This window comes from Leifsonia sp. NPDC058292 (genome assembly GCF_042880955.1).
Taxonomy (GTDB): domain Bacteria; phylum Actinomycetota; class Actinomycetes; order Actinomycetales; family Microbacteriaceae; genus Leifsonia.
Window position 1 is genome coordinate 1 of the sequence record NZ_JBHVYL010000018.1, and the last position, 57,498, is coordinate 57,498.

50 protein-coding genes (1 of these 50 only partly in view) are annotated in these 57,498 nt (G+C 68.0%); 26 read left to right on the forward strand and 24 right to left on the reverse strand.

Features of this window, described 5'->3' with window-relative positions:
• The first annotated feature begins 414 nt into the window (after positions 1–414).
• Positions 415–2,445, forward strand: coding sequence for a beta-galactosidase (locus ACFVWR_RS11340; protein WP_387211514.1), 2,031 nt, complete (start codon positions 415–417; stop codon positions 2,443–2,445).
• Here the strand turns inward: ACFVWR_RS11340 and ACFVWR_RS11345 are convergent.
• The 3 genes from ACFVWR_RS11345 to ACFVWR_RS11355 are packed head-to-tail and all read right to left on the reverse strand — an operon-like array spanning position 2,429 to position 5,321.
• Complete coding sequence (locus tag ACFVWR_RS11345; protein ID WP_387211517.1) at positions 2,429–3,244, reverse strand: ABC transporter ATP-binding protein; 816 nt, start codon at positions 3,242–3,244, stop codon at positions 2,429–2,431. The genes ACFVWR_RS11340 and ACFVWR_RS11345 overlap by 17 nt on opposite strands.
• The gene (locus tag ACFVWR_RS11350) at positions 3,241–4,278 is read right to left on the reverse strand and encodes a FecCD family ABC transporter permease (RefSeq protein ID WP_387211521.1); all 1,038 of its coding nucleotides are present in this window, start codon (positions 4,276–4,278) and stop codon (positions 3,241–3,243) included. Before ACFVWR_RS11350 ends, ACFVWR_RS11345 begins: the two co-directional genes overlap by 4 nt.
• A complete protein-coding gene (locus ACFVWR_RS11355; protein ID WP_387211524.1) occupies positions 4,275–5,321 on the reverse strand; it encodes an iron chelate uptake ABC transporter family permease subunit in 1,047 nt (348 codons plus the stop codon). The genes ACFVWR_RS11350 and ACFVWR_RS11355 overlap by 4 nt, the downstream gene beginning before the upstream one ends.
• Before the next feature lie 105 nt (positions 5,322–5,426).
• On the opposite strand from ACFVWR_RS11355, the gene ACFVWR_RS11360 reads away from it, so the two are divergent.
• A complete protein-coding gene (locus ACFVWR_RS11360; protein ID WP_387211527.1) occupies positions 5,427–6,422 on the forward strand; it encodes an iron-siderophore ABC transporter substrate-binding protein in 996 nt (331 codons plus the stop codon).
• 53 nt (positions 6,423–6,475) lie between these two features.
• Here the strand turns inward: ACFVWR_RS11360 and ACFVWR_RS11365 are convergent, their stop codons facing one another.
• Positions 6,476–6,841 carry a YciI family protein gene (locus tag ACFVWR_RS11365; protein WP_387211530.1) on the reverse strand — a complete coding sequence of 122 codons (366 nt, stop codon included), beginning with the start codon at positions 6,839–6,841 and terminating at the stop codon, positions 6,476–6,478.
• 120 nt (positions 6,842–6,961) lie between these two features.
• On the opposite strand from ACFVWR_RS11365, the gene ACFVWR_RS11370 reads away from it, so the two are divergent.
• The 3 genes from ACFVWR_RS11370 (at position 6,962) to ACFVWR_RS11380 (ending at position 10,441) form a co-directional block, all read left to right on the forward strand.
• Positions 6,962–8,107: a class I SAM-dependent methyltransferase gene (locus ACFVWR_RS11370; RefSeq protein WP_387211532.1), complete on the forward strand. Its 1,146-nt coding sequence runs from the start codon at positions 6,962–6,964 to the stop codon at positions 8,105–8,107.
• Positions 8,108–8,235: 128 nt separating this feature from the next.
• The gene (locus ACFVWR_RS11375; RefSeq protein WP_387211535.1) at positions 8,236–9,327 is read left to right on the forward strand and encodes a fatty acid desaturase family protein; all 1,092 of its coding nucleotides are present in this window, start codon (positions 8,236–8,238) and stop codon (positions 9,325–9,327) included.
• A gap of 274 nt (positions 9,328–9,601) precedes the next feature.
• The gene (locus tag ACFVWR_RS11380) at positions 9,602–10,441 is read left to right on the forward strand and encodes a class II glutamine amidotransferase (RefSeq protein ID WP_387211538.1); all 840 of its coding nucleotides are present in this window, start codon (positions 9,602–9,604) and stop codon (positions 10,439–10,441) included.
• A gap of 25 nt (positions 10,442–10,466) precedes the next feature.
• Here the strand turns inward: ACFVWR_RS11380 and ACFVWR_RS11385 are convergent, their stop codons facing one another.
• From ACFVWR_RS11385 to ACFVWR_RS11415, 7 genes are all read right to left on the reverse strand, one after another.
• On the reverse strand, positions 10,467–11,189 hold the full coding sequence (locus tag ACFVWR_RS11385; protein ID WP_387211541.1) for an ANTAR domain-containing protein: 723 nt from the start codon (positions 11,187–11,189) through the stop codon (positions 10,467–10,469).
• A complete protein-coding gene (locus ACFVWR_RS11390) occupies positions 11,186–11,818 on the reverse strand; it encodes a GAF and ANTAR domain-containing protein (protein ID WP_387211544.1) in 633 nt (210 codons plus the stop codon). The genes ACFVWR_RS11385 and ACFVWR_RS11390 overlap by 4 nt, the downstream gene beginning before the upstream one ends.
• 229 nt (positions 11,819–12,047) lie before the next feature.
• Positions 12,048–12,374 (reverse strand): ATP-dependent DNA ligase, encoded by a 327-nt coding sequence (locus ACFVWR_RS11395; protein ID WP_387211547.1) that lies wholly within the window; start codon positions 12,372–12,374, stop codon positions 12,048–12,050.
• A 223-nt stretch (positions 12,375–12,597) separates the two neighbouring features.
• The gene (locus ACFVWR_RS11400) at positions 12,598–14,631 is read right to left on the reverse strand and encodes a glycoside hydrolase family 2 protein (RefSeq protein ID WP_387211550.1); all 2,034 of its coding nucleotides are present in this window, start codon (positions 14,629–14,631) and stop codon (positions 12,598–12,600) included.
• 37 nt (positions 14,632–14,668) lie between these two features.
• Positions 14,669–15,559 (reverse strand): carbohydrate ABC transporter permease, encoded by an 891-nt coding sequence (locus tag ACFVWR_RS11405; protein ID WP_387211553.1) that lies wholly within the window; start codon positions 15,557–15,559, stop codon positions 14,669–14,671.
• Between the two features lie 3 nt (positions 15,560–15,562).
• Positions 15,563–16,474 (reverse strand): carbohydrate ABC transporter permease, encoded by a 912-nt coding sequence (locus ACFVWR_RS11410; protein WP_387211708.1) that lies wholly within the window; start codon positions 16,472–16,474, stop codon positions 15,563–15,565.
• Positions 16,475–16,523: 49 nt separating this feature from the next.
• The gene (locus tag ACFVWR_RS11415; RefSeq protein ID WP_387211556.1) at positions 16,524–17,900 is read right to left on the reverse strand and encodes an ABC transporter substrate-binding protein; all 1,377 of its coding nucleotides are present in this window, start codon (positions 17,898–17,900) and stop codon (positions 16,524–16,526) included.
• A gap of 105 nt (positions 17,901–18,005) precedes the next feature.
• On the opposite strand from ACFVWR_RS11415, the gene ACFVWR_RS11420 reads away from it, so the two are divergent.
• The 4 genes from ACFVWR_RS11420 (at position 18,006) to ACFVWR_RS11435 (ending at position 24,625) form a co-directional block, all read left to right on the forward strand.
• Positions 18,006–19,058, forward strand: a complete 1,053-nt coding sequence (locus ACFVWR_RS11420; RefSeq protein WP_387211559.1) for a LacI family DNA-binding transcriptional regulator — start codon at positions 18,006–18,008, stop codon at positions 19,056–19,058.
• 56 nt (positions 19,059–19,114) lie between these two features.
• The gene (locus ACFVWR_RS11425) at positions 19,115–21,178 is read left to right on the forward strand and encodes a ricin-type beta-trefoil lectin domain protein (RefSeq protein ID WP_387211562.1); all 2,064 of its coding nucleotides are present in this window, start codon (positions 19,115–19,117) and stop codon (positions 21,176–21,178) included.
• A gap of 89 nt (positions 21,179–21,267) precedes the next feature.
• Positions 21,268–23,427 carry an ATP-dependent Clp protease ATP-binding subunit gene (locus tag ACFVWR_RS11430; RefSeq protein WP_387211565.1) on the forward strand — a complete coding sequence of 720 codons (2,160 nt, stop codon included), beginning with the start codon at positions 21,268–21,270 and terminating at the stop codon, positions 23,425–23,427.
• Between the two features lie 148 nt (positions 23,428–23,575).
• Complete coding sequence (locus ACFVWR_RS11435) at positions 23,576–24,625, forward strand: zinc-dependent alcohol dehydrogenase family protein (RefSeq protein WP_387211568.1); 1,050 nt, start codon at positions 23,576–23,578, stop codon at positions 24,623–24,625.
• Between the two features lie 15 nt (positions 24,626–24,640).
• Here ACFVWR_RS11435 and ACFVWR_RS11440 read toward each other — a convergent pair whose 3' ends face one another.
• On the reverse strand, positions 24,641–25,231 hold the full coding sequence (locus ACFVWR_RS11440; RefSeq protein WP_387211571.1) for a nitroreductase family protein: 591 nt from the start codon (positions 25,229–25,231) through the stop codon (positions 24,641–24,643).
• A gap of 591 nt (positions 25,232–25,822) precedes the next feature.
• Here ACFVWR_RS11440 and ACFVWR_RS11445 point away from each other — a divergent pair.
• Genes ACFVWR_RS11445 through galU form a run of 4 tightly spaced genes read left to right on the forward strand, consistent with a single transcriptional unit; the run spans position 25,823 to position 31,274 of the window.
• Positions 25,823–27,340, forward strand: a complete 1,518-nt coding sequence (locus tag ACFVWR_RS11445) for a glycosyltransferase (RefSeq protein WP_387211574.1) — start codon at positions 25,823–25,825, stop codon at positions 27,338–27,340.
• Positions 27,333–28,781, forward strand: coding sequence for a glycosyl hydrolase (locus ACFVWR_RS11450; protein ID WP_387211577.1), 1,449 nt, complete (start codon positions 27,333–27,335; stop codon positions 28,779–28,781). The genes ACFVWR_RS11445 and ACFVWR_RS11450 overlap by 8 nt, the downstream gene beginning before the upstream one ends.
• Positions 28,782–28,795: 14 nt before the next feature.
• A complete protein-coding gene (locus ACFVWR_RS11455; protein ID WP_387211580.1) occupies positions 28,796–30,187 on the forward strand; it encodes a UDP-glucose dehydrogenase family protein in 1,392 nt (463 codons plus the stop codon).
• Between the two features lie 31 nt (positions 30,188–30,218).
• Entirely contained in the window at positions 30,219–31,274 is a 1,056-nt protein-coding gene (gene galU / locus ACFVWR_RS11460; RefSeq protein WP_387211711.1) for a UTP--glucose-1-phosphate uridylyltransferase GalU, read from the forward strand.
• Between the two features lie 30 nt (positions 31,275–31,304).
• Here the strand turns inward: galU and ACFVWR_RS11465 are convergent, their stop codons facing one another.
• Positions 31,305–31,601 (reverse strand): hypothetical protein, encoded by a 297-nt coding sequence (locus ACFVWR_RS11465; RefSeq protein ID WP_387211583.1) that lies wholly within the window; start codon positions 31,599–31,601, stop codon positions 31,305–31,307.
• Positions 31,602–31,716: 115 nt separating this feature from the next.
• On the opposite strand from ACFVWR_RS11465, the gene ACFVWR_RS11470 reads away from it, so the two are divergent.
• Complete coding sequence (locus tag ACFVWR_RS11470) at positions 31,717–32,505, forward strand: GNAT family N-acetyltransferase (RefSeq protein ID WP_387211586.1); 789 nt, start codon at positions 31,717–31,719, stop codon at positions 32,503–32,505.
• Positions 32,506–32,694: 189 nt separating this feature from the next.
• Here ACFVWR_RS11470 and ACFVWR_RS11475 read toward each other — a convergent pair whose 3' ends face one another.
• The 4 genes from ACFVWR_RS11475 to ACFVWR_RS11490 all read right to left on the reverse strand — a co-directional run bounded on the left by ACFVWR_RS11475 (position 32,695) and on the right by ACFVWR_RS11490 (position 36,484).
• Positions 32,695–33,765, reverse strand: coding sequence for a threonine aldolase family protein (locus tag ACFVWR_RS11475; RefSeq protein WP_387211589.1), 1,071 nt, complete (start codon positions 33,763–33,765; stop codon positions 32,695–32,697).
• Positions 33,762–34,439, reverse strand: coding sequence for an SDR family oxidoreductase (locus ACFVWR_RS11480; protein WP_387211714.1), 678 nt, complete (start codon positions 34,437–34,439; stop codon positions 33,762–33,764). The genes ACFVWR_RS11475 and ACFVWR_RS11480 overlap by 4 nt, the downstream gene beginning before the upstream one ends.
• Positions 34,440–34,474: 35 nt before the next feature.
• Positions 34,475–35,920: a DUF6421 family protein gene (locus ACFVWR_RS11485; protein ID WP_387211593.1), complete on the reverse strand. Its 1,446-nt coding sequence runs from the start codon at positions 35,918–35,920 to the stop codon at positions 34,475–34,477.
• Positions 35,921–36,118: 198 nt separating this feature from the next.
• Positions 36,119–36,484 (reverse strand): hypothetical protein, encoded by a 366-nt coding sequence (locus tag ACFVWR_RS11490; RefSeq protein WP_387211597.1) that lies wholly within the window; start codon positions 36,482–36,484, stop codon positions 36,119–36,121.
• 49 nt (positions 36,485–36,533) lie between these two features.
• Here ACFVWR_RS11490 and ACFVWR_RS11495 point away from each other — a divergent pair, with 49 nt between their 5' ends.
• Both ACFVWR_RS11495 and ACFVWR_RS11500 read left to right on the forward strand, forming a co-directional pair.
• Positions 36,534–37,271 (forward strand): DNA alkylation repair protein, encoded by a 738-nt coding sequence (locus ACFVWR_RS11495; RefSeq protein ID WP_387211600.1) that lies wholly within the window; start codon positions 36,534–36,536, stop codon positions 37,269–37,271.
• Positions 37,272–37,304: 33 nt separating this feature from the next.
• Positions 37,305–38,204 carry an SDR family NAD(P)-dependent oxidoreductase gene (locus ACFVWR_RS11500; RefSeq protein WP_387211603.1) on the forward strand — a complete coding sequence of 300 codons (900 nt, stop codon included), beginning with the start codon at positions 37,305–37,307 and terminating at the stop codon, positions 38,202–38,204.
• A gap of 94 nt (positions 38,205–38,298) precedes the next feature.
• Here the strand turns inward: ACFVWR_RS11500 and ACFVWR_RS11505 are convergent, their stop codons facing one another.
• Positions 38,299–38,487 carry a hypothetical protein gene (locus ACFVWR_RS11505; RefSeq protein WP_387211606.1) on the reverse strand — a complete coding sequence of 63 codons (189 nt, stop codon included), beginning with the start codon at positions 38,485–38,487 and terminating at the stop codon, positions 38,299–38,301.
• Between the two features lie 133 nt (positions 38,488–38,620).
• On the opposite strand from ACFVWR_RS11505, the gene ACFVWR_RS11510 reads away from it, so the two are divergent.
• Positions 38,621–40,045 (forward strand): APC family permease, encoded by a 1,425-nt coding sequence (locus ACFVWR_RS11510; RefSeq protein ID WP_387211609.1) that lies wholly within the window; start codon positions 38,621–38,623, stop codon positions 40,043–40,045.
• A 24-nt stretch (positions 40,046–40,069) separates the two neighbouring features.
• Here the strand turns inward: ACFVWR_RS11510 and ACFVWR_RS11515 are convergent, their stop codons facing one another.
• The 5 genes from ACFVWR_RS11515 to ACFVWR_RS11535 all read right to left on the reverse strand — a co-directional run bounded on the left by ACFVWR_RS11515 (position 40,070) and on the right by ACFVWR_RS11535 (position 45,152).
• A complete protein-coding gene (locus ACFVWR_RS11515) occupies positions 40,070–40,969 on the reverse strand; it encodes an ABC transporter permease (protein WP_387211612.1) in 900 nt (299 codons plus the stop codon).
• A gap of 8 nt (positions 40,970–40,977) precedes the next feature.
• Positions 40,978–42,018, reverse strand: coding sequence for an aliphatic sulfonate ABC transporter substrate-binding protein (locus ACFVWR_RS11520; protein WP_387211615.1), 1,041 nt, complete (start codon positions 42,016–42,018; stop codon positions 40,978–40,980).
• Between the two features lie 86 nt (positions 42,019–42,104).
• On the reverse strand, positions 42,105–42,950 hold the full coding sequence (locus ACFVWR_RS11525) for an ABC transporter ATP-binding protein (RefSeq protein WP_387211618.1): 846 nt from the start codon (positions 42,948–42,950) through the stop codon (positions 42,105–42,107).
• 120 nt (positions 42,951–43,070) lie between these two features.
• Positions 43,071–43,919, reverse strand: coding sequence for an exodeoxyribonuclease III (locus ACFVWR_RS11530; protein ID WP_387211621.1), 849 nt, complete (start codon positions 43,917–43,919; stop codon positions 43,071–43,073).
• 81 nt (positions 43,920–44,000) lie between these two features.
• Positions 44,001–45,152 carry an ATP-binding protein gene (locus tag ACFVWR_RS11535; RefSeq protein WP_387211624.1) on the reverse strand — a complete coding sequence of 384 codons (1,152 nt, stop codon included), beginning with the start codon at positions 45,150–45,152 and terminating at the stop codon, positions 44,001–44,003.
• Positions 45,153–45,372: 220 nt separating this feature from the next.
• On the opposite strand from ACFVWR_RS11535, the gene pyrE reads away from it, so the two are divergent.
• Together pyrE and ACFVWR_RS11545 are read left to right on the forward strand one after the other, a co-directional pair.
• Entirely contained in the window at positions 45,373–45,921 is a 549-nt protein-coding gene (gene pyrE / locus ACFVWR_RS11540) for an orotate phosphoribosyltransferase (protein ID WP_387211628.1), read from the forward strand.
• Positions 45,921–48,527, forward strand: a complete 2,607-nt coding sequence (locus ACFVWR_RS11545) for a hypothetical protein (protein ID WP_387211631.1) — start codon at positions 45,921–45,923, stop codon at positions 48,525–48,527. Before pyrE ends, ACFVWR_RS11545 begins: the two co-directional genes overlap by 1 nt.
• Positions 48,528–48,583: 56 nt before the next feature.
• On the opposite strand, the gene ACFVWR_RS11550 is transcribed toward ACFVWR_RS11545, so the two are convergent.
• Entirely contained in the window at positions 48,584–49,018 is a 435-nt protein-coding gene (locus ACFVWR_RS11550) for a DUF6069 family protein (RefSeq protein WP_387211634.1), read from the reverse strand.
• Positions 49,019–49,201: 183 nt separating this feature from the next.
• Between ACFVWR_RS11550 and ACFVWR_RS11555 the strand changes: the two genes are divergently transcribed.
• The 7 genes from ACFVWR_RS11555 to ACFVWR_RS11585 form a co-directional block, all read left to right on the forward strand.
• On the forward strand, positions 49,202–50,218 hold the full coding sequence (locus ACFVWR_RS11555) for a LacI family DNA-binding transcriptional regulator (protein WP_387211637.1): 1,017 nt from the start codon (positions 49,202–49,204) through the stop codon (positions 50,216–50,218).
• Between the two features lie 124 nt (positions 50,219–50,342).
• Complete coding sequence (locus ACFVWR_RS11560) at positions 50,343–51,350, forward strand: LacI family DNA-binding transcriptional regulator (RefSeq protein WP_387211640.1); 1,008 nt, start codon at positions 50,343–50,345, stop codon at positions 51,348–51,350.
• Positions 51,351–51,438: 88 nt separating this feature from the next.
• The gene (locus ACFVWR_RS11565; RefSeq protein WP_387211643.1) at positions 51,439–52,689 is read left to right on the forward strand and encodes an extracellular solute-binding protein; all 1,251 of its coding nucleotides are present in this window, start codon (positions 51,439–51,441) and stop codon (positions 52,687–52,689) included.
• Between the two features lie 20 nt (positions 52,690–52,709).
• Positions 52,710–53,678 (forward strand): carbohydrate ABC transporter permease, encoded by a 969-nt coding sequence (locus ACFVWR_RS11570; protein WP_387211646.1) that lies wholly within the window; start codon positions 52,710–52,712, stop codon positions 53,676–53,678.
• Positions 53,675–54,493 carry a carbohydrate ABC transporter permease gene (locus ACFVWR_RS11575; RefSeq protein ID WP_387211649.1) on the forward strand — a complete coding sequence of 273 codons (819 nt, stop codon included), beginning with the start codon at positions 53,675–53,677 and terminating at the stop codon, positions 54,491–54,493. Before ACFVWR_RS11570 ends, ACFVWR_RS11575 begins: the two co-directional genes overlap by 4 nt.
• Positions 54,494–54,495: 2 nt before the next feature.
• A complete protein-coding gene (locus ACFVWR_RS11580) occupies positions 54,496–56,223 on the forward strand; it encodes an amylo-alpha-1,6-glucosidase (protein WP_387211652.1) in 1,728 nt (575 codons plus the stop codon).
• On the forward strand, positions 56,220–57,498 hold the 5' portion of the coding sequence (locus ACFVWR_RS11585; protein ID WP_387211655.1) for a glycoside hydrolase family 127 protein. Its footprint extends 635 nt past the window's final position; the window shows 1,279 of its 1,914 coding nt (coding positions 1–1,279); its start codon is at positions 56,220–56,222; its stop codon lies off the right edge, out of view. The genes ACFVWR_RS11580 and ACFVWR_RS11585 overlap by 4 nt, the downstream gene beginning before the upstream one ends.

Below are 57,498 nucleotides of genomic sequence, written 5' to 3' on the forward strand. Positions count from 1 at the left end.
GGAACGGCCACATTGGGCGCGGAGGGCGACGTTCGCGGGCGGGATGCGTACCTCTGTGAGGAGGAGCGGGGCGGGTTCGCCGAGCCCGTCCGTTTCGAGCCCGTCCGTTTCGAGCCCGTCCGTTTCCGGCGAGTGTGGCCGTTCCGGTCGAGTGTGGCTGGCATACCGGCCACGCTCGACCGCAACGGCCACATTGGGCGCGAAGGGTCACGTTCGCGGGCGGGATGCGTACCTCTGTGGGGGGAGCGGGGTGGGCTCGCGAGCCCGTCCGTTTCCGGCGGGTGTGGCCGTTCCGGTCGAGTGTGGCTGGCATACCGGCCACACTCGACCGCACCGGCCACGTTCGGCCCGAAGAGTGACACGCAAGAGCCACCTCTTGCCCCAGCGTCTCGAGTAACTTAAGCTGCTGAAGATATGGAATCGACGACCGCTCCCATCCGTCCCCGCCCGCAGTGGCCCACCGACGCCCTCTCGTTCGGCGGCGACTACAGCCCCGAGCAGTGGCCGCGCGAGACCGTGCTCGAAGACATGGCGCTCATGCGCGAGGCGGGCGTCAACCTCGTCACATTGGGCGTGTTCTCGTGGGTCGTGCATGAGCCGCGCGACGGGCAGTTCGACTTCACTTGGATCGACGGGATGCTCGACCTCCTGCACGAGAACGGCATCCGCGTCGACCTGGCCACCCCCACTGCCGCGGTTCCGATGTGGCTGCACCGCCTGCATCCCGAGATCCTGCCGCAGGACGAGACCGGTGTGCCGCTGGCTCCGGGCGGGCGTCTGGGTTGGTGCCCGTCGTCGCCGGTGTTCCGCGAATTCGCCGTGCGCATCGTGGATGAGCTCGCCGCGCACGTCGCTTGCCATCCGGCGATCGCGATGTGGCATGTGAGCAACGAGCTCGGCGGCGGAAACGGTCGCTGCCACTGCCCCGTCTCGCAAGAGCATTTCCGCCGCTGGGTGCAAGCGAAGTACGGCACGGTCGCGGCAGTCAACGAAGCCTGGGGGATGGCCTTCTGGGGCAACTCGTTTTCGTCGTTCGAGGAGATCACGACCCCGCACGGCAAGACCGCGCACAACCCTGGGCAGCTGCTCGACTACGAGCGGTTCTCGTCCGACGCGCTGCTCGAGCACTACCGCGCCGAGCGCGAGGTGCTCAAGCGGCACACGCCCGACATCCCGGTGACCACCAACTTCATGGTCGGCCTCGGCCCCGACGTCGTCGACTACACGCGCTGGGCTGCGGAGATGGACATCGCCGCGAACGACCACTACACGTACGGTCCCGATCCGCTGCGGCACCAAGAGCTGGCGTTCAGTGGCGACCGGATGCGCGGCCTCTCGAACGGCGGACCGTGGATGCTGATGGAGCACGCCGCCGGCGCCGCGAGCTGGCATCCGATCAACCAGCCGAAGAAGCCGGGCGAGCTCGCGCGGCATGCCTTCAGCCATCTCGCGCGCGGATCGAACAGCGTCATGTATTTCCAGTGGAGGGCCTCGAAGTCAGGGACCGAACAGTTCCACTCGGCGATGCTGCCGCACGCCGGGCGCGATTCCCGCATCTTCACCGACATCGTGCGTCTCGGTGGCCAGGTCTCCCGGCTCACCGAACTCATGGACACCACCGTCGCCGACGTGCAGGTCGCCTTCCTGCACGACAACGAGGCCGGCTGGGCGCTGAAGAGCGGACTCAAACCGATCAACCGGCCGCAGTACGCCGACACGGCGCGCGCTCTCCACAACGCGCTGTTCGACCGTGCGGTCACGGTGGATGTGGTGCCGCCCTGGGCGCCCATCGACGGCTACCGGCTCGTGGTCGTGCCTGGACTCTTCCTTGCCTCCCCCGAGACGGCGCGACGGGTCGCCGCGTTCGCCGCCGGCGGCGGGACGGTGCTCGTCACCTGGTTCTCGGGAATCGTCGACGAGCACAACACGGTTCTCACCGGCGGCTACCCCGGCGCCTTCCGCGAGCTGCTCGGCGCGCACAGCGAGGAGTTCTTCCCCCTCACCACGGAGGAGTCGGTGCAGCTCGACAACGGGTGGCGCGGCGTGCGGTGGAGCGAACTGATGCGCACCGACGGCGCTGAGGTCGTCGCGTCGCACGATGGCGGAGACCTCGCCGGGCATCCGGCGATCACCCGGCGGAGCGTCGGCGACGGCGAGGGTGAAGGCGCTGCCTGGTACCTCTCCGTCGACCTCGACCGGCCGAGCCTCGACGAGTTCGTGCATGGCCTCCTCGCGGAGGCGGGGGTGAAGCCGGTCGCGGAGGTGTCGCCCGGCGTCGAGGCGGTGCGGCGCGCATCCGGAGACCGCTCCTATCTCTTCTTGATCAATCATCGGACGGAGGAGGCGCGTGCCCAGGCGTCAGGAGAAGACCTGCTGACCGGAACGGTGCATCACGGCTCGGTGAGCATCGCCCCCGGTGGGGTCGCGGTCATCCGCGAGGCGTGAGGTGCGGGCCGGGGCGCCGCTTCGGTATGACGAGCGGAGTTCCGGTCACCGGGTCGTCGATCACGACGCAGGCCAGGCCGAAGACCTCTTCGACCAGGTCGGCGGTCACGATCCGCCGCGGTTCTCCTTGGGCGACGATGCGTCCCTCTTTCATGGCCACCAGGTGGCTGGCGTAGCGGGCCGCGTGGTTCAGGTCGTGCAGCACCGCGACGATGGTGTTGCCGGCGGCGTTCAGCTCGGCGAAGAGGTCGAGCAGATCGACCTGGTGGGCGATGTCGAGAAAGGTCGTCGGCTCGTCGAGCAGCAGGATGGGCGTCTGCTGCGCGAGCGCCATCGCCGCCCACACGCGCTGCCGCTGCCCGCCCGAGAGCTCGGACATCTGGCGCGCGCGGAGGTCGGCCGTTCCGGTCTCCACCATCGCGGCTTCGACCGCGGCCGCGTCGTCCGAGCTCCACTGGCGGATGAGGCCCTGGTGCGGGTACCGGCCGCGCGCCACAAGATCGGCCACCGTGATCCCCTCGGGCGCGATCGAGCTCTGCGGCAGCAGCCCGATCACGCGCGCCGCCTCCTTCGGGCGATAGTCCGCGATGTCGCGGCCGTCGAGAACGATCCTGCCGTCGGTCGGCGCGAGCAGCCGGGAGAGGGCGCGCAGCAGAGTGGATTTGCCGCACGCGTTGGGTCCGACGATCACGGTGAACGATCCGTCGGGGATGTCGAGGGAGAGCCGTTCGGAGATGACGCGTTTGTCGTAGGCGAGCGTCGCCCTGTCGGCGCGCAGCCGGTGCACGGTGTCGGTCACAGTCGTCGGGCCTCCCGGATGAGCAGGGCGATCAGGTACACCCCGCCGACGACCACGGTCACGATGCCCACCGGCACGGAGCCGGGGATGACGTGCTGGGCGACCAGGTCGGAGGCGAGGAGCAGGAGCGAGCCGGTGGCGGCGGAGGCGCCCACGGGGATGCCGGCACCACGACTGAGGCGCGCGGCGATCTGCGGAGCGGACAGGGCGATGAACGCGATCGGCCCGCAGACCGCCGTCACCACCGCGATCAGAGCGACCCCGACGACCACGACGACGAGCCGGGTGCGCTCCACGGCCACTCCGTGGGCGGTCGCCGAGTCGTCGCCGAGCTCGAGCTGGCGCAGGGGCCGGACCACGAGCACCGTCGCGACACCGAGCACGGCGAGGGGGATGAGCGCGGAGAGCACCTGCTGCCAGTCGACGAGGGCGAGCGATCCGGCACCCCACAGATAGGCGGCCATCGCCACCTCGGTCTTGGCTTTCACGAGCAGGTAGCTGTTGACGCCCGTGAGCATCGCTGTCACCGCGATGCCGACGATGACGAGCCGGAACCCCTGGATGCCGTCGCGCCAGGCCAGCAAGTACACGATGAACGCCGTGATCAGGCCGCCGGCGATCGCCCCGATGCTCTCAGAGACGAACCCGCCGCCCAGCACCGTGAGCGAGACGATCGCACCGGTGTAGGCGCCGGTCGAGAATCCGATGATGTCAGGGGAGCCGAGCGGATTGCGCGTAAGGGTCTGGAAGAGGGCTCCGGATGCGCCGAGCGCGGCCCCGAAGACGATCGCCCCGACCACGCGGGGAGCGCGCCACTCGACGACGACCGTCGTCGCGAAGCCCTGGTCGCCGAACAGGCTGCTGATCACCTCGGGGATGCTGAGCGGGTAGTCGCCGAGGCCGAGCGCCACGAGGCCGAGCACCAGGATGGCCAGCAGCAGCACCGACACGACGATGACGCCGCGCCGCGGAAGGAGCATCCCGCCGCCCGGCCAGCGCACCCGCACCATGGAGCGGCCGGTGCCGAGGCTCACAGCCCGCTCACCCTCTGGCGCCGCACGAGCACGATCAGCACGGGCGCGCCGAGGAAGGCCGTGACGATGCCGACCTGGAGCTCGCCCGGCCAGAGGATCACGCGGCCCACGATGTCCGCGACGAGCAGGAGGATGGGCGCGAGCAGCAGCGAGTATCCGATGATCCAGCGCTGGTCGGGGCCGACGATCCACCGCGCCAGGTGCGGGATCATCAGCCCGACGAACGCGATCGGGCCGGCGACGGCGGTGGCCGCGCCTGCCAGCAGCGTGATGGCGAGGAGAGACAGGGCGCGCGTCGCCGTGACGTTCGCGCCGAGCGATCCCGCCAGGTCGTCACCCAGCGCCACCGCGTTGAGCGCGCGGCCGAGGGCCACCGCCAGCACCACGCCGAGGAGCACGAAGGGCGCGGCGACAGCGATCGCATCCCAGCTGCGGTCCTGCAGTGAGCCCGCACGCCAGGCGATCATGGCGTTGAAGCCTTGAGGATTCGCGAGCAGCATCGCCGAGATGATGCCGCTCAGCACGGCGCCGAGTGCGACACCGGCCAGCGTGATCTGCAGCGGGTTCACCGACCCGCGCCCGGCCGAGCCGATCAGGTACACGGCGACCGTCGTCACCAGCGCGCCGCCCAGGCCGAACCAGACGTACCCGAGCGGGGCCGTGATCCCGAACACCCCGACCGCGATCGCGATGGCGAACGCGGCGCCGAAGTTCACGCCCAGGATGCCGGGATCAGCCAGCGGGTTGCGGGTGACCGCCTGAATGAGCGCCCCTGCGACGCCGATGCCCGCGCCGACCAGCAAACCGGCGATGGTGCGCGGCACGCGGCCCTGCAGCACGACCGTGACATCGGCCGGCGTGCCGCGGCCGAAGAGCGCCTCCCATACGGTGGCCGGTGGGATGCCGCGGGAGCCGACGCTGAGGCTCAGCACCACCACGACGAGAAGCACCGCCACGGTCGCCAGCACCCACACCAGCCGTGTCGGCAGGCGGTGTGCGAGGCCGGCGCTGGGCCGTACGGCGGGGGCGGGAGGGGCAATCACAGCAAGGTTAGCTTAGGCTACCCTTCGTAGTGCTGCCACCTCGCGGCCACTCCCTGCACGTGCAATCGGCGCGCTCCTGCGCCGCGCAAGAAAGGCCAGATCTCCATGAAGCTCTTCCGAACCGCCCTCGTCGCCGCCGCCGTCGCGGTGCTGGCGCTCACGGGTTGCTCCGCCTCCGGCGCGGGCGACACGGGGAGCGGAAGCTCGTCGGCCTCGTCGGCGGGAACGTTCCCGCAGACGGTGAAAACCGCGTTCGGCGATGTGACGGTGAAGTCGGAGCCGAAGCGGATCGTCGCGCTCGGCTGGGGCGACGCGGAGACGGTGCTGGCGCTCGGTGGTCAGCCGGTCGGCGCCTCCGACTGGCTCGCTTTCGGTGGCGACGGCGTCGGCCCCTGGGCCAAGGGTCTGTACAAGAAGTCCCCGAAGATCATCGGCACGCTTGAGCCCTCCTACGAGGCGATCGCGGCGCTCAAGCCCGACCTGATCCTCGACGTGAAAGGCAGTGGCGACAAAGGCCGCCACGATCGTCTGGCCTCGATCGCGACGACCGTGAGCATCCCGAAGGGCGGCGAGAGCTACCTGACCACGATGGAGCAGCAGGTGCACATGATCTCGACCGCGCTCGGTGTTCCCGCCAAGGGGGACAAGCTGCTCGACGACGTCGACGCGCAGTACGCCGCCGTCGAGAAGGCCCACCCCGAGTGGAAGGGGCTCACCGCGACAGCAGCCACCAAGACGAGCGAAGGCTGGGGTGCGTACGCAGAGGGCGGCGGACGCGTCGAGACCCTCGAGCACTTCGGTTTCACGCAGAGCCCGACGATCGCCGCCCTCCCCGTGAGCAGCAACGGTTTCTCCGTCGACATCTCCAGCGAGCAGCTCGACCTGCTGAACGCCGACCTGATCGTTGCGTTCCCCATCTTCATCGACGCGAAGGAGATCACCGAAGACCCGCAGTGGAAGGCACTGAAGACGGTTCAGAGCGGTCATGCCGTGGTCATCGACGGCGACCTCTCCTCGGCCTTCTCCACGGGAACGACACTTTCGACCGGTTACACGATCGACAACCTCGTGCCCCTCATCGACAAGGCTCTGAAGAAGTAGGACTCGGGATGCGCCGGGCCGCTACGCCGCCGGGCCGCTACGCCGCCGGGCCGCTACGCCGCCGGGTCGAAGTGCACGAGCTGTCGCACTTCGACCGGCGACCAGCGGGCCTCGATGAAGCGGCCGGCGATCTCGACGGCGCGGTCCATGCTCACGCAGTCGACGAGGTAGAAGCCGCCGACCCACTCCTTCGCCTCGCTGAACGGTCCGTCCGTTCGGCGTAGGAGGTGCGGCTCGTCGACCGATGTGCGCACGACGACCGCCGCATCCTGGCTCAACTCGTCGGACGCCACCAGCTCGCCCGAGGCGGACAGTTCGGCGAGCACGGCCGCGTGTGTCTTGTCGAGCTCCTCGCGGTGCTCGCCCAGAATGGCGGCCTCGCACTCGGCGTTGTTGTAGATCAAGATCTCGTAACGCATGTTCTCTCCTGTCGTTGGGTGACATGGATACGTCGAACGGGTCGTCGCGTCTTCGACATCCCCCGGCCATCATCTCGGATCGCGCCGGCGCCGGCCGGCTCCGGGGTGGTAGGAAAGAGCGTGCCCATCCCTTCCGAGTTCCCGTTCGACAGTCTGCGACGCAGGCCCGACGTCGAGGCGCCGAACCTGTTCGCGGTGGATGCCGCCGACCGACTCATCCTCGACACCGCGGCACCGGCGCTCGCCGCCGCTGTCCCCAGTGACGGTGATGTCGTCGTGATCGGTGACGCGTACGGCGCTCTCACCCTCGCGGCCGCGTGGGGTGGAGCCCGCGGGATCCGCGTGCACCAGGACGCCCTCACGGGAGCCATCGCGCTCGACGCGAACGCGGCCGAGCTGGGACTTTCCGCAAGCTCTGAGCACAGACCGCTCGATGCCTCGCTGGTCGCGGGAGCCCGCGTCGTGCTGCTGCGGCTTCCGCGGAGCCTGGATGCGCTGGCCGAGACGGCCGCGCTCGTCGCCGAGTACGCGCATCCCGAGGTCGTCGTCTACGCCGGCGGCATGGTGAAGCACATGACCACCGCGATGAACGGTGTGCTCGGCCAGGTTTTCGGGTCGGTGCAGGCGTCGCTCGCGCGCCAGAAGGCGCGGGTGCTCACCGCGACCGACGCGCACCCCGAGGCCGCCGCATCGCTGGAGCCGTGGCCGCGTCGCACGTTCGACGCCGAGCTCTCGCTCTGGGTGTGCGCCCACGGTGCGGCGTTCGCGGGCACATCCGTCGACATCGGCACCCGGCTGCTGCTCGGCGTGATCGACCAGGCGGTTCCGGATGCGCGTGCGGCCATCGACCTCGGTTGCGGCACCGGCGTGCTCGCGACCACCCTCGCGCTGCGTCGGCCGCAGCTCACGGTCACGGCCACCGACCAGTCCGCGGCGGCGGTCGCCTCGGCGGCGGCCACGGCGACCGCCAATCGCGTCGCCGACAGGGTGACGGTCGTGCGCGACGACGCGCTGGCCGCCCAGCCGAACGCGAGCGCCGACCTGATCGTGCTGAACCCGCCGTTCCACATCGGCAGCGCGGTGCACACGGGCATCGCCCACCGGATGTTCGCCGACGCCGCCAGGGTGCTGGCCCCCGGCGGCGAGCTCTGGACTGTCTGGAACTCGCACCTCGGCTACCGGTCGGCGCTGGAGCGGACGGTCGGTCCCACGCGCCAGATCGCGCGCAACGCGAAGTTCACCGTCACCGCATCCCGTCGCGCCTGATTCGCGACTCACAGAAGTTCTTCGGCGATTAACGGGCGCCGATCAGGCTGGGGCAGTAGTTTGAAGACATCTGAGGGTGCACGCCCGACAACGCCGGCTGGGAAGTCGAACCGACCGGACGGCACTGCATGACGACACTCGCACCCACCCTCGGGCCGATCCGCAAGACCGGGCCCAGAATCAGCACCGCTCCGACAGGAACCGGGAGCTACTCCCGCCTGTTGAGCACCGTGCGCGACGCCGGATTGCTACGACGCGCTCGCGCCTTCTACGCGATCGTGTTCGCGAGCCTCGTCGTAGCGCTCGCGGCGGGAATCGCCGGCATGGTTCTGCTCGGCGACAGTTGGTTCCAGCTGCTCATCGCCGCAGCCCTGGGAGTGATATTCACCCAGTTCGCCTTCCTCGGTCACGAGGCGTCGCACCGTCAGATCGCGACCTCGGGGCCCCTCAACGACCGCATGGGACGCGTGCTTGCGACACTGTTCGTCGGCATCAGCTACTCGTGGTGGATGACGAAGCACACCCGTCACCACGCGAACCCGAACACCATCGGCAAAGACCCCGACATCGAGATCGACACGATCTCCTTCATCGAAGAAGACGCGGCGAAGCAGAAGGGCCTGTTCCGGCTCATCACCCGCAAGCAGGGCTACCTCTTCTTTCCGCTGCTCGCGTTCGAGGGCATCAACCTGCACTACCGCTCGTTCGGCACGCTGCTGAAGCGCGGCAAGGTCGACGGTCGCGGCAAAGAGATCACGTTCCTCCTGGTGCGTTTCGCGCTCTACCTCGGTGTCGTCTTCTGGCTCATGCCGTTCGGCATGGCCGTGGCGTTCCTGGGTGTGCAGCTCGCGGTCTTCGGCATCTACATGGGCGCGAGCTTCGCACCCAACCACAAGGGGATGCCCCTGATCGAGCCGGGTGTGAAGGTCGACTTCCTCGGTCGCCAGGTTCTGACCTCCCGCAACATCGAAGGTTTCGGCACCACCGCGTTCATGGGCGGCCTCAACTACCAGGTCGAGCACCACCTGTTCCCGAGCATGCCGCGCACGCACCTCCGCAAGGCGGCGGCGATCGTGCGCGAGCACTGCGAGGCCGAGAACATCCCCTACACGCAGACCACGCTCATCCGCTCCTACGCGATCGTGATCGACTACCTGAACCGCGTCGGCCTCTCCGCCCGCGACCCGTTCGACTGCCCCGCCGCCGCCACGCTGCGCTGACGCGCTGCGCTGACGCGCTGCGCTGACGCGCTGCGCTGACGCGCCTTCTCGGCGAGTGTGGCCGTTCCGGTCGAGAGTGCCCGGCATACCTGCCACTCTCGACCGCACCGGCCACATTCGCGGCGCATACCCCTTGCCGCTAGCGCGCCGCCGGTGTCACTCGCGACGGAGCGAGTGTCGGCGAATCGACCGCCTCGCCTCTGGCCGTGGCGCCCCGTCAGAACTAGGGTCGTGGTGAGTCCGGCGTCGACGCTGGGCCGGGGAGATGACCGCTATGTGTCGTTGGCTGGCTTACTCAGGGGAACCGCTCAGACCGTCCACCCTCATCCTCGACGCCCAGCATTCGCTGGTCGCCCAGTCGCTCAACTCGCCCCTCGGGGCCGAGACGGTGAACGGCGACGGTTTCGGGCTCGGCTGGTATCCGGACGGCGCGGTGGCGGGCAGTGTTCCGGCGCTGTTCCACAGCATCGAGCCTGCCTGGCATGACGAGAACCTTCGCGAACTGGCCGAGAACATCGCCAGCCCCCTGTTCTTCGGGCACGTGCGCGCGGCCGCTGGGCCGCCCATCCAGCAGACCAACTGCCATCCGTTCCGCTACGACAACTGGATGTTCATGCACAACGGGTTCCTCAGCGGCTTCGAGCGGTACAAGCGCGATCTGGTGCTCGCCGTCGACCCCGAGCTGTATCCGCTGATCCACGGCACCACCGATTCGGAGGTGCTCTTCTATCTGGCGCTGACCCTCGGCCTCCGCGACGATCCGGTGGCCGGCGTCGAGGCCGCCCTGCGCAAGGTCGAGGCGGTGGCGCGCGACCACGATGTCGCTTTCCCCGTGCAGGCGACGATCGCCGTGTCCGACGGTGCGACCCTGTGGGCGTTCCGCTACTCGACGCAGGGTATGACGCGCACGCTGTTCCACTCGGTCGACATCCCGACGCTGCACCAGCTGTACCCGGATGCGGAGCGCCTGCGGGTCTTCGGCCCCCGCGCCCGCGTCGTCGTCTCCGAACCCCTCAACGACCTGCCGGGAACGTTCGTCGAAGTGCAGGAGTCGACGGCCACGATCCTCGATGCCGCGGGTGGCTACGACTACCGGCCGATCATGGCTGCCTGAGACCGGTCGGCCTTGGCGGCCGGGGTCAGCCTTTGGGGATGGCCACGCTGCGGTCGACGATGCCGGCGGCGACAGCGGACAGGCCCAGGCGGTTGGTTCGGGCGTAGGCCCGGATGATCGCGAAGGCATCGTCCACCGGGATGCCGTGCATGTGCGCGATGACGCCTTTCGCCTGTTCGATCACCACCCGGCTGTCGAGAGCGTGCTGCAACTGCTCGCGCACGACCAGGTTCTCGGCCAGGGTGCGCTCGTGCAGGATGCCGATGGTGGCGACGTCGGCGAACGCCTGCGCGGCGACGATGTCGTCTTCGGGGAAGTCGCCTGCTTCATCCCGGAGAAGATTGAGGGTGCCGATCGTCGTGTCCCGTAACCGCATCGGCACGGCGTGAACGGAGGCGAAGCCCTGGGCGAGCGCTTCGTCGCGGAATCGTCGCCACTGGGGCGGCGCCGCGGCGATGTCGTTGAGCGACACGGTGCGCCCCGTCAGGTAGCTCTCGATGCAGGGGCCCGCATCCGCGCTGAGCTGCATGAGCTCGACCAGTCGACTCGCCTCGCTCGTCGAGGCGAGCAGCTCGAGCTCCCCTCGTTCGTTGGCGAGCAGCACACCGGACGCCGTCGCGTCGAGCAGGTCGCTGCAGCTGTCGACGAGGGTCTGCAACAGGTCGACGACGTCGTAGTCGGCGACCAGGGTGTCTGCGAGGGTCGCGAAGGCTCGCAGGAGGCGTTGCTCGCGGCCGGTCTCGGTCATTCCGATTCCTCGATCCTGCCCTGCCGCACCGAGAAGTCGATGCGGCCGTCGAGGATGTCGCGGGAGACATCCATCATCGACCGGTCATTCGAGAACGCGTGCCCTTGGATCACCAGGCGTGCGTCGTCGGCGCTGATGTCGAGTTGCGCGAGTACGACGCCGGTCGCCTGGTGCACAATGCGGCGGGAATACGGATTGCCGACGTCGTCCGTGTACTCGTCGCTCGAGCGGGACAGGGCATCCTGCAACACCCGGCGGGCGACGAGGTCTGCCATCTCCGACGCCCGCTTGCTCTGCGTCGGATCGAGCACCGCCGGGATGAGGGAGTACATGTCGACGGCACCGATCTTCAACGGCCCGACCTGCAGCGGAAACGCGAACAGGGCGCCGATCCGATCGTCGCCGATGGCTGCGGCGAAAGCGGGCCACGAGCTGGATGCGCGTGTGCGGAGATCGGGTTCGAGCACAGGGGCCGAGTGTCGGAGGGCGTCCCAGCACGGCCCCTCGCCCAGATCGAACTGCACTTCGTCGAGCCGGGCGGCCTGCGCGTCGCTCGCGTCGATCGTCTCGGAGCCGAGCACATCGCCCAGGGTCGAAACCGCGGCGCCCGTCACCTCGAAGGCTCGCACGAACGGTCGTGCATAGGCACGACCTGACTCCGAGCGGTTCCGCAGTCGGCTCATCTCCTCGGAGAAGCGTTCGCCTTCACTATCCACGGTCGGCCTCCGCCTCACTCATGGTTCCAGGGTACGGCTTCTACTGGGTGCGGACCCCGTCTTCGAAGGTTTCGTCGAACTTCTCGGCCGCTCCATGCGATGGACGGTACGCCGGGATGCCGCAGCCGGCCACCCGGCTGAGTCAGAACGCCTCGGCGGACTCCGTCGTGAGGTGCGCGGTCTCCTCCGTCACGACAAGGCCGCGCGCGCTGTTCGAGGCGAGCGTCAGCGATTCGAGCCACTCCCGGTTGATCGAGAGCGCGGCGCCTTCCTCGTACCTGAACATCAGGGGGAGGGCCGGATCGACCCAGATGGTCACCCGGCCACTGCCGGCGTTGGTGTCTTCCCGCCAAGTAAGGTAGAAGCCTTCCCGTCGTCGCAGCTTCAGCCCCGCCACGATCTGCAAATGCGCGAGCAGCCTGTCTTCGAACTCGATCACCTGGTGGCCGCCGTACACGAGCACACCCATGATTCCCGCTCCCCTCCGACCCCGGATGCGAGCGCACCGAAGTACCCTCCTGATCGGGGTCCGGGATCGCAGAGGGCGGTTCAGCACTGCGACGGTGCACACCAATTCTCTCGCAGAATCGCTGAGACGCCAGGGTCGATTCGGCGGCGGATCACGCGTCGGCAGAGAAGGGAACGGTGCGCGCCCACGTTGGCACGAAGAGCGCGCACCGCCCGTTCGCCGCTCAGCTCGTGCGAGCTCCGCGGCGGTTCGGCTGCTCGATCTCGGCGGCATCGACGAACGTGTGGGCGATCGACCGCCCGTCGACCTCGAGCCAGAGATGGAGCCTCGCGGGGCCGCTCGGAGCGGGCAAGCGCAGACTGACGGGCTCCGACACGGCGAACGGCTCGACCGTTTGCGGCGCCCGCGCATCCACCGCCTCGCGGCTCGCCGGTGGCAGCGGTGAACCCGGAGCAGACCAGGCCGCGTGCAGAACCGCGTCGATGCTCGTCTCGCCGTGGTGCGAGACGCGCACATCCAACACCAGAGGCTCGCTGGGAACCGGGATGTCTGCGCCGGCGCGCTGGGGCACGAGGTCGACCACGAGAACCGTGTCGGCGTTGCTGTCGGCCGGGTTCAAGCCGCCCCAGTCTTTGCGGCGGCGCTCGGTGTCGAGCAGACCCGCCATCTCGTGCTCCACATCCGTGAGCTCGGTGTAGACGTAGCCGGCGAACCGGTCGTGGCGGCGGATCTCCTGGGTCTGCCACCGCACGTGCCAGGCCCGTTCGAGGCTGGTGAACCCGGCCCCGAACTCGCTGTTCAGAATCGGCACGCCTGCGCGCGGGAAGTCGGCCGACCCGTAGAAGGATTTGTCGACGAAGAAGTCGGGGCCGAGCTTGACCTCGAACGTCTCCTTCTCGCCGCTCGCGAGGGCGGCGAGGTTCGCCGCCCACTTCGCGGGGTCTTCGTCGTAGTAGTGCCAGTCGACGAGGTCGGTGCGCACATGCGACCATCCCGAGTTCTCGACGATCGGGCGCGAACGGTCGAGCGCGCGCATCGTCTCGTAGGCGTGCACGGCGGCATCGGCGCGTTCGCTGCTCCCCGGGATGTCCCAGTCGAGACCCCACTCCTCGTTGTACAGTCCCCACACGACGATGGAGGGATGGTTGCCGTCGCGCTGCACAAGATCGGGGAGCTGCTCTTCGAACGCCTGCGCCGCTTCGGGAGTGAAACGGCTGGGGCAGGCGGGTTCCGCCCAGACGAGCATGCCCATCCGGTCGGCCTCGTGCAGCCATCGCGGCTCCTCGAACTTGAGGTGTTTGCGCACGAGGTTGAAGCCGAGCTCGCGGGCCAGGTCGAGGTCGCGCACGAGCGAGACGTCGTCCGGTGCCGTCAGGCCGGACTCGGGCCAGTAGCCCTGATCCAGCACCCCGCGGACGTAGAGGCGGCGACCGTTGAGGTAGAGGCTCTCGCCGCGCGTCTCGATGCTGCGCAGCCCGGCGGTCGCCACCACGCGGTCGGCTGCGGCGCCATCGCCGACGCGGAACTTGATCGAGTACAGCTGCGGGTCGGCCGGGCTCCAGAGCCGCGGATCCTCCAGGGCGAGGATGCCCTCGAACCGGCCGTCCGCATCCGCGACGATGGTCGTCTGCCTGCCCTCGACCGTGACGACGACGGATGCACCGGCGGCGGCATCCCCCGCCACGGAGCCCGAGACGGCGAACTCCGTCAGCGAGTCTCCGCGTACGGCCGCGGCGGCGACGTAGGTGCGGCCGCGCGCTTCGAGCCAGACCGACTGCCAGATTCCCGAGGTCGGTGTGAACGAGACGCCGTCGTAGTCGTCCTGCGGGATGGAGCGCTGCTTGCCGTGCGGGATGGCCCGCTTGTCGGCAGGGGCGTGCACCTCGACGGCCAGTTCGGCGGGCTCACCGGGCGTCACGAACTCGGTGATGTCGAACTCGAACGAGGTGTACCCGCCCGTGTGAACGCCGACCAGCTGCCCGTCGACCAGAACGCGGGCGACGTGGTGCACAGCCCCGAAGCTGAGGATGACGCGGCTGCCGTTCCACTCCGTCGGCACGGTGACCGCTCGCCGGTAGACGGCGCTCTCCAGCCAGGTGCGGTGCACGGTCGACGCGCTCGTCTCCCAGGCGAAGGGCACGACGATCGACGTGGGCTCGCCGCCTGCGGGCTCGAACCCCCAGTCGCCGTTGAGGGTGAGCCAGCGCTCGGATCGGTCGAAGTCGGGCCGCGGATACTCGGGCTTCGGGACGGACATGGGGTGAGTGCCTTTCGTTCGTTCGGCGCGCATGCGATCAGCCTTTGACGCTGCCGGCGAGGATGCCGTTGATGAAGTGCTTCTGGAGCACGATGAAAAGGATGAGCAGTGGGATGAGCGCGACCGAGCTCGCGGCGAGCAGTTCACCGGTGACGGTCGCGTAGTCGGCGCCCACCTTGTTGCCGGAGATGTTCTGCGCCAGCGTCGAGAGCACGACCTGCAGGGTCGCCATCTTGCTCGAACTGGCGACGACCACCGGCCACACGAAGTCGTTGTAGATGTTCATGATCGTGAGCACGGCGAGGCCGGCGAGGCCGGGACGGATGACCGGCACGACGATGCGCCAGAAGATGCCGAACTCGCCGCACCCGTCGACGCGGGCGGCGTCGAGCAGCTCGTCGGGCACGGCGGCGATGACCTGGCGCATCCAGAAGATCGCGAATGCGTCGACCGAGCCGGGGAGGATCAGCGCCTGGTAGGTGTTCACCCAGCCGAGCTCCTTCATCTCGAGCAGCAGCGGGATGATCAGCACGATCGTCGGCAGCATGAGCGTCAGCAGCACGGTCGCGAAGATGATGTTTTTGCCGCGGAAGTCGTACTTGGCGAAGGCGTACGCGGCGAGCGGCGCACAGAACAGGGTGATCGCGCCTTTCACGACCAGCACGATGCCGGTGTTGAGAAAGCCGGATGCGATCGGCACGTCCTGGAACATCCCGCGAAAGTTGTCGAGCGTGAACGTCGACGGGTCGAAGCCGAGCGGGTCGCGGATGATGTCGCCGGCCGGCTTGAAGGCCGACAGCACGGCCCACACGACGGGAGCGAGGAAGGCGACCGTGAGCACCATCAGGAACACATTCGATCCGATGAGCGGCCGGCGGCTGATGCGGCGCGTGGTGGGCGCAGGGGTGGGAGCGGTGGTCGTGGTCACGGTTCAGTCCTTCGCGCGCAGGAGTCGCACGAACCCGAGCGACAGCGCCATGACGACGATGACGAGCAGGAACGAGTTGGCAGCGCCGGTGCCGAGGTCGGCTCGGGTGATGTGGTTGTAGAGGAAGAGGCCGGCGGTCGTGGTGGAGCCGTACGGGCCTCCCTTCGTGACGACGAACGGCTCGGCGAACATCTGGAACACCGCGAGGGTCTGCAGCACGACGGCGAACATGATCGTGCGCCGAAGCAGCGGAACCGTGATGCTCCAGACCTGTCGCACCCGGCCTGCGCCGTCGATCGAGGCGGCCTCATAGATGTTGGAGTCGATCGATTGCAGACCCGACAGCAGGATGATGATGATGAAGCCGCTCGTCTTCCAGAGAAAGAGGAGCGCCAGTGTCGGCTTCGCCCACTGACTGGTGACGAGCCATCCCACATCGGGCAGTCCCACGATGTTGAGCAGCCCGTTCACCGCGCCGTAGTTCTGGTCGAAGAGCACGATCCAGATCTGGGCAACAGCGACGAGCGGTGTGACGAACGGAACGATGAAGGCCACCCGGTAGAACCCGCGCAGACGCAGCTTGGCATTGTCGAGCAGCACGGCGACGACGACCGACACCACGATCTGGATGGGCACGATCAGCAGCCAGAGGATGCCCGAGTTCGCCAGCGACGACCAGAAGGCCTTGCTGCCGAGCAGGTAGGTGTAGTTGCCGAGGCCGACCCATTCCGCCGCACCGGATCCGTGCCAGTTCGTGAAGCTCAAGCGCAACGTGAACACGAGCGGATAGATGCTGAACGCGAGGAAGATGGCGACGAACGGCAGCACGAACAGGTAGGGCGCGAGCGCTCTGCGGACCGAGTAGCCTCTGCTGCCCCGTTTCACGGGAGGCGGCGCCGTCGGTGCGGCTGTCATTGTCGTCACGGGTGTTCCTCGGATAGGCGGTCGGGTCGGCCCGGCATGGCTACTGGCGGTCGATCAGGTTTGACTGGATGTCGCTCGACGACTGCTCGATGACCTGGTCGGGCGTGAGCGATCCGTCGAGCATCTTCTGGATGTCGTTGCCGAGATAGTCGACGGCGCCCGCCCACCAGGTCGGCAGCGGCGCTCCGCCGGGGATCTCCTTGCCGGCCTCGATGGCGGTCGACCAGAGATCCTGGTTTCCCATCGCCTCGATCGGCTTGAACAGCGGCTTGTCGGGGTTCGCGGCCGGCTCATAGGCGGGGATGGATGTGTTCAGTCCGCCGGGGTAGACGTCGTTCGGCCCGTAGACGGCGGTGTATCCGGCCTCGTCGTACATGAGGAACTTGTAGAACAGCCAGGCCAGCTGGGAGTTCTTGCCGTCTTTCGGGAGCACGAACGACGAGCCGCCCATGGCTCCGCTTCGTGCGCCGCCGTCTTTCCACGCAGGGAGCGGCATGGCCTTCCAGTCGCCCTTCGTCGCCGTCAGCTGCTGCTGCGGGGCGAAGTCGAACCAGATCGACCACGGGTAGAAGACCTCGTCACCGGAGTCGAGCGCACCGATGTCGCTCGGGCTGAGGTATTCGGCGCGGGTGCCGAGGCCCTGCTTCTGAACCTCGTCGAGCCATCCGAGGATCTGCTTGTACTCGGGCGAATCGAGGCGCAGCTTGCCGTCGGCGTCGGCGATGCTCGTGCCGAGCTGGCTCGCGTACATCTCCAGCTGCAGCTGCCCGAGGAAGGCGCTCTGCTCCAGGTGGATGGGCTTCGATCCCGGCTTGTAGGCCTGATACTTCTTGCCCGCGGCGACGAGGTCGTCGTAGGTCTTGATCGAGGCCGGGTCGATGCCGGCCGCGGTCAGCGCCTTCTCGTTGTAGAACAGGAGCCCCGGGTCGAGGTCGAAGGGAACGCCGTAGATGCCACCCTTGACCGTGTTGACGTCGACCTTCTGCTTGGCGATGTCTTTCGTGTACGGCGCGAGCACATCTTTGAGGTTCCAGAGGTAGTCGGCATACCCTCCGACCTTCGCGTCGTCGAGGAAGACGCCGTCGGGCACCTCGGTGCCTGTGATGAGGGTGTTCTGCAGCTTGGCGTCGATGTCGACAGCCTCGTGGTTGACCTTGATGTCGGGGTAGACCTTGTTGAAGTCGGCGATGGCGGCGTCGAAGACTTTGAAGAGGTCGCCGGAGCGGTCCCAGATCGTGATCTCGCCTTTCGGGGACTTCTCGGTCGGGGCTGTGAGCACCGTGCTCGAAGCGCTGGGCGCCGCGGAGCCGATGTCGGGTCCGCAGCCGGAGAGGCCGACGGCGACCAGGCCGGCTGTTCCGAGGGCGACGATCCGCGTGATCGCGGCCTTGCGCCCTCTCGGGTTCGTGAACTTCATGACACTCCTTTGTGCGGGGTTTGCCAACGTATGCAAAACGCTACAGGACGTTTGCATCCGTTGCAAACGCTAGGATGAATCGTCTACTGGCGGGAGGGGTACAGCATGCCGGCAACGCTTCGGGATGTCGCCGAGCGGGCGCAGGTCTCCGTGCGCACCGTCTCGAATGTCGTGAGCGGATACGAGCACGTGAGTGCGAAGATGCGGGCTCGTGTGCAGCAGGCCATCGAAGAGCTCGACTATCGACCGAACCCTGTCGCCCGCACGCTGCGTACGGGCCGCACCGGCTTGCTCGCGCTCGTGGTGCCCGAGATCGATGTGCCGTACTTCGGCGAGTTGGCCCGGGATGTCATCACCGCGGCCGCCGAGGTCGGCTACCAGGTGATGATCGACCAGACCGGGCACGACCACGACCGCGAACAAGACCTCCTCCGCGGCACCGACCGCAACATGCTGTTCGATGGGATGCTGTTCGCGCCGCTCGCGACCGAGGCCGAGCTCAGCGAGGTGAACGCGTCGCAGAGCATGCCGCTCGTGCTGCTCGGTGAGCACACGTTCGACGGACGGTTCGACCACGTCGCCATCGACAACGTGCGCGCGGCAGCCGACGCCACGACGCACCTGATCGACATCGGCCGCGCCCGCATAGCGGCCATCGGCACGCAGCCCAAGGAGCACTACACCACCCCGTTGCAGCGCACGGAGGGATACGAGAGGGCGCTGGAGCGAGCGGGTCTCGAGCACGACCCGGCCCTCGTCCGCGCGGCGGACCACTACAGTCGCGCCGACGGCTACGCGGCAGCGACCTCCCTGCTGTCTCAGTCGCCCAGACCGGATGCGATCTTCTGCTACTCCGATCTGCTCGCGATGGGTGCAGCGCGCGCGGTCTTCGACGCCGGGCTGCAGGTGCCCGACGACATCGCCATCATCGGGATCGACGACATCGAAGAGGGGCGCTACGCGCGGCCCTCGCTCAGCACGGTCTCGTTGGACACGCCCTTCATCGCCGAGCAGGCGATAGCGCGGATCGCGGCGCGGATCGACGACCCCGGTCTGCCGACGCAGGAGATCGTCGCGCCTCACATCCTGCTGCCCAGGGAGAGCACGGGAGCGCGCAGCGATGCCCGCGATCCCGCTATTGCAACGATTGCAAATTAATGGCACCCTGATCTGCAACGTCGGCAAAGAGGCTGGCGCTCGAGATTGGAGTTCCCATGACCGGAGTCGCTCGCAAGCGATCCGTGCTCGCCGGATTCGTTCTGATGGTCACCGCGGTTCTCGCGGTCACCGCCCTGGACGCCATCGGCCCTCCCCTTGCCGCTTCTGCGGCAACGCCGGGTCAGGTGCTGTATTCACCCAACCTGAACACCTATCCCAACGGCACCGCCGGCTATCCGCGCGCCACTCGGCTCGACTTCGACGGGTCGGCGAACCAGACCATGCTGTCGACCTTCGCCAAGGGCGGCCACGGCGCTCCGGGCACCCTGCCGATCTATCGGAGCACCGACGGCGGAGGGAACTGGAGTCAAATCTCCACGATCTCCTCGCACACCGCAGGCTGGGACATCGAGGCGCCGACTCTCTACGAGGTTCCACGCACCATCACCGGCCTCAACCAGGGCGACGTGCTCGCGGCGGGCACGGCCTGGCAGGTCGGCAACTACACGACCCAGAAGGTCGAGGTGTTCCGCAGCACCGACAAGGGCCAGAGCTGGCAATACCTGTCGGACTGCACCTCCACCAGCGGCATGCCGAACACCTGGGGTCATGGCATCTGGGAGCCGTCGTTCCTCGTCACGAGCAACAACACCCTGGCGTGTTTCATCTCCGACGAGCGCCCGGCGAACTCCGCCACGAACAACCAGGCCATCGGGCACTACACGTCGACGAACGGCGGAGTGACCTGGAGTTCGACCCAGACACAGGATGTGGTCTTTCCGAACGACAACCTGGCGCGCCCCGGGATGCAGACCTTCGCCGCCCTGCCGAACGGATCGTTCGTCATGTCCTACGAACTGTGCCGTGACGCGACGAACGCCGACCACGCCTGCGAGGTCTACGTGAAGTTCAGCTCCGACGGCTTGAACTGGGGCGCGGCCGGAACGGCCGGCACGCTCGTCAGCACGGCCGACGGTCGCCAGCTCCTGCACACGCCGTTCATCTCCTGGGCGCCCGGTGGGGGAGCGAACGGAACGCTGCTGCTCTCCGGCCAGCGCGTCGTCTCGGGTCCGACGGGAAACAAGACGGTTCTCGCCGAGTCCGGCACGGTTCTGTTCACCAAGACCAACCTGGGCGCCGGCGCGTGGACCGAAGCGGCGACGCCGGTGACCGTGAACCCGACCGGCGGTTACGCCACGGGCGTTCCGTCCTGCCCCGGATACTCGACCCCCGCCATCCCGCGCGAAGACGGCACGAGCTACGTCTACTTCGCCGCCACCTGGCTCGGTCAGGGCAATCAGTGCGAGCTTCGTTTCGGGCGCGGCAGCCTTCCGGGACCGACGGGGACCGTCGGTGCACCCGGTGGCAAGTGCCTCGACGTCGACACGAACACCGCCACCAACGGCAATCCTGCCCAACTCTGGACCTGCGGCACGGCCACCGGCCAGGTGTGGTCGGTGAGCTCCGACGGCACGATCCGCGCCTTCGGCAAATGCCTCGACGTCGACGCCAACGGCACGGCGAACGGCACCAAGGTGCAGCTCTGGGAGTGCATCGCCGGCTCGGGTGCGCAGCAATGGCGCGCCCAGGCGAACGGTGCGCTGCTGAACCCGCAGTCGGGCCGATGCCTGGATGATCCGGCTGGCAACACGGCCGACGGCACCGACCTGAAGCTCTACGACTGCAACGGGCTGTGGACACAGGTGTTCAGCCTGCCGGGGTACCCGACCGGGCCCATCACCGGGCCGGCGAACAACGCGCTCTGCGTCGACGTCGACACCAACACGGCGGTGAACGGCCGGGCCATCCAGACCTGGACGTGCAACGGCGTTCCGGGTCAGCAGTGGACCGTCTCGCCCGATCAGACCGTGAAGGCGTTCGGGAAGTGCATGGACGTCGGCGGGGCCGGCACGGCGACGGCGAACGGCACGCCGATTCAGCTGTGGGACTGCAACGGCAGCGGCGGCCAGAAGTGGGCCGTGCAGTCGAACGGCTCGCTCCTGAATCCCGAGTCGGGCCGGTGCCTCGACCTGCCGGCGGGCAATCTGACCCCGGGAACGGATCTCGCCCTCTACGACTGCAACGGTCTCTGGCCGCAGCAGTGGAAGGTCGCCGTGTGACGGCCTTCTCGTAGCAACCTGGAATAGGGGGGTGCGCTCGAAAGTTGAGCCTAGTAGACTCAAGTTTGCGAGACGACGAAAGGATGCGAATGGCTAACATGCAAGGCGCACCCTCCACCCAGGAGGAGCAGAAGAGCGCCCTCGAACAGTACGGCGTGAACCTCACCGAGATCGCCAAGAGCGGCAAGCTCGATCCGGTGATCGGGCGCGACGCCGAGATCCGCCGCATCAGCCAGGTGCTCACGCGACGCACCAAGAACAACCCCGTGCTCATCGGCGAGCCCGGCGTCGGAAAGACGGCGGTCGTCGAAGGTCTTGCCCAGCGCATCGTCGCGGGTGACGTGGCCGATTCGCTGAAAGGCAAACAGCTCGTCTCCCTCGACCTCTCCGCCCTCGTGGCCGGCGCGATGTACCGAGGCCAGTTCGAGGAGCGGCTGAAGGCCGTGCTCAAAGAGATCAACGACGCCGAGGGGCAGATCATCACCTTCGTCGACGAGCTGCACATCCTGATGGGCGCCGGCGGCGGCGAGGGGTCGGTCGCGGCCTCCAACATGCTGAAGCCGATGCTGGCCCGCGGGGAGCTCCGTCTCATCGGGGCGACCACACTCAACGAGTACCGCGAGTTCATCGAGAAAGACGCCGCCCTCGAGCGCCGCTTCCAGCAGGTGTACGTGGGTGAGCCGAGCGTCGAAGACACGGTGGCCATCCTTCGCGGGCTGAAGGGTCGGTACGAAGCGCACCACGGTGTCACCATCGAAGACTCCGCCCTCGTGGCCGCCGCGTCCCTCTCCAACCGCTACATCACGGCGCGTCAGCTGCCCGACAAGGCGATCGACCTGATCGACGAGGCCGCGAGCCGGCTCAAGATGGAGATCGACTCGGCCCCGGTCGAGATCGACACGCTGCAGCGCGTGGTCGAGCGGATGAAGCTCGAAGAGTTCGCGCTGAAGAAGGAGAAAGACGAAGCCAGCAAAGAGCGTCTCGCCCAGTTGCAGGCGCGGCTGCGCGAGAGCGAGGCCGAGCTCGGCGAACTGCAGGAGCGCTGGCGGCTGGAGAAGGCATCCCTCAACCGGGTCGGCGAGTTGCGCTCACAACTCGACGAGGCCAAGACGAAACGTGACGTCGCTCTGCGCGAGGGTCGCTACCAGGAGGCCTCGAAGATCGAGTACGAGACCATCCCTGCCATCGAGCGCGAACTGGCCGAGGCCGAGCAGGCGGAACAGCATCCCGACCGGCCCCGCATGGTGAACGAGCAGGTGACCAGCGACGACATCGCGTCGGTGGTCGCTGCGTGGACGGGCATCCCCGTCGACCGGCTCACCAAGGGCGAGACAGAGAAGCTGCTGCACCTCGAGTCCGAGCTGGGCAAGCGTCTCATCGGTCAGAAGCCGGCCGTGAAAGCGGTCGCGGATGCGGTGCGCCGCACCCGCGCGGGCATCTCCGACCCCGACCGGCCGACGGGCTCCTTCCTGTTCCTCGGGCCGACCGGTGTCGGCAAGACCGAGCTCGCGAAGGCGCTCGCCGCCTTCCTGTTCGATGACGAGAAGGCGATGGTGCGCATCGACATGAGCGAGTACGGGGAGAAGTTCTCCGTGTCGCGGCTTGTCGGTGCTCCTCCCGGCTATGTCGGTTACGAGCAAGGCGGTCAGCTGACCGAAGCCGTGCGCCGTCGCCCGTACTCGGTGATCCTGCTCGACGAGGTCGAGAAGGCGCATCCCGAGGTCTTCGACGTGCTGCTGCAGGTGCTCGACGACGGGCGGCTCACGGATGGGCAGGGTCGCACGGTCGACTTCCGCAACGCCATCCTGATCCTCACCTCGAACCTGGGCAGCCAGTTCCTCGTCGACCCGACCCTGAGCCGGGAAGAGAAGGTGCAGGCCGTTCAGCAGCTCGTGCGCGAGGCGTTCAAGCCCGAGTTCGTGAACCGGCTCGACGACATCGTGATCTTCGAGACCCTCGACAAGGAGGAGCTCGGCGAGATCGTCGAACTGAACATCGACAGACTGATGCGCCGCCTGCAGGAGCGCCGCCTTGAACTCGCGGTGACCCCGGATGCGCGACGCTGGCTCGCCGAGCGCGGCTACGACCCGATCTACGGAGCGCGGCCGCTGCGCCGGCTGATGCAGCAGGAGATCGACGACCGGCTCGCCACCGCGCTGCTCGCCGGTGAGATCCGCGACGGCGACCTGGTGCGCGTCGACGTCGCGCCCGACCACAGCGCCCTCACGGTCACCCCGGCCCGCGACTGACGACACCGGCACCGAGTCCGGTTCCGAACAGAGGGGTCCCGACACGCCGTCTGAGTGCCTCACGGCACGGGGTGTCGGGACCCCTCGATGGTGCTGCGGGCGGGCGCAACAGGGCCGGCGGGCGGAGCGGGAGCGTAGGCTCGTCAGCATGCTTGCGACTGTTATCCACGGTGAACGCGACGTTCGTGTCGAAGACGTTCCCGACCCTGTTCTCTCCACCGGCGGCGACGCGATCGTCCGCGTCATCGCCGCTTGCGTGTGCGGTTCCGACCTCTGGGGCTATCGCGGTGTGGTTCCCACCACCGCACCCCGCCGCATCGGACACGAGTTCGTCGGTGTGGTCGAGGAGGTCGGCGCGGAGGTGGCGAAGATCAAGCCGGGAGACTTCGTGATCGCGCCGTTCTACGACTGCGACATGACCTGCGTGAACTGCCTCAACGGTGTCAGCACATCCTGCCTGAACGGCGGATGGTGGGGCGCAGACGACAAGCTCGGCGGGTTCGCCGACGGTGGGCAGGGGCAGAAGGTTCGCGTTCCCCACGCCGACGGCACGCTCGTGGCGACGCCCGAGTATCCGCGCGCCGAGCTCATCCCGAGCCTCCTCACGCTCTCGGATGTGATGGGAACGGGCCACCACGCCGCGGTCTCCGCCGGGGTCACCAAGGGCAGCACGGTCGTCGTCGTGGGTGACGGCGCCGTCGGCCTCTGCGCCGTGCTCGCCTCGGCGCGGCTGGGCGCATCCCGCATCGTCGCGATGTCCCGCCACGAGTCGCGGCAGGAACTCGCGCGTGCGTTCGGCGCGACCGACATCATCGCCGAGCGCGGAGACGAGGGCGTCGCCGCCGTGAAGCAGCTCTTCGACGGCATCGGTGCGGACTGCGTGCTGGAGGCGGTCGGCACCAAGGAGTCGATGGACCAGGCGATCCGTTCCGCCCGCCCGGGTGGCATGGTCGGCTACGTCGGCGTTCCGAACGGCGGACCCGAACTGCCCGTGCGCCCGTTGTTCAACAGCAACATCGGCGTCAACGGCGGCGTCGCGCCCGTGCGCAACTACATCGAGGAGTTGCTGCCCGACGTCTGGTCGGGCGCGATCGATCCCGGGCGCGTCTTCGACCTCGAGGTGCCGCTCACGGAGGTGGCCGAGGCCTACGCCGCGATGGATGAACGCCGCGCCATCAAGTCGCTCGTGCGCCCCTGACGCCCGCCCGCCCCTCTAGGAGTTGACGACCACGATGTCGGCGAGGGCGTTGCGGGTGCGCGGGGCCAGCTCGCGCTCGCGCAGCCGCTCGGGCAGCGCATCCGGGTCGCCGAGCATGCCGAGCGCCGTGACCGAGATCGGCTGAAAACGCTCGTCGAAGCCGAACGCCACACGCAGCGCGTCCGCCTCGATGCCGCCCATCTGGTGGGCGTGCAGTCCGTCGTGGTGGGCCTGGATGGTGAGGTGGGCCACAGCCTGGCCGAGGTCGTAGGTGGCGAACCGGCGCGGGTTGCCTTCGGCGTCGATCACCTCGGCGATCGCGAGCACGAGCACGCTGGCCGAACCGGCCCACACCTTGTTGAAGCCCAGGAGGTTCTCGGCGATGGTGTCGAACGCGGCGCTTCCCCGGCGCGCGACGACGAACCGCCACGGCTGCGAGTTGCTGGCCGACGGCGACCAGCGGGCGGCCTCCAGGGCGGCGTGCAGCTTGGCCTCGTCGATCTCCGCCGCGGCGTCGAACGCTCGCGGGCTCCAACGCTCGGCGAGGGCGGGAAGAAGGTCGGCCGTGGTGTCGGCTGCGTGCGAGTTGAGCTCGGCGATGGACATGTCACTCCTGTGGATGCGGGATCTGTGGGTGGCTCCATTGCCGATCTATGTAAACGCATCCGTCTGTGGGCTATTCCCAGGTTCGGCGGCAGCTGTCAGTGGCTGCCCGTTCATTCGCGTTCGTCAAACGGTCGCGTCGAAAAGCTACGCAGACCGCCCCCGACGATGAACGGTTTGTTTCGAGAATGTAAATTCTGACCCCGTTCGGGGGGCGTTTCAAGCCCCCGAAACCGCCCGAAAACGGCTCCGAAGCCGGGGTACAGCGGGTGGGGTACGCCGAACGTCGACCGCCGGGCGTGTGCATCCGGAGACGGTATCCGTTTCGGCGGCTGACCGGCGCTTCCTCGACCCCTGAACGAGGGCGTGTCCGTCATTGTGCCGACAGTTCCGAACTGTCCTCATGTCGGCGGACACCATTCGCAAAACGAACCTGCCCCACAGGTCCCATCGGGGCCCGCCCAGTGTGTTTCGGGGCGGAAGAACCGCGCTTGCGCCACGCCGGAGCGCCCAGCTAGAAACGTCATCAACCCGATTCGAACCATCGTCCTCAACGCCGCGGATGCCGCCCCGTCGATCACGAAAGGTCCCATCGTGTTCATCTTCATTCTTCAAATCCGTCACATGCTCGAAGGCCATCCGCAGCTGTACCTGTTCGCCGTCTACTCCGCGTTGATCTGGTTTCTGTGGTTGTTGAAGGTGGTGATCTCTCGCCGGTATCGGGCGTACACCGATGAGTTCGCGGTGTCGACGAGTGTGGTGGTTCCGGTGGTGGATGAGCCGCTCGACCTGTTTCGGGATGTGTTGGGGCGGATGGTGGAGCAGCGTCCGGGGGAGATCATCGTGGTGATCAACGGTGCGGAGAATCCGGGGCTGGTGGAGGTGTGCGAGGAGTTCGCGCCGTTGGTGCGGTGGACGCACACGCCGATCCCCGGCAAGCGGAACGCGGTGATGATCGGGACGAAGATGTCGACCGGGGACATCACCGTGTTGGTGGATTCGGACACGGTGTGGACGCCGGACACGCTGAGCGAACTGGTGAAGCCGTTCAAGGATGACCGGGTCGGTGGGGTGACGACGAAGCAGCGGATTCTGGAGCCGAACCGCACCTGGATCACCCGGTGGGCGGACTGGTTGGAGAACTCGCGGGCGCTGTACTCGATGCCGGCGCAGTCGGTGGTCGGTCAGATCGGCTGCCTGCCGGGCCGGACGATCGCGTTCCGCCGGTCGATTCTGATGCGGGTGATGGACAAGTTCATGACCGAGAAGTTCCTCGGTGTGTTCCTGGAGGTCTCCGACGACCGCACCCTGACGAACCTCACCCTGAAGGAGGGGTATCGCACCGTCTACCAGCACACCTCGTTGGTGTACACGGATGCGCCGTTGAAGGTGAAGAAGCTGTTCAAGCAGCAGTTGCGGTGGGCGCGCGGGTCGCAGTACAACACGTTGCGGATGCTGCCCTGGATGCTCGGCCACGCACCCCTGCTGGCGTTCTTCTTCGTGATGGACATCATCCTGCCGTTCATCCTCGCCGGGGTGCTCGGCGGGTGGATCTACCGGTCGATCACGGGGCAGGGCTACAACTTCTACCAGGGGTTCTTGAAGGAGTACGGCATCTCGACCGGCATCATCACCGTGGTCGCGTTGATGGTGGCCTCGAGCGTGATCAGCATGTCGATCCGGCAGATCCGGCACCTGTCGGAGAAACCGACCGACTTCTTCCGCCTGCCGGTGTTCATCATCGTCTCCACCTTCTTCCTCATGCCGATCCGGCTCCTCGGGTTCTTCCGGATGGCGCACGCCTCCGGCTGGGGCACCCGCGCCGGCGCCTACGCCGGAGGACCCACCGAGATCACCGACGACAACGACATCGCCGAGTCGGCGGCCGCGGGCACCACCGCGCCGGCCTCGCTCGCCCTGCCGGACTCGGTCGGCGGCGTATCCACGGCCACCGCCCTCGCCACCCGCGCCGAAGTGCGCACCGCCCTCGCGGCGGAGTCCAAGCCGGCGCGGGCCAAGCGCGCCGAGCGCCGGCGCCTCAACCCCCTGGCCGGAATCCCGTACCTGATCGGTTTCTCGATCCTGATCCTGGAGGCTTTCTTCCTTGTCTGACAAAGCATCGACCTGGTGGGCGCAGAGCCGCTCACGATCGCAGGCCACCGCTGCCGCGTTCGTCGTCTTCGCGCTCGCTCTCGGCGGCATCTCCGCCTTCGTCTGGGCCTCCCCGTCGAACGCTCCCGTTCGCGACGCCGTCGCCGAGGCGGTCACCGCGGTGAACCCGCTGGCGAACGAGAACGCGAAGCTCGAAAGCAAGCTCGCATCCGCCAGCTCGCAGCTCGCCAAGCAGAAGGCGCTCGTGAAGCAGCTGCAGGCCAAGGCGCTCGCGTCGCAGTCGTCGAACGCCAAGCAGCTCGCCCAGGCGCTCCAGCGCGCGAACATGGCCGAGGCATCCCTCGCCAGCGTGAAAGCCGCCGCAGCGAAGGCCGCAGGGTCGAAGACGGGAAGCTTCTCGGGCACCAAGACCGGCTCGACCGGTGGCGGTTCCGGCGCCCAGCCCGACCCGATCACGGCTCCGTCGAAGGCGGAACTGCTGCAGCCCGCCGGCCGGTACTTCGGCATGTACACCGAGCAGGCCCCGTTCAACTGGGCAACGTTCGACGCGACCAGTGCGAAGATCGGCGTTCAGCCCAACATCGTCGGCTACTTCAGCGGCTGGGATGAGACCTTCCGGGCCAACGCGGTGACCCGCGCCTGGGAGCAGGGCCGCATGCCGATGATGACCTGGGAGTCGCGGCCGATCGACGCCGGCAACGACACCAACGTCGCACCGGACTACTCCCTGCCGAAGATCATCGGCGGCTCGTTCGACACCTACCTGCACCAGTACGCGAAAGATATCGTCTCGACGGGTCTGCCGCTCGCCATCCGTCTCGATCACGAGATGAACGGCATCTGGTACCCGTGGTCGGAGACCGACGGCCAGGGCAATTCGATCAACGGGAACAGCGCGGGCGACTACGTGAAGATGTGGCGTCACGTGCACGACATCTTCCAGCAGGAGGGCGCCAACGACCTCGTGATGTGGGTCTGGTCGCCGAACATCGTCAACAACCTTCCGGCCACCCACAAGGTCGACGGCTACCTCGACGGCCTGTACCCGGGTGACGACTACGTCGACTGGGTCGGTCTCTCGGGCTACTTCCGCCCGCCGTACAAGGCCGACAACGACTTCTCGTTCGACTACACGTTCAAGGCGAGCCTCGACAGGCTGCGGGCGCTCACCGACAAGCCGATCATGCTCTCCGAGGTCGGCGCATCCGAGACCGAGGGCCACAAGGCCCAATGGATCACCTCGTTCTTCGACGCCCTCGGCAAACCCGAGAACGACGACATCATCGGCTTCTCCTGGTTCAACCTCGCGGTCACCAGCTACGTCGAAGGCACCCGCGCCACCAACGATTGGCGCATCGATTCGCGCGCCGACTCCCTGTCGGCGTTCATCGCCGGCATCACCAAGCCCGAAGACCATTTCACGCTCACACCGGCCAAGTGAAAGGACAGACCATCATGAAGAAGCTGCCTAAGGACCTCCCCGCACCGCGCATCAGCGTGATCGGCACCGGCTATCTCGGCGCCACCCACGCGGCCGCCATGGCCGAACTCGGCTTCGACGTCATCGGCGTCGACACCGATCCCCGCAAGGTCGAGGAGCTCAGCGAAGGGCGCGTGCCGTTCTTCGAGCCCGGCCTGCCCGAGCTGATCAAGCGGCACGTCGCATCCGGCCGCCTGCGGTTCACCACCGACCTGGCCGAGGCGACGGCGGTGTCGGATGTGCACTTCATCTGCGTCGGCACCCCGCAGCAGTCGGGGAGCTTCGCCGCCAACCTCAGCTATGTCGAGACGGCGGCCCGGTCGATCGCCTCGAACCTCACCCACGACGGGCTCATCGTGGGCAAGTCGACGGTGCCCGTCGGAACGGCGGCGCGGCTGCGCGCCATCGTGGCCGACGCGCAGCCGGCCGGAATCAGCGCCGAGGTCGTGTGGAACCCCGAGTTCCTCCGCGAAGGCAAAGCCGTGGAAGACACGCTCGCTCCCGACCGTCTCGTCTTCGGCGGAACCTCGGCGCAGTCGGAAGCCGTGCTGCGTCAGGTCTACGCGCAGCCGATCGCATCCGGAACCCCCGTGCTGGTCGCCGACCTGCCCACCGCCGAGCTGGTGAAGGTGAGCGCGAACGCTTTTCTCGCCACAAAGATCTCGTTCATCAACGCGATCGCCGAGATCTGCGACGTCGCCGGTGCCGATGTCTCGTTGCTCGCGGATGCGCTCGGCCACGACAAGCGCATCGGCCGCCAGTTCCTGAACGCCGGCCTCGGCTTCGGCGGCGGATGCCTGCCGAAGGACATCCGCGCGCTCATGCACCGCTCCGGCGAGCTCGGCGCCCACTCGGCCGTCGGACTGCTGCAGCAGGTCGACGAGATCAACATGGGACGCCGCCAGCGCGTGATCGACCTCGCGCTGAAGGCGTGCGGCGGTTCGGTGCTCAACCGGCGCATCGGCGTTCTCGGGGCGGCGTTCAAACCGCACACCGACGACGTGCGCGACTCGCCGGCGCTCAACGTGGCGGCGGCCCTGCACCTGCGCGGAGCCCAAGTCGTCGTCTACGACCCCGAGGCTCGTGCCACGGCGCAACGCATGTTCCCGACGCTCGGCTACGTGGACTCCGTCGAGGAGGCGGTGACCGGGGCGGACGTGACCGTGGTTCTCACCGAGTGGCCCGAGTTCATCGACGCCGACCCGGTGGCGCTCGGCGGCATCGTGAACCACCGCACCGTCATCGACGCGCGCAACTGCCTGCCGGCCACCACGTGGAGCAAGGCCGGCTGGAGCGTGCTGTCGATGGGCCGCGTTCCCGAGGTCGCGCCGCTCGCCGACGATCTCGCCGAGCTCGCGTTCCGCTGAGACCCTTCCACCGCATCATCGACAGGAGAAGATCGTGACCCATTTCGTGACGAAAGCCGTCATCCCCGCCGCAGGGCTCGGCACCCGCTTCCTTCCGGCCACCAAGGCGATGCCGAAGGAGATGCTGCCGGTGGTCGACAAGCCGGCCATCCAGTACGTCGTCGAGGAGGCTGTGAACGCAGGGCTGCACGATGTTCTGCTCGTGACCGGCCGCAACAAGAACGCGCTCGAGAACCATTTCGACCGGGCGACCGAGCTCGAAGACACCCTGGCGCGCAAGGGCGACACCGACCGGCTCGAGAAGGTCAACCACTCGACCGGTCTGGCCGACATGCACTACGTGCGCCAGGGCGACCCGAAGGGCCTCGGTCACGCCGTGCTGCGCGCCAAGATGCACATCGGTCACGAGCCGTTCGCTGTTCTGCTCGGCGACGACATCATCGACGCGCGGGATGAGCTGCTCACCCGCATGCTCGACGTGCAGCGCGAGCGCAACACCACCGTCGTGGCGCTTCTCGAGGTCGACCCCGGTCAGATCCACCTCTACGGAGCGGCCGCGGTGGTGGAGACCGACGAAGACGACGTCGTGCGCATCACCGGCCTGGTGGAGAAGCCCGATCAGGCGAGCGCACCGTCGAACTATGCGGTGATCGGCCGGTACGTTCTGCGCCCGGAGATCTTCGACATCCTGGAGAAGACGGAGCCGGGCAAGGGCGGCGAGATCCAGCTGACGGATGCGCTGCAGGGCCTCGCGAGCGCTCCCGACTGGACGGGCGGCGTGCACGGCGTCATCTTCAGCGGCCGCCGCTACGACACGGGCGACCGGCTCGACTACATCAAGGCCATCGTGCAGCTCGCCTCCGACCGGCCCGACCTCGGCCCCGACCTCGTGCCGTGGCTGCGCGAGTTCGTCGGCACTTCCGCGCCGGAGTCGGCCCTGGACGCCGCGGAGGCCGCCGGTGCGCCGGTCGAGCCTGCGCCGATCGAGTCGCTGCCGGTCGAGCCACTTGTGGCGCCGGAGCCGGTCGTCGCCTCGACGCGCAAGGCGGCCAAGGGTGACAAGGAGCTGGTTCCGGCGCTCGAGTAGGCGCTCCGCGTCTGCGGCTCGGGCTCGGGGTCAGTCCTCGAGGCCGAGCCGCTTCAGCGTGTGCTTCTCGCTGTGTCCGGCATCCGTCTCGATCTCGTCGACGGAGATCGGGATGGCCGGCCCGATCGCCAACCACACGAAACCGTCGCGGTGCACCAGGGGAACGAGATCGGTGGTGCCGTCTTTGAGCAGGGTGCGGATGCGCTTCAACAGCGCATACCCTTCCGACGGCCGGGTCACATACGTCTTGCGCCGGTAATGCACGACGTGCGCGACGGTCTTCGCGCTCAGTCCTTCCACCTGGGAGTCGCTCAACGTCTCTGTCATGGCTCGGGTCCTCTCGTCGGTACTGCCGCGAGCCAACGCTACGCGCGCCGCGCGCCAGGTCAAGAGCCGCCGTCGATGCCGTGAGTCGCGTCTTGTACGCGGATAGGGTGTTCGGATGGACGCGACACCCTCACGCACACGGATCGCGGGTGTCACGCCGGCGCTGCTCGACGACCTGGCCGACCGTGGCTGGCCGGCAGTGCAGCGCACCGAGGTCGACGGATGGTCGCTGCGCTTCTCCTCCGGCGTGACGAACCGGGCGAACTCCGCGCTGCCGTCGCAGCCCGTGCCCGACATCGGGGCGACGGTGGATGCGGTGGAGCGCGAGTACGCGCGCCGCGACCTACCGGCCGTGTTCCAGGTCAGCGAAGCGACCCCGGCGGGTGTGGCAGAGCACCTGATCGCCCGGGGCTACGCCCAGCACTCGGCCACCGGCATCATGGTCGCCGCCATCGACGACGTGCTGGCGGCCGGGACCACCCCTGCTCCTGCACTGTGGAAGTCGCCGCGCGTCGATGTCTCCGATGCGCCCGACGACGCGTGGCTCGACCTGTGGTGGTCGGTCGACGGGCGCGGCGACGACGCCGCGAAGTCGGTCGCCCGCGAGATCCTCACCGGCGGTCCCGCGCTGTACGCGGCCGTGCCCGCCCCCGGTACCCCCGAGGCGGTCGCACGACTCGCGCTGGTCGGCGAGTGGGGCGGCCTGTTCGCGGTGGCGACGCATCCGCTCGCCCGCCGGCGTGGCCGCGCCCGAGCGGCGATCCTGGCGCTGGCATCGGCGGCGCAGAGCTACGGCATCGGCAAGCTCTGGCTGCAGGTGATGGCCGACAACACAGCCGCGATTCGGCTCTATGACGGGCTCGGGTTCGAGCGGGCTTCGTCGTACGTCTACTTCACGCGGTAGCGCCCGGTTAAAACCACGATGCCGGGAGCATGGACCCTAGGGGTGGTTCACGCGCCCGGCATACGTTTCGGGGTTATCGGTAGAGGATATTCGGGTTCCTCTGTCGACTCTTGAACTCTAGCGGAGAATTCCGCTCGTGTGGGTCAAATGGAGGACAAATTTGTACCCCAGTTGGAGTGGCAGGCCGCGCTAGGCGGCGAGCTCCTCGATGAGGGCGGCCACGAAGGCGTCGATGTCGTGCTCGGTGGTGTCGAACGAGCACATCCAGCGCACCTCGTTGTTGGCCGCATCCCAGTCGTAGAACCGGAAGTGCTCGCGCAGCCGGTCGGCGACACCGGTCGGCAGCGTGGCGAACACACCGTTCGACTGGGTCTGCTGGCTGAATCCGACACCACGGATGCTGCCGTCGGCGATGCCCGCCTCGAGTGCCGAACGCAGACGGCTGGCCATCGCGTTCGCGTGGGAGGCGGAGCGCAGCCAGAGGTCGTCGGTGAGCATGGCGATCAGCTGGGCGGAGATGAAGCGCATCTTCGACGCGAGCTGCATGTTGAGCTTGCGCAAATAGATGAGTCCGTCGGACGCCTCGGGATTGAGTGCGACGATCGCTTCGCCGTAGAGCATGCCGTTCTTGGTGCCGCCGAAGCTGAGCACGTCGACGCCGGCGTCTGTGGTGAACGCGCGAAGCGGAACGCCGAGGGACGCGGCGGCGTTCGCGATGCGTGCGCCGTCCATGTGCAGTTTCATGCCGCGGGCGTGCACGTGGTCGGCGATGGCCTTGACCTCCTCGACCGTGTACGCGGTGCCCAGCTCGGTGGTCTGGGTGATCGAGACGACGAGCGGCTGAGCGCGGTGCTCATCCCCCCAGCCCCACGCCTCGCGGTCGATGAGGTCGGGCGTGAGCTTGCCGTCGGGCGTCTCGACCGTCAGCAGCTTGATGCCGCCGACGCGCTCGGGCGCTCCGGCCTCGTCGGTGTTGATGTGCGCGGTCTTCGCGCAGATCACCGCGCCCCAGCGGGGAAGCATGGACTGCAGGCCGACGACGTTGGCTCCCGTGCCGTTGAACACCGGGAACACCTGCACGCCCTCGCCGAAGTGCTGCTCGAACACCTCGTGCAGGCGTGCGGTGTAGACGTCTTCGCCGTAGGCGATCTGGTGGCCCTCGTTGGCGGCCGCGATGGCGTCGAGGATCTCGGGATGCACTCCCGCGTAGTTGTCGGAGGCGAAGCCGCGCAGGGCCAGGTCATGGAGTTGTAGCGTCACCCTTCCATCCTCGCAGGCTCCAGCGGCTGCCGAACGCCGTTGATGGCCGTGGCCTCGGCGCTCCACAGCGCGACGACCCACTGCGCCAGCTGCTCCTCGAGTCCGGAGAGCGACTTCACCACGAAGATCGCCGCTGCGGCGGAGGGTGCCTCTTTGGCGAACCCCTGCGCGACGGCGCGGGTCCAGGCATCCGCCGCAGCCTTGGCCGCCGCATAGTTCGCGCCGCCGGCGTACGGCTTGTCGACGGCGGTCGACGAGACCACCGCCAGCCGCCCGGCCGGCGAGGCGACGAGATCGTCGTAGAGCACGCGCGTCGTGTTGCGCAGAGTGGTGAACGAACGCTCCAGAAACTCCCAGTCGTCGTCTGTCTGGCCGGCGATGCCGCCTCCGCCGCGCCAGCCGCCCACCAGGTGCACGAGACCGTCGACGTTGCCGAACTTCAGGTGGATCCGCATCGCGAGTTCGGCGACGGCGGAACGGTCGGCGAGATCGCAGACCCTCGTGTCGACGCCCGGCACCGCGAGCGCGAGCGTATCCAGTGCCTCCGGCCGGGTGCCCACGGCGAGCACCGTGGCGCCCGCCGCGACCAGCGCGCGCGACACGGCCTCGCCGCTCGCGCTCGTGGCCCCGGCCACCAGCACGACCTTCCCGCCGAGAGGCCCGGATGCCTCCATCCGGGCCCCGCGGGAGTCTCCGTCGAGCTCTGGGCTCACCGCACGTCCGATTCGCCGGTGATGCCGGCGGTCGACTCGATGACCGACGCCATCTTCTTGCCGAGCGCCTCGTAGAACATCGAGAGCGGAAACTCGTCGTCGAGCACGGCATCCGTGTAGCCCTTCGGAACGCCTGCGAGAATCTCGTCGGGCAGTCCGCGGGCCCAGTTGGATGCCGGGTTCGGCGTGAGCGTCTGCGTCAGCATCTCGTAGGCGGCCAGCCAGTGGGCCACCTTCGGGCGGTCGATCGATCGCCAATAGAGCTCGTTGATCTGGTCGCTCAACGCGACGACGACATCCGGAACGTTCTCCCAGTCGATGGTGAGCTGGGTGTCCGTCCAGTGCAGCACGCCGTGCTGATGCATCCACGCGAAGAGCAGCTGGCCGCCCAGCCCGTCGTAGTTGCGCACCCGGCTTCCTGTGATCGCGAACCGGAAGATGCGATCGAAGATCACCGCGTATTGCACGAGGTGAGCGTGGTCGCGGATCTCCCGCTGTGCCTCCGACAGCTCCGACTCGGGCAGGGCCGAGAGCTCGCGCTCCAGCCGCACCGACTCGCGGAACGCGGTGAGGTCGCAGCGCAACTCCTCCAATGAGTAGAGGAAGAACGGCATGCGCTGCTTGATCATGAACGGATCGAACGGCAGGTCGCCCCGCATGTGGCTGCGGTCGTGGATGAGATCCCACATCACGAAGGTCTCTTCGGTGAGCTGCTGGTCGTCCAGCATCCTCGCCGCTTCGGCCGGAAGCTCCAGCTTCGTGATCTGCGAGGCCGCGGCCACCACCCGGCGGTACCGTGCCGCCTCGCGGTCTTGGAAGATGGCGCCCCAGGTGAAGGTCGGAATCTCGCGCATGGCGACCGTCTCGGGGAACAGCACCGCCGAATTGGTGTCGTACCCGGGCGTGAAGTCGACGAACCGGATGGGAACGAAGAGCTTGTTGCCGTACTCCCCGGCCTCGAGCTCGGAGATGAACTCCGGCCAGATGACCTCGACGAGAACGGCCTCCACCAGTCGGTTGGTGCTGCCGTTCTGCGTGTACATGGGGAACACCACGAGGTGGCCGAGACCGTCGATGCGATTCTGCTGCGGCTGGAACGCGTTCAGCGAGTCGAGGAAGTCGGGAACGCCGAAGCCGCCTTCCGACCACCGGCGGAAGTCGACCGCGAGCGCGTCGAGGTAGGCGGCGTCGTGTGAGAAGAACGGCGCGAGTTCGCCGATGGCGGCGGCGATGTCGTCGACGTGCTGCGCTGCGGCGGGCTTGTCGGACTCCTCGGGAACCGATCCGTCTTTGACCTGCAGGGGCTGCAGAGCCACGGCGGCGGCCTTCAAACGGAGCCAGGCGGGATGCGAGGCGAGCGCGCGCACGGAACGGGCGTCTTCGACAACCTCGGGTTCTCCGACAATTGCGTTCTTCTCGAACTGGGATACGAACTGTGACATGACGAAACCTCCCGCCGTTGATCGGCCGCTCGCGCGACATCGTGAGCGCAGGTTTGCGCCCTCGTCGAGCCTAACGAGTAGCCCGGGAACTTTTCTTGCCCCGCTACCGATAATCCTGCGTGAATGCGCCGATCGGCGCGGATTTCCTACGCGAATCTGTGGACAGACGCGCGAAATGCTCCCCTGGGGAGGAGCCTGCTACGTCGGTCGCTCGTCCACGATCCCGATGAAGCGGCTTCCGATTCCGTCGACCTCACGGCGGCTCAGCGAAGGCAGGGGATCGGGCAGATCGGTCGGCACGTGGAAGTCGCAGGTCAGGTAGGTGAAATCGGGCCACCACTTCTTCGGGCGCGCGGACTCCGTGAAGCCGCAGACATCGCAGGTGAGCTGCACCCAGACCGGACGCTTGCCGGTGCGGTTCGCGCGCGACTGTGCGAGCCAGGCCGGGGGATTCGCGTCGAGCTCGGCGAACTCCCGCTCGCTCAGTTTGGAGGGGATGCCGTGCCTGGTCGCCATCTCGAGGCTGATATCGAGGCGCTGGGCCGCATCCCGTCTGCTGATCATCGGTTCACTCTATGGTCTCCGAAGCGTGCGCGGGCCTATCGTCGGAGACATGACCCCCGCATCCGCTCAGGACGTGATGGACGCGCTCGCCGAGATCGCGGACCCTGGCGACGCGGAGTTCCTTCAGCGCTTCTTCAAGACGGGCCCCGGTCAGTACGGCGCCGGAGACGTGTTCATCGGCGTGCGCGTGCCGGCGACCCGAGGTGTCGTCAAGCGTTTCGCGGCACTGCCGCCGGCCGAGGTGGACAAGCTCCTCGACAGCGAGGTGCACGAGCATCGGCTCGCCGGGTTGCTCATCCTCGACCGCCTCTTCGCCGCGGCGAGCGCCCCGCGCGTCGACGACCAGACCGAGCAGAAGCGCATCGCCGACTTCTATCTGGCCGCCGTGCGGCGCGGGCGGGTGAACAACTGGGATCTCGTCGACTCGTCTGCCGAGTTCGTGCTGGGGGAGTACCTCTTCACTCGGCCGCGCGACCTCCTGTTCGAGCTCGCGCGGAGCGAGAGCGTGTGGGAGCGCCGAGTCGCCGTGCTCTCCACGTTCGCGTTCATCAAGCACGGCGACGCATCCACCACCCTCGCGCTCGCCGAACGACTGCTCGACGATCCCGAAGACCTGATGCACAAGGCGGTCGGCTGGATGCTGCGCGAGGTCGGAAAACGGGTCGACCGCGGCGAGTTGCTCGGGTTCCTGGACGAGCACGCGCCGCGCATGCCTCGCACGATGCTGAGCTACGCCACCGAGCACCTCGCACCGGAACAGCGGGCCGACTATCGGAGCCGCAGATGACGGGTTGCCAGCTGGACTTGCGATGATGGTCGTATGACGAGAACCGTTCGGGGCGCACGCGTGCTCATCACCGGTGCCGCCTCCGGGATGGGCCGGCTCTACGCCGAACGCGCCGTGAGCGAGGGCGCGAGGGCTGTCGTGCTCTGGGATCGCGATGAGGCCGCGCTGTCCTCCCTCGTCGACGAACTGCGCGCAGACGTCATGAGGCGGCGCGGCGACTCCGCTTGGGGAGCGCCCACCCGTTCGCCCAGTTCGGCGGAGGGAGCCCCGGCCACGACCATCCATCCTTACGTGCTCGACCTCAGCGAGCTGGGCGCGATCGCCCAGAGCGCCCAGGTGGTCCGGAAAGACATCGGCGGCGTTGATGTGCTGATCAACAATGCCGGCATCGTGCGGGGCAAATACTTCTGGGAGCACGACAACGGCGAGGACACCCGTCGCACCATGCAGGTGAACGCGCTCGCTCCGATGTACATCACGCGCGAGTTCTTGCCGGGCATGATCCAGAGCGCCCGGGAGGCCCGCGTGGTCAACATCGCCTCGGCCGCCGGCACCGTGGCCAACCCGCGGATGAGCGTCTACGCGGCCTCAAAGTGGGCCGTGATCGGGTGGAGCGACAGTCTTCGCCTCGAGCTCGTGCAGCAGGGTTTCGAGCACGTGCGTGTGACGACCGTGGTGCCGAGCTACATCTCCACGGGGATGTTCGAGGGCGCTCGCGGGCCCCTCCTCACGCCCGTGCTCACCCCCGAGTATGTGGTCGACCGCGTCTGGCGCGCGATGCTCGCCGGCCGCTCCTTCCTCATGCTCCCTTGGTCGGTCGGCCTCGCGAAGACGCTGAAGGGCATACTGCCGACCCGCGCCTGGGATGCCGTCGCCGGCCGCGTCTTCGGCGTCTACAACTCGATGGACGACTTCACCGGCCGCCAAAGCTGACGCCGTACCCCCATCCGTTCGTGCGAAAAGTGCGGTCGCGAGCCCGCGAACCCCACTTTTCGCACGAGCGAACGGGCCGAACGACGGCGCCGGGCTACTGTGAGCGCTGCGCGAGAGCCTGCAGCAGAGCTGCCCCCGTGTCCGCGTCCGCGACGGTGACCACGAAGCGCCGACCATCACGCCGTTCGACCCCGATCGGCGGTCCGTGACGGAGCACGACGCCGAACCGTCGGCCGGTGCTGTAGCGCATCCCGAAGCCGCCGAAGTCACCGATCGGGTTCACGGTGACGCTAGCTGCCGACGGCGCAGGCAGCTTTAGCACAACTAGAACAAGCCCAGACCGCCCCTCTTCGGGTCGCATTTCTGAGGACTCTCACATAAAGTGTTTGCGCACCGATCAACGGAGAGTGGGCATCATGAGCGATCCATCCTGGACCCAGGTCATCAAGACCGCAGACGGAGGTCAGCCGGAGCTGAAGAGGGCCCTCGGCCCAGGGCTGCTGCTCCTCTTCATCGTCGGCGACATTCTCGGAACCGGCGTCTACGCCCTCACCGGGCAGGTCGCCGCCGAGGTCGGCGGTGCGGCCTGGGTGCCGTTCCTGCTGGCGTTCGCCGTTGCGACCGTCACGGCGTTCTCCTACCTGGAGCTCGTGACGAAGTATCCCCAGGCGGCGGGTGCGGCTCTCTACACGCACAAGGCGTTCGGCATCCACTTCTTCACGTTCATCGTGTGCTTCATCGTGATGACGTCGGGCATCACGTCGGCGGCCACCGCATCCCGAGCCTTCGCGGTGAACCTGACGGTCGGGTTCGCGTTGCCGGCCGACAACCTGACGACGCTGCTGATCGCCATCGCGTTCATCGTGCTGATCATGCTCGTGAACCTGCGAGGCGTGACCGAGAGCGTCTGGCTGAACGTGGTGCTCACCCTCGTGGAGCTCTCCGGTCTGCTGCTCGTCATCATGATCGGCCTGTGGGCCATCGCCGGCGGCAACGCCGATCTGTCGAGGGTCGTCGCGTTCGAGACGCCGGAAGACAAGGGCGTGATCCTCGCGGTGAGCACGGCGACCTCGCTGGCGTTCTTCGCCATGGTCGGCTTCGAAGACTCGGTGAACATGGCCGAGGAGACGAAGAACCCCAGCAAGATCTTCCCCAAGATGATGCTGACCGGCCTCGGGATCACCGCGGTGGTCTACGTGCTGGTGTCGATCTGCGTCGTGGCGCTCGTTCCGATCGGTGAGCTCGCCGGCAGCGAGACCCCGCTCGTGCTCGCGGTGCAGGCCGCGGCGCCGGACTTCCCGATCGCCGACCTGCTGCCCTTCATCTCCATGTTCGCGGTGGCCAACACGGCTCTGATCAACATGATGATGGCGAGCCGGCTGCTCTACGGCATGAGCAAGCAGAAGGTGCTGCCCGGCTTCCTCTCCAAGGTGCAGCCGAAGCGCCAGACGCCGTGGGCCGCCATCCTGTTCACCAGCGCTCTAGCGATCGCCCTGATCTTCTACGTGTCGCTCGACCCGAAGGGCTCGATCGTCGCACTGCTCGGTGGCACCACATCCCTGCTGCTGCTCGCAGTGTTCGCCGTGGTCAACGTCGCCGTGCTGGTGCTGCGCCGCAAGCCGGTCGACCACAAGCACTTCCGCACCGCGCGCGTACTGCCCATCATCGGGGCGATCACCTGCCTGTACCTCGTCTTCCCGTGGACGTCGGGGCGCCCTGCCGGTCAGTACGGCATCGCGCTGGCGCTGCTCGCGATCGGGGTCGTGCTGTGGATCGTCGAGCGGATCTTCACCACCAGGGCCCGGCGTCGCGAGACCGCAGACACCGGGGCCGAGCGGTAGCCGGCGCGGTCGGTCGCCGCGGGGCTACCCCCAGCGGCGAGCCGACCAGCGTTCGAACAGCCCGACGAGCGAGTCGGTGAGTTTGCCGATGACGGCCAGCAGGATGATCGCCAGGAACAGCCTGTCGGTGCGGCCGTTGTTCGCCGAGTCGCTGAGCAGGAAGCCGAGCCCCATCGACGACGCGATCAGCTCGGCGGCGACGAGGAACAGCCACGACTGGGCGAGCGCGAGGCGCAGGCCGGAGACGACCGACGGCAGAACCGCGGGGAGTTGCACTGTCGTGAACAGCCGCACGCCTTTCAAGCCGAAGGCGCGACCGGCCTCGACGAGGTGGCTGTCGACGTGCTTGAGGGCAGCCGCGACGGTCGTGTAGACCGGGAAGAACGCTCCGATGGCGATCAGGATGACCTTCGAGTCTTCGCCGATCTTGAACCACAGGATGAGCAGCGGCACCCAGGCGAGCGACGGCACCGCCCGGATGGCCGCGAGCGTCGAGCTGAAGAAGATGTCCCAGAGGCGGGAGAGTCCGACCAGGGCGCCGAAGGCGAGACCGAGCAGCGCGCCGCACGCGAAGCCGATGAGCACGCGCTGGGTCGAGATGGCGATGTAGAGCCCCAGCAGCCCGCGCTGCGCGAGATCAACGCCCGCGGCGACGACGTCGGCAGGGCTCGGCAGCTGGGCCGAGGTGAACGCACCGGAGGTGGCGGCGATCTGCCACGCCGCGAGCAGGATGAGCGGCAGCACGAATCCGCCGACGATCCGCACCGACCGGCGGGAGAGGAACGACGGACGGCCGTCGCGTCCCTTCGCTGCGGGCCGGGGCCTCTCACCGGCGACGGATGTGCCGCCGCCGGCTTCGAGGCCCGGCCCGCCGGCGACGACGTACGGCCGCCCGTCGACCTCCGGCGCGTTCTGAGAGCTCATGGTGCGGATCAGCCTCCGATGGCGCTCGGGTCGGCCTTCTTGACGAAGGTCGGGTTGAGCAGTGTCTTCAGCGCGGTGTCGATGTCGGCCTGGCTCTTCACATCACCGGACTCGACGAAGATCGGACCGACCTTCTTGAGCACCTTCAGTTGCGCGTCGCCGGGGATGGGCGAGACGTCGAGGTTCGTGCGCTCGGAGATCACCGTGGTGGCGACGGCGGGGTCGATCCCCGCGACGTCGGAGAGGATCTTCGCCGTCTCCTCCGGGTTCTTCAACGCCCACGCGCGTGCGTACTCGTAGGTGTTCACCACGGTCTGCGCGACATCCGGCTTCGACTTCAGGAACGACTCCGTGGCGTTCAGGAATCCGTAGGTGTTGAAGGCCACGTTGCGGTAGATCAGCTTCGCGCCGGACTTCTCTGCGTTCGCCATGATCGGGTCGAGGCCGCTCCACGCATCCACCGAGCCGTTCTGGAGGGCGGCCCAGCCGTCGGCGTGCTGGAGGTTCTGGATGGTCACGTCACTGGCGGAGAGGCCGTTGGCCTCGAGCGCCTGCAGCAGGAAGAAGTAGGGATCGGTTCCCTTGGTCGCAGCGATCTGCTTGCCCTTGAGCTCCTTCACCGAGGTGACCTTCGAGTCGGGGCCGACCACGATCGCCGACCATTCCGGCTGCGAGAAGATGTCGATGGTCTGGATGGGCGAACCGTTCGATCGTGCGAGCAGCGCCGCCGATCCCGCGGTGGAGCCCACGTCGACGGCGCCGGAGCGCAGCGCCTCGTTGGCCTTGTTCGAGCCGGCCGACTGCACCCAGTTGACGGTGATGTCCTGGTCGGCGAGGGCCTTCTCGAGCCAGCCCTCCTTCTTGATGACCAGGCTCAGCGGGTTGTAGGTGGCGAAGTCGATGTTGAGGGTTCCGCCCTTGGTGACCCCGGCGGAGCCCGAGGGGCCGGGCTCGGCCGCGCTTCCTTCTCCGGCGACGCAGCCGGAGAGCAGCAGGGCCGTCGCGGCGGCGACGGCCGCGACAGTGGTGACGATGGTTGGTTTACGCATGATGCCTCTCGAAGGGATGCGGAGCTGTGACGTGGTGCGGACTCGCGGTGCGGCGAGTCTGTGGATCGGTGCGGCGAATCCGTGGATCAGTAAGGAAAGGCCGGGATCGTGGTGGTGGCCGAGACGCCGCGGGCGTGGCCGTGGCGATCGATGCCGAGCAGGTCGAGCAGCTCGGCTCGCAGTTCTGCCAGTTCGGCTGAACCACGATCGCGCGGGCGGGGGCCCGGCACGGTCAGGACGCGGCGGATGGTCGCGCCCTGTTGCCCTTCCTCGGCGCCCAGCAGGATGATGCGGTCGGCGAGTTGAAGGGCCTCGTCGACGTCGTGCGTCACGAGGAGGATGGTCGTGGGGGCGGCGCGGTGCACGTCGAGGAGGAGGTCCTGCATCTTGAGCCGGGTCAGCGCATCCAGAGCGCCGAACGGCTCGTCGAGCAGCAGAACACCCGGGTTGCGGGCAAGGGCGCGGGCGAGGGATGCGCGCTGCGCCATGCCGCCCGACACCTCGCGCGGGCGCAGGCCGGCGGAGGCGGAGAGGCCGACGAGGTCGAGCAGCTGGGCGACGCGGTCGGCGCCGGAACGGCGGTCGAGCCCGCGGGGGAGGCCGAGGGAGACGTTGGCGGAGAGGGTGCGCCACGGCAGCAGCCGGGGCTCCTGGAACCCGACGGCGCAGCGGGCGTCGACTCCGGTGACGGCGGTGCCGTCGATGACGGTCGCGCCCGATGTCGGTCGGTCGAGCCCGCCGGCGATGCGCAGCAGTGTCGACTTGCCGCATCCGCTGGCCCCGAGGATCGCGACCACTTCGCCGGCCTCGACGCGCAGCGAGACGTCTCGCAGCACGGGCCTCAGCTGCTGGTCACCCTTCTTCGTGCCGGTCGCGAAAGCGCGCGCGACGTCGACGAACTCGACAGGGAACGCAGACGACGGAGTTGGCATGATTCTCGTTCGGGGGCTCGAGGCGGAGGTGGCCTGGACCCTTCGAAGTTACCGGCCGGTCGATGCCGCTGTCGGGCGCGACGTAACGCAACGAAACAGGATGTGGCGTGCGAGGCCGTTTCAGCCGAAAATCATCGGCCTGTCGTCGTCGTCACCATCGTCGACCGGGAACTCGAGGTCGACGAGCACGGGAACGTGGTCGCTCGGGGCGTCGCCCTTGCGCTCGTTCCGATGGATGCTCGCACCGGTGACCAGGTCGGCGAACGGCTTCGAGCCGAGGATGAAGTCGATGCGCAGGCCTTCGTTGCGCGGGAAGCGCAGCTGCTTGTAGTCCCAGTAGGTGTAGCCATCGGGAACCAGCGGGCGAACCACGTCTGTCAGCCCGACGGCCTCGAACACGCTGAACGCGCTGCGCTCTTGCGGCGAGATGTGCGTGGAGATCCCGGGGACGAGACTGGGGTCGCCCACGTCGGAGTCGAGCGGTGCGACGTTCCAGTCGCCCATCAGAGCGAGCGGTTGCGCCGGGTTCTCGGCGAGCCAGCGCTGGGTGTCGGCGGCCAGAGTGGCGAGCCAGTCGAGCTTGTAGTGGAAGTGCGGGTCGTCGAGCGCGCGGCCGTTGGGAACGTAGAGGCTCCACAGCCGGATGCCGTCGACCGTGGCGCCGATCGCGCGCGCCTCCTTGGGCAGATCGGGGCCGTCTTCGCCTTTGAGGAAGCCCGGCATGTCGGGAAAGCCGATCTGCACGTCTTCGATGGGAAGCCTGCTGGCGATGGCCACCCCGTTCCACTGGTTCAGGCCATGGATCGCGACGTCGTAGCCGGCGTCTTCGAAGGCCTGAGCGGGAAACTGCTCGGGCTTGCACTTGATCTCCTGCATGGCGAGCACGTCGACGTCTTCGCGCACCATCCAGTCGACGACCCGGCCGACTCGGGTGCGGATCGAGTTCACATTCCAGGTCGCAACACGCATGCCTCGATCGTATCCGGCGGCACCGACGGGCACCCAACAGTGCCCGGAAGGGAGCCGTGAACCAGGGCGAAGAGCCCGGGCTTAGTCGTTGATCCGCCGCTGAATGAAGTTCGCCATACCGGGGACAGTGAACGCGACGAAGCCACGGTCTGGAGCGTAAATGTGACCGTTGATGATGAGCTCGCGACGGGAGACCGAGAGGTCACTGGTTCGGGTTTTGCCCGTGCGGGCCACGAGATCCTGGATCGCCGAAGGCGCTCCGTCATCGGCCGCCATCGCCTTCATCATGTCGCGCTGTGCGGGGGTCGCCCTGTCCCACCGCGACTGATACAAGCCGCGGTCGACTTCCTCTCGTGCGAGAGCCACCCCGAGCCGAGCGTCCTCCAGGCTGATCCTCCCCGGCGTGGCGCGGACGTCCCAAACGTGTTTGCCGCAGGCTTGCGCGAAATAGGGATAGCCCCCGACGGCCTCGAGTGTGATGGTGAGTGCTTCGGGTTCCCACGAGACATCCCGCGCCAACGTGGGGCGGGTCAGAGCGTCGATGGTCTCCGTCGAGTCGAGAAGATCGAGTGTGCGGAAGTCGTAGAGCCGCTCGGCGTAGCTTGTTGCGTCAGCGAGCACGCTGGGCAATGAGGGAAGGCCCGCGCCGAAGAAGGAGACGGGAACTGGCCAAGCGTCCTGTCCGAGGTTGTGGAGAGCCACGTTCAAACCGTTCACGTCTTCGCGGGGCGCGTCCTGGAGTTCGTCGATTGCAAGAAGAACGCCCATGCCCAATTCCCGGGCCGCAAGACCGAGCTCGGAGAGCAGATCCAGCAGATCTCTTTCGAATTCCCCGCTGTCGGCCATACCGGCGGCCGGCGGCACATCGAACCCGAACGAGTAAGAGCCTGCTGAGTCGATCTTGATCTGGAACGAACGGAAAACGCCCACGAACCGGGCGAGCTTTTCCTTTGCGTGATCCCCCGTGCTCATGAGCTTGCGCAGTTCCGCGAATATCGCCAGTGCGAGTGCCTTCTTCAAGCTCGCGCCCGCAACCGCTTCCAGTTTGATCGCGATCCAGCGACTCGATTCGCGCGCGTAGCGCACGAATTCGTTCAGAAGCACTGTCTTGCCGACTCCGCGGAGGCCCGAGATGATGATGGGGCGTTCGCCCTCGGACTGATCGATCACTTGATCCATGTGGCGACGAACCTCGGTGAGCAGCGCGTCACGACCGGCTAGCTCCGGCGGCACCCGCCCGGCACCGGGTTTGAAGGGGTTGGCCCCGAACTCCGACAAAATAACTCCCGATACCTCCGTCTAAGGAAAACCTTATACGTCCATATATTCTCATAGAGAAGCTGCACCGCGCATTTCGCGCTGGGTCGGCAGAGCAGAATCCAGCGCGACGGCACCCGCCCGCCGAGCGCGGAGGAGAGGCGTTTCCCGCGTGTTCACCCATAGAATCGGGGACGTGACCGACGCAAGACAGCAGCTCATCGACTACATCTCGGCCGAAGCCGTGTTCCACGGCGACTTCACGCTCACGAGCGGAAAGAAGGCCACCTACTATGTCGACCTGCGCAAGGTCAGCCTCGACCACCGCGTCGCCCCGCTCATCGGGCAGGTCATGATCGACCTCATCCAGGAGGTGCCCGATGTCTTCGCCGTCGGTGGGATGACGATGGGGGCAGACCCGGTTGCTGCGGCGATCCTGCACCAGGGCGCGGCACGCGGCCTCTCCTATGACGCCTTCGTCGTGCGCAAGGAGCCGAAAGATCACGGCCGCGGCAAGCAGGTCGAAGGACCTGACCTCGACGGCAAGCGCGTCATCGTGCTCGAAGACACGTCGACCACCGGTGGCTCGCCGCTGAAGGCCATCGAGGCGTTGGAGAAGGTGGGCGCCCAGGTCGTCGGGGTCGCCGTCGTCGTCGACAGGAACACCGGCGCCCGCGAGGTCATCGAGACCGCCGGATACCCCTACTTCGCCGCCATCGGGCTCGAGGATCTGGGGCTCCAGTAGTGGCCGACCACCGCCACCCGGGCGACGACGAGCCGGAGGCCGGCACCGGCCCCGCCTCGCCCGAGCCCGAGTTCGGCAGCTCCGAATGGCTGCTTCAGCAGCTGAGCGGTGGCCGCCTGAACAGCGACCAGGTCGCGGGCGGTGACAAGGATGCCGGCGCCGCTGACGCCGGCGCCCAGTCGGGTGAGAGCGATGCCTCGGCACCGGCGGAGGAAGACGCGCAGGAAGAACTGCCCGAACCCGGGCCGCGTCGGTCGAACTGGGTCGAGCCTCCGGCCACCCGGGCCCAGCGGCTTCGCGCCGAGCAGGAGGCCGCGGCGCGCGAGCAGGAGCAGGAACAGGCCGCCGCCGAACAGCAGACCGAGCAGTTCGAGAACCCCGAGCCGCCCCGGCCGCCGGCGTTCGAGACGCTCTTCGAGCCCGAGGTCCCGCCTGCGCCGGAGGCTTTTCCCGCGACGTCCCCGGTGTCGCCGGAAGACATCGCGGGCGACCAAGCGGAAGGCGCCGAGCCCTCTGCGCCCTCCGGCGAGGACGCGCCGTTCGTCTGGAACCTGACCCCCGGCGTGGGAACCGATCCCCTCGTCGAGAACACCGGGCCGGTCGAGGCGCCGGCGGAGCCCGCCGCGGAGCCGTCCGAGCAGGCAGGGGGCACCGAGGCGACGCCCGTGCTGCCGATCCCCGTCGTGCCGATCATCCCCGTCGTTCCTGCGCAGCCGGATGTTGCCGCGACCCCTCCCACCGAGCCGTACGCCGGCCCGAGCTTCGCTGACGCCTTGCGGATGCCCGAACCGCCCTCGTGGGAAGTCCTGATCACCCCGCCCGAGGAGCCGGTGGCGGCCGAAGCACCTGCCGAGCCCGAGCCCGAACCGGAACCCGAGCCCGAACCGGAACCCGAAGCCGCTGCGGAACCCGAACCGGAACCGGCCCCGGCTCAGCACGAACCCGAGCCGGCCGCCGACGAGTGGAGACCGTTCTTCTCCGAGGATCGTGCAGAGCCCGTGTTCGTCCCGCCGGTGTTCGAGCCGCAGACTCCTCCCGTGACGACTCCGCCGCCGGAAGACACGGCGAGCTTCTTCACCCGACCCGTGGACGCCCTCCCGCCGGCCGTCGCGCCCGTGGCCGACGAGAGCGTGGCCGACGAGGGCACGGCCGACGAGACGGCGGCAGACCAGTCAGGCCCCGAGACGCCGGCGGACGAGCCCGCCGCTGAGTCGCCCGGATCGACGGACGCACCCGGTGCCGCAAACCCCCAGGAAAGCCACGGCCTCGCCGCGCTTCTGGGCTTCTTCGGCGAGGAGGGAGACGAGGCGTCCCCTGAGCCGACCAGTCGCTCGGTCATCGGAGACACCACCGGCATCATCCTGCTCCCCGGCGCGCTGACACCGAAACCGGAGCAGCCGGAGCAGCCCGAGCAGCCCGAGCAGCCCGAGCAGCCCGAGCAGCCGCAGACTCCTCCCACCCTCTCGGCGGACACCCCCACGACCAAGCTCGACACGACGGAGATCGCGGCGCTGCTCAACGCGCGCACCGGCGATCCGCAAGACGAGCCGCTCGCGGAGAACGTGCAACCGCCCCACGACGACGCCCCGGTCACGGATGCGGTGCCACCGCTCGAAGAGGCGGCCATGCTGATGGGCGCCCTTCCCTCACCCGCGACGCAGCCCCTCGACGCGGCGAGCCTCGCGGAGGTCAGCGAACCCGCCGAGCCCAGCGAGCCCGCCGAGCCCACCGAGCCGGAGCAGGACCACGCGGCGCCGGACGAGACGGAACTGCTTCCCACCGCATCCGTCGCCGACGCCATCCTCTTCCCCGAGCTGGCCGAGCCGTCGGCAGCACCGGCGGCCGTGCCGCCCGGCGCAGTCTCGGAGGAGGCCTCGACGACCGCCTTCCCGGCCGCGACGACCGCCTTCCCCGCGGCACCGACGCCGGGAACCCCCGCCGGGCCACCGATCGAGCCATCGCCGGGCGGCTCCGGGTCGACCACGTCGGGCGGTTCGCCGACCTCGGCGCGTACCAACCGCCTCCTGTTCTGGGTGGCGGGCGGCCTCGCCGTCGTGCTCGTGCTGATCGGCCTGTTCGCCCTGGGAACGCGGTTGCCCGAGATCTTCGGAGCCGGTGCTCCCGCGCCGACCCCGAGCAAGTCGGCGACCCCGACCCCGACTCCGACGCCGACCCCCACTCCGACGCCGACCGTGCAGGCGAAGCCCGCCGGCCCGCAGCCGGCGGGAACGCATCCCTGGCCCACTCTCGGCGGCGGAGAGTGCATCGACCCGTTCACGACGCCGTGGGCGGAGACGTTCACCGTCGTGGATTGTGCAGCACCCCACGCGGCGCAGATGGTCTACACGAACCTGTTCTCGAACGACCCGGCCGCGCCATATCCCGGAGTGGATGCCCTCGCACAGCAGATCAACCTGCTCTGCACCGCATCCGGTGTCATCGATCTGAACGCCGCGGGCGCCTACCCCGACCTCCAGTTGCAGGGAACGTATCCGGCGACCGACGAGCAGTGGAAGTCCGGCCAGCGGTCGTACTACTGCTTCGCGAACCGGTCGGGCGGCGAACCGCTCACCTCGTCGGTCGCGGGTCCCGGCCCCACCGGCTGACCGAGCCACGGTCGAACCGCTTCGACGTTTGGCGGTTCAACCGGGCGCAGAAGCCGTCAGTCGGTGACGGGCGCGATCCGCTGGAACACGGGAACACCGACGGCCACCACGATCGGATGCATCAGCATCAGGGCGATCACGCCGGTCGCCGTCGTGCCGGGGATGAACCCGGTCAGCAGCAGCACGATATCGGGTATGAAGGACACCGCGAGCAGCAGCGGTACCAGCAGCCGGAGTGCCCGAGCGGGGTGGGCGGCCCGTGAGCGGACGATCCGCCAGCCCGCGTATCCGGCCACGAAGCCGAGGATCGCGAACGGCAGATACACCGCGGGTTTCAGTGCGGGGAAGTCGCTGCCGGCGGTGAGTGACTGGGCGGTGAACGCGACCACTGTGGTCGCGACCGCGACGACGAGCACGCCTGCCGTCAGAAGGAGGGCGGTGCGTCGGGCGGTGTGATCGCCCTGGCGAACGGCGGGGGAGATAACGGCCATGAGAAACTCCTTCGATCGTGTGGACGAAGGTCGCCCGATGCCAACGGTAAGAGCTTCGCCGACCGGGCGAATCCTCCCGGGGGCGCAAGTGGCGGCGCGAATGGTCGCCCGCGGGAGTATGGACGGGTAGTCGATGCGGCGAGCCACGGCATGACAGGATTGACCTCGTCGAGGAGGGAGCACATGGCAGCCACCATCGGCGATGTCGCCAGGGTCGCCGGCGTCTCGCGCAGCACGGTCTCCTACGCCCTCTCCGGCAAGCGCGCGATCTCGGAGGAGACGCGCGAGCGCATCCAGGCCGCCATCGTCGAGCTCGGTTTCACACCCAACGCCGGCGCTCGTGCCCTGGCGACGGCGCAGACCAACGTGCTCGGGCTGTACCTGCAGTTCCAGGAGGACGAATTCGCGCCGGCGATGCTGCAGTACGTGCTGCCGGTCTCCACGACCGCGCGAGAGAACGGCTACGACCTGCTGATGGTGACGGATGCCGACCGGGTGAGCGCCGTCATCCGCACCACATCGTCGGCGATGGTCGACGGCGTCGTGCTGCTCGACGTCACCTACGACGACGCCCGCCTGCCGGCACTGCGGGAGGCGTCGCAGCCCGCGGTGCTGATCGGATACGCGCGCAACGGCGAGGGCTTCGACTCGTTCGACCTTGATTTCGGAGAGGCGGGCCGCCTGATCGTCGACCATCTGGCCGAGCTCGGTCACCGGGACATCGTGCTGATCACCCCTCCGCGCCACGTCTACGATCGCGGCGGTTCGTACGCCTGGCGGTTCCGCGACGCCGCCGTGGAGCGGGCTGCTCGGCACGGCATCCGCCTCGTCGCGCACTACGGCGACTCCCGGCACCCGGGCATCGAGCGCTCGCTGGACTTCGCGCTGGGGCAGTCCCCGGAAGCCAGCGCGCTGGTGGTGCACAACGACGCCGCGATCGCCGCTCTCCCCGCATACCTGGACAAGCGCGGGCTGCGCGTGCCGGAGGAGCTCTCGGTCGTCGGCGTCTTCTCGCGTGAGTTCGGGCAGGCGTTCTCCTTGCCGTACACCGCCGTCGAGACCTCCCCGGACACGCTCGGCCACGAGGCCGTGCGCCAGCTGATCCGGCGGATCGCCTCGCCGGAGGCCGCGGGCGAGCCGCGGGTGCGGTTCGTCGAGCCTGTTCTCGTGGATCGCGGCACTGTGCGCACGATCGGCTGATCGCCGGTCGCGTGCCGTCGGTTCGGCTCACTTTTTAAGTATCGAACCGCTTCGACTTGTCATGGCCGCAACTCGGCGCTACAGTAATCGAACCGGTTCGACGATGAAGACGTGAGGAGGTGCCATGGCGGTCACAATCTCCGACGTGGCCCGCCACGCGGGCGTCTCCCCGAGCACCGTGTCGTACGCACTCTCCGGCAAGAGATCCATCTCCCCCTCCACCCGGGCGCGCATCGACGAAGCCGTGTCAGCGCTCGGTTTCACCGCCAACGCCGGGGCGCGAGCCCTCGCCACCTCGCAGACCATGGTCATCGGCCTGCTGACGCAGTTCCACCAGGACGAGTTCGCGCCGGCGATGCTCCAGTACGTGCTCCCGGTCTCCGACACCGCCCGCGAACTGGGCTACGACATCCTGCTCGTCACCGAGACGGACGCAACGGAAGCGCTGCGCCGTGTGACGAGCGCCGGGATGGTCGACGGCGTCGTTCTGCTCGACGTCATCCACGACGACCCACGCCTCGACACACTCCGTGCGGCGCCGCAGCCGGGAGCCCTCGTCGGCCTCCCCAAGCGCACCGAAGGACTCGACGTCTTCGACCTCGACTTCGGTGAGTCGGCCCGCATCCTCGTTGACCACCTCTACGGACTCGGCCACCGCGAGATCATCGTCGTGTCGCCGCCGAAGCACGTGTTCGAGCGCGGCGGCGCCTACGGGTGGCGGTTCCGGGATGCCGCTCTCGAGCGCGCCGCCCGCTACGGCATCCAGATCCACCCCTATTTCGGCGAGGCGCAGCAGCCGGCCATCGGCCAGAGCATGAACGCCATCCTGGATGCGCGCCCCAAGGCGACAGCCCTGATCGTGCACAACGATGCCACCATCGCTGCGCTGCCCTCGATCCTCGCCGCGCGCGGCACCCGGGTGCCGACCGACCTGTCGGTCGCCAGCCTCTACTCCAAAGACTTCGGGCGAGCCTTCTCCCTGCCTTACACGGCCGTCGAGAGCTCTCCCGATCAGCTGGGCCAGCACGCGGTCCGGCAACTGGTGCGCCGGATCGCGTCGCCCGAGCTCGCGGGAGCCCCGGTGACCCGGTTCATCGCACCGGAACTGACGATCCGCGGGAGCACCGAATGACCCCGAACAGACACGCAGCGCCGCACATCCGAACCGGCGCTCTCCGGATCCACACACGACAGCACTGCACGATTCAAGGAGGAATACTGTGATCGCACACAAGCACGCCCGCCTCATCGGCGCGGCGGTTCTGACGGCCGCCGTCATCGGCGGGGCCACCGCCTGCTCGGGCTCCGGCTCGGGCTCGAGCAGCAGCGCCGGCGGGAGCTACACGTTCTGGGATCCGTACCCCCAGTTCGACGCATCCGCCGACTGGACGAAGCTCGTCGAGCAATGCGGCACCGAGGCGGGAGTCACCGTCAAGCGCACCGGCTACGACACGAGCGACCTGACCAACAAGGCACTGCTCGCCGGGCAGCAGGGCAGCTCGCCCGACCTGCTGCTGGTGGACAACCCGGTGGTGTCGACGCTCGCCGACGCCGGCATCCTGACCAGCACATCCGAGAACAAGCTGGACACCTCCAGCATCCAGAAGAACATCCTGGCGGCCGGGCAGGTCGACGGGAAGACCTACGGCGTCCCGATCGGTGCGAACACCCTCGCGCTGTACTACAACAAGACGGTGCTGAACGCGGCAGGGGTCGACCCGGCCACGATCAAGGACTGGCCCAGCCTCACCGCCGCACTGGCGAAGGTGACCGCCGCCGGGAAGAAGGGCATCACGTTCTCGGCCATCGGCACGGAAGAGGGCAGCTTCCAGTTCCTCCCCTGGTTCTGGGGATCTGGCGCCGACCTGAACCACCTGGACTCCAGCAAGGCCGTGGACGCGCTCACGCTGTGGACGGACTGGCTGAAGAAGGGCTACGCGCCCAACTCGGTCATCAACAACACCCAGACCACCTCGTGGCAGGAGTTCGCGACCGGCGACTTCGCGTTCGGCGAGAACGGCACCTGGCAGCTGGGCAACGTCAAGAAGGCCGGCATCGACTACGGCATCCTCACCGTTCCCGGCATCGACGGCGGTGCAGCACCCGCACCGACCGGCGGCGAGTTCATGACCATCCCCGTGCAGAAGGACACAGCCCGCTACGCGACCTCGAAGAAGATCGCGGACTGCCTGACTAGCACGAAGAGCTTCGTCAAGACCGACACCACGCTCTCCTACATCGCCCCGACCGAGGCGGCGCAGAAGGAGCAGGTCGCCGCGAACGCCGAGCTCGCACCGTGGGTGGATGCGGTGGCCGCCGCCAAGGGCCGCACCAGCGACAACCTGGGCACCGACTACCCGAAGATCTCGCAGCAGCTGTGGGGCGCGGTGCAGAATGCGCTCAGCGGCTCGCAGACTCCGGAGGCAGCGCTCAAGACCGCCCAGAGCGCCGCTGAGGCAGCAACCAAGTAATCAATCCGAAAGCACGAGACATGACGACGACACAGACAGCGCTGCGCGGTCCCGTGCGGGGCGAGGGCGGGATGGCCGACACGGCCGTTCCGCCCCGCGCCCGCAGACGGCGGTCAGGGCAGTGGGCCGCCTGGGCATTCCTCACCCCGGTGGTGATCTACCTGGTGGTGTTCTACGCCCTCCCGCTCTACCGCAACATCGAGCTGAGCGTGCGCGACTACACGGTCAGGTCGTTCGTGCAGGGCGACGCACCGTTCGTCGGCCTGGACAACTACGTGAAGATCTTCGCCAATCCGACGTTCGGGCCGGCCATCCTGCACACGGCGTTGTTCACGGTGATCTCCATCGCTTTCCAGTTCACCATCGGGATGGCGCTGGCGGTCTTCTTCCACCAGAACTTCCGCCTCTCCGCCACCCTGCGCGCGCTGTTCCTGGTGCCGTGGCTGCTGCCGCTCATCGTCTCCGCCTCCACCTGGTCGTGGATGCTCAACAGCGACTCCGGCGTGGTCAACGCCGCCCTCGAGGCCTTCGGACTGCCCGGCATCAACTGGCTCACCTCGCCCGATTGGGCACTGACGAGCGTCACCATCGCGAACATCTGGATCGGCATCCCGTTCAACCTCGTGATCCTCTACTCGGGCCTCCAGAACATCCCCACCGAGTTGTACGAGGCGGCCTCCCTCGACGGCGCCAACGGCTGGCAGAAGTTCTGGCGGGTCACGTTCCCGCTGCTGCGACCGGTCTCGGCCATCACGCTGCTGCTCGGCCTCGTGTACACGCTGAAGGTGTTCGACATCATCTGGATCATGATGCGGGGTGGCCCCGGCACGTCGTCGACCACGCTCGCGACCTGGTCGTACCAGCTCGGCTTCGCCTCGACCCTTCCGGACTTCAGCCCGGCAGCCGCCGTCGGCAACGTGCTCATCGTCATCGCGCTGGTCTTCGGCATCATCTATATCCGCACCCAGCGAAAGCAGGACATCGCATGAACGGCCGGCGACCCTGGTGGAAGACCGCGGTGGGCGTCGTGCTCACCCTGGTGATGCTGTTCCCCGTCTACTGGATGATCAACGTCTCTCTCACACCGGCGACGGAGATGCGCAAGAGCCCGCCGAACCTGTTCCCCGTGCATCCCACCTTCGAGGGCTACCAAGCCGTTCTCAGTCAGCAGTTGCCGTACCTCGGCACGAGCCTGCTGATCGGCCTCGGCACAGTCGTGCTCACCGTCGCCCTGGCGGCGCCGGCCGCGTTCTCGCTCGCCAAACTGCGACCGAAGGGACGCGGAGCGCTCAACTTCGTGCTGCTGATCGCGCAGATGATCCCGGGCATCATCATGGCGATGGGGTTCTACGCGATCTACCTGAACCTCGGCATCCTGAACACGGTGTGGGGTCTGATCATCGCCGACTCCACGATCGCGGTTCCGTTCGGCGTGCTGATCTTCTCGGCGTTCATGGCGGGCATCCCGGATGAGCTGATGAACGCCGCCAAGATCGACGGCGCCGACACGTGGCGGACGTTCCGCTCGATCGTGCTCCCCGTCAGCCGCAACTCGATCGTGACCGTCTCGCTGTTCGCCTTCCTCTGGGCGTGGTCGGACTTCATCTTCTCGTCCACGCTGAACAGCGGAGGGTCGCTGCAGACCATCACCCTCGGCATCTACAAGTACATCGGCAACAACAACCAGGAGTGGAACGCGATCATGGCCACGGCCGTCGTGGCCTCCATCCCCGCAGCGGTCCTGCTCGTCATCGCCCAGAAGTACGTCGCGGCCGGGGTCACGGCGGGGGCGGTGAAAGACTGAGCATGAACGACTTCTCGTTCGACGACTTCTCTTTCGACATCGGCGAGGTCCCCTTCTCCCGGCGCGGGGCCTGGCTCGACCTGTCGCGCGTGACCGGTCTGCACACGGTCGCCGACCACATCCATCTCGTCACCCACACCCTCGGGATCCATCCCGTGTTCCGTCTCGTGCCGCAGCTCGGCGGTCAGGCGGTCGACGGTGACGTGCGCGCGACGCCGTCCACGCTCAGCTGGTCGACGTCGGAGGGAGCGGTCGAGGCGGCCTTCGACGACCGGGGAGTGCGATTCCGCGGCCGTGGTCTCGGGATGACCTTCGTCGCGCCCGACGAGCTGACACCCTTCACCGGCGGCTACCTGTTCGTCGACCCGCTCGACGGAGCGCCGACGCTCACGAGTTACGAGTCAGGGAGGCGGTACCGCTTCTCCGTGCTCGCGGGTCGGCCGGAGATCGTCGGGGCCGAACGGGTGGGCGTGAGCGAGCGCTCGGTGACCTTCGGCTCGGCGGAGGACTGGGAGGTGCTGGTCGAGGAGATCGAGACGAGTGCGGCGCCGTCTGCCGCAGCGGTCGGGTTCGATGAGGTCGTCCGGGCCCGAAAGGCGGAGTTCCGGTCGTACTGCGCCGACCTCCTCGCCGGCGAACCCTCGCCCACCGCGATCAAGGCCGGGTACGTGCTGTGGTCCGCGACCGTCGCCCCCGCCGGCTTCGTCACGCGAGAGGCCGTGCTGATGTCCAAGCACTGGATGGACAAGGTGTGGAGCTGGGACCACTGCTTCAACGCCATCGCCCTGGCACCGCTCGACCCGGATGCGGCGCTCGACCAGTTCCTGCTCCCGTTCGACCATCAGACCGCATCCGGTGCTCTGCCCGACTCGGTGACGCACTCCGAAGTGTTGTACAACTTCGTGAAGCCGCCGATCCACGGCTGGGCGTTCGCGCAACTGCGCGCCCGCGTTCTGCGGCCGTACCGCCCGGCTCAGTTGGAGGAGGTGCACTCGCGCCTGGCCGCGTGGACCCGGTTCTGGCTCGATCACCGTCGCGCGCCCGGCCACGCGCTTCCGTACTACCAGCACGGCAACGACAGCGGGTGGGACAACGCGACCACCTTCGATCGCGGCGGCGTCATCGAGTCGCCCGACCTGGCGGCGTTCCTCATCCTGCAACTGCGCGTTCTCGCAGAGCTCTCCGACGAGCTGGGGCTTCCCGCCGACCACTGGCGCTCGGCCGAAGCCGACATCCGCTCCGCGCTCTTCGACCAGCTCTGGAGCGGGGGGAGGTTCGTGGCGCGTTCGGTGTCCACCGGTGAGGCGACGGGAACGAGCAGTCTCCTCAACGCGCTGCCGATCGTTCTGGGCGAGCAGCTCCCGGCGGAGGCAGCCGAGCGGCTCGCGGCCACGATCGAGGGGCACCTCACCGAGTGGGGCCCGGCCACCGAGCCGCTCGGCTCCCCTCTCTACGAAGACGACGGATACTGGCGGGGCCCCATCTGGGCGCCCGCCACCGTGCTCATCGAAGACGGCCTGCGCCGGGCAGGGCACGTGAGCCTGGCCGACCGCGTGGCGGCATCGTTCGCCGCCGCTTGCGAGGCTTCCGGGTTCGCCGAGAACTTCGACGCGCGCACCGGCGCCGGCCTGCGTGACCGCGCATACAGCTGGACGGCGAGCGCCTACCTCACCCTGCGGGCCGACGCGCTGGTGCGCGCCGCATCCCCGACCCCCTCTGGAGTGCAATGACCGACACCATCGACCGCACCGGCCTGGGCGGACCTGTCGCTCCCCGTTCCTCCGTTCTGCGGCCGCTCGGCCCGAGCGAGCTCCGGATCACCGGAGGATTCTGGGATGCCCAGCAGGAGCTCAATGCCACGGCGATCATCGGGCACTGCCTGACGTGGATGGAGCGCATCGGGTGGATCGGCAACTTCGACCGCGCGGCCGACGGCACCGTCGCGGAGCACCACGACGGGATCGAGTTCGTCGACTCGGAGGTCTACAAGCTGCTCGAGGCGATGGCGTGGGAGCTCGGGCGCTCCGGCGACGCCGACCTGGAGATCGCCTATCGACGACTCGTCGACCGGGTCGCCGGAGCGCAGGAGGCCGATGGCTACCTGCACACCTCGTTCGGGCGGCCGGGGCAGCGCCCCCGGTATTCCGATCTGGAGTGGGGGCACGAGCTGTACTGCTTCGGCCACCTGTTCCAGGCGGCCGTCGCCCGGCACCGCACCGGTCATGCCGACCGTCTGGTCGAGGTGGCACGACGGCTTGCAGATCACGTGTATGCCGAGTTCGGTCCGGATGGGCGCGACGCGATCTGCGGGCACCCGGAGATCGAGACCGCGCTCATGGAACTGGGTCGTGCCCTGGACGAGCCGCGCTACCGGGAGCTGGCGCGCATCCTCGTCGAGCGGCGGGGCCGGAGGCGGCTGAAGACCACGCTCTTCCAGGGGAGCGAATACTTTCTCGACGACGTGCCGGTGCGCGACGCCGAGGTTCTGCGCGGGCACGCGGTGCGTGCGATGTACCTCGCCGCGGGCGCGACCGACGTCGCCGCGGAGTTCGGCGACGGTGAGTTGCTCGACGCGCTACGCACGCAATGGGACAACACGGTCGCACGGCGCACGTATCTCACCGGCGGCATCGGCTCGCACCACCAGAACGAGGAGTTCGGGAGCGACCTCGAGCTCCCGGCCGACCGGGCGTACGCCGAGACGTGCGCGGCGATCGGCTCCGTCATGTTCAGCTGGCGGCTGCTGCTGCAGACCGGGGAGGCCAAGTACGCGGACCTCATCGAGCGCACGCTGCTGAACGCGGTGCTGGTGTCGCCCCGCGAAGACGGCAGGGCGTTCTACTACGCGAACACGCTCCATCAGCGTTCGCAGGGCTCGCTCCCGGCGGAGGGCGAGGTGAGCGAGCGGGCCGAGTCGAGCATGCGCGCGCCGTGGTTCGAGGTCTCGTGTTGCCCGACCAACGTCGCGCGCACGCTCGCGAGCGTCGCCTCCTACGTCGCAACGG

Bases quoted from the DNA above. Each gene is read 5' to 3' on its own strand.
- ACFVWR_RS11340 (WP_387211514.1), top strand. From the start codon at position 415: ATGGAATCGACGACCGCTCCCATCCGTCCCCGCCCGCAGTGGCCCACC.
- ACFVWR_RS11360 (WP_387211527.1), top strand. From the start codon at position 5,427: ATGAAGCTCTTCCGAACCGCCCTCGTCGCCGCCGCCGTCGCGGTGCTG.
- ACFVWR_RS11365 (WP_387211530.1), bottom strand. From the start codon at position 6,841: ATGCGTTACGAGATCTTGATCTACAACAACGCCGAGTGCGAGGCCGCC.
- ACFVWR_RS11375 (WP_387211535.1), top strand. From the start codon at position 8,236: ATGACGACACTCGCACCCACCCTCGGGCCGATCCGCAAGACCGGGCCC.
- ACFVWR_RS11380 (WP_387211538.1), top strand. From the start codon at position 9,602: ATGTGTCGTTGGCTGGCTTACTCAGGGGAACCGCTCAGACCGTCCACC.
- ACFVWR_RS11385 (WP_387211541.1), bottom strand. From the start codon at position 11,189: ATGACCGAGACCGGCCGCGAGCAACGCCTCCTGCGAGCCTTCGCGACC.
- ACFVWR_RS11395 (WP_387211547.1), bottom strand. From the start codon at position 12,374: ATGGGTGTGCTCGTGTACGGCGGCCACCAGGTGATCGAGTTCGAAGAC.
- ACFVWR_RS11400 (WP_387211550.1), bottom strand. From the start codon at position 14,631: ATGTCCGTCCCGAAGCCCGAGTATCCGCGGCCCGACTTCGACCGATCC.
- ACFVWR_RS11410 (WP_387211708.1), bottom strand. From the start codon at position 16,474: ATGACAGCCGCACCGACGGCGCCGCCTCCCGTGAAACGGGGCAGCAGA.
- ACFVWR_RS11415 (WP_387211556.1), bottom strand. From the start codon at position 17,900: ATGAAGTTCACGAACCCGAGAGGGCGCAAGGCCGCGATCACGCGGATC.
- ACFVWR_RS11420 (WP_387211559.1), top strand. From the start codon at position 18,006: ATGCCGGCAACGCTTCGGGATGTCGCCGAGCGGGCGCAGGTCTCCGTG.
- ACFVWR_RS11425 (WP_387211562.1), top strand. From the start codon at position 19,115: ATGACCGGAGTCGCTCGCAAGCGATCCGTGCTCGCCGGATTCGTTCTG.
- ACFVWR_RS11430 (WP_387211565.1), top strand. From the start codon at position 21,268: ATGGCTAACATGCAAGGCGCACCCTCCACCCAGGAGGAGCAGAAGAGC.
- ACFVWR_RS11435 (WP_387211568.1), top strand. From the start codon at position 23,576: ATGCTTGCGACTGTTATCCACGGTGAACGCGACGTTCGTGTCGAAGAC.
- ACFVWR_RS11440 (WP_387211571.1), bottom strand. From the start codon at position 25,231: ATGTCCATCGCCGAGCTCAACTCGCACGCAGCCGACACCACGGCCGAC.
- ACFVWR_RS11455 (WP_387211580.1), top strand. From the start codon at position 28,796: ATGAAGAAGCTGCCTAAGGACCTCCCCGCACCGCGCATCAGCGTGATC.
- ACFVWR_RS11465 (WP_387211583.1), bottom strand. From the start codon at position 31,601: ATGACAGAGACGTTGAGCGACTCCCAGGTGGAAGGACTGAGCGCGAAG.
- ACFVWR_RS11470 (WP_387211586.1), top strand. From the start codon at position 31,717: ATGGACGCGACACCCTCACGCACACGGATCGCGGGTGTCACGCCGGCG.
- ACFVWR_RS11480 (WP_387211714.1), bottom strand. From the start codon at position 34,439: ATGGAGGCATCCGGGCCTCTCGGCGGGAAGGTCGTGCTGGTGGCCGGG.
- ACFVWR_RS11485 (WP_387211593.1), bottom strand. From the start codon at position 35,920: ATGTCACAGTTCGTATCCCAGTTCGAGAAGAACGCAATTGTCGGAGAA.
- ACFVWR_RS11490 (WP_387211597.1), bottom strand. From the start codon at position 36,484: ATGATCAGCAGACGGGATGCGGCCCAGCGCCTCGATATCAGCCTCGAG.
- ACFVWR_RS11495 (WP_387211600.1), top strand. From the start codon at position 36,534: ATGACCCCCGCATCCGCTCAGGACGTGATGGACGCGCTCGCCGAGATC.
- ACFVWR_RS11500 (WP_387211603.1), top strand. From the start codon at position 37,305: ATGACGAGAACCGTTCGGGGCGCACGCGTGCTCATCACCGGTGCCGCC.
- ACFVWR_RS11510 (WP_387211609.1), top strand. From the start codon at position 38,621: ATGAGCGATCCATCCTGGACCCAGGTCATCAAGACCGCAGACGGAGGT.
- ACFVWR_RS11515 (WP_387211612.1), bottom strand. From the start codon at position 40,969: ATGAGCTCTCAGAACGCGCCGGAGGTCGACGGGCGGCCGTACGTCGTC.
- ACFVWR_RS11520 (WP_387211615.1), bottom strand. From the start codon at position 42,018: ATGCGTAAACCAACCATCGTCACCACTGTCGCGGCCGTCGCCGCCGCG.
- ACFVWR_RS11525 (WP_387211618.1), bottom strand. From the start codon at position 42,950: ATGCCAACTCCGTCGTCTGCGTTCCCTGTCGAGTTCGTCGACGTCGCG.
- ACFVWR_RS11530 (WP_387211621.1), bottom strand. From the start codon at position 43,919: ATGCGTGTTGCGACCTGGAATGTGAACTCGATCCGCACCCGAGTCGGC.
- ACFVWR_RS11550 (WP_387211634.1), bottom strand. From the start codon at position 49,018: ATGGCCGTTATCTCCCCCGCCGTTCGCCAGGGCGATCACACCGCCCGA.
- ACFVWR_RS11555 (WP_387211637.1), top strand. From the start codon at position 49,202: ATGGCAGCCACCATCGGCGATGTCGCCAGGGTCGCCGGCGTCTCGCGC.
- ACFVWR_RS11560 (WP_387211640.1), top strand. From the start codon at position 50,343: ATGGCGGTCACAATCTCCGACGTGGCCCGCCACGCGGGCGTCTCCCCG.
- ACFVWR_RS11570 (WP_387211646.1), top strand. From the start codon at position 52,710: ATGACGACGACACAGACAGCGCTGCGCGGTCCCGTGCGGGGCGAGGGC.
- ACFVWR_RS11575 (WP_387211649.1), top strand. From the start codon at position 53,675: ATGAACGGCCGGCGACCCTGGTGGAAGACCGCGGTGGGCGTCGTGCTC.
- ACFVWR_RS11580 (WP_387211652.1), top strand. From the start codon at position 54,496: ATGAACGACTTCTCGTTCGACGACTTCTCTTTCGACATCGGCGAGGTC.